The organism is Sphingobacterium endophyticum, from assembly GCF_009733535.1.
GTDB classification, from domain to species: domain Bacteria; phylum Bacteroidota; class Bacteroidia; order Sphingobacteriales; family Sphingobacteriaceae; genus Sphingobacterium; species Sphingobacterium endophyticum.
Window position 1 is genome coordinate 115,343 of the sequence record NZ_SMMI01000010.1, and the last position, 57,671, is coordinate 173,013.

General features: G+C 36.7%; 49 protein-coding genes (2 of these 49 running past the window's edge). 19 read left to right on the forward strand and 30 right to left on the reverse strand.

The annotated features are described in order from the left end of the window. Together hemL and sucC are read right to left on the reverse strand one after the other, a co-directional pair. Window positions 1–1,163, reverse strand: the 5' portion of a protein-coding gene (gene hemL / locus E0Y80_RS13545; RefSeq protein ID WP_156308204.1) for a glutamate-1-semialdehyde 2,1-aminomutase. The gene continues 151 nt to the left of window position 1, outside the view; only the first 1,163 of its 1,314 coding nucleotides appear in the window; its start codon is at window positions 1,161–1,163; its stop codon lies beyond the left edge, outside the window. 194 nt (window positions 1,164–1,357) lie between these two features. Next, window positions 1,358–2,557 (reverse strand): ADP-forming succinate--CoA ligase subunit beta, encoded by a 1,200-nt coding sequence (gene sucC, locus E0Y80_RS13550; protein ID WP_094257844.1) that lies wholly within the window; start codon window positions 2,555–2,557, stop codon window positions 1,358–1,360. A gap of 146 nt (window positions 2,558–2,703) precedes the next feature. Between sucC and E0Y80_RS13555 the strand changes: the two genes are divergently transcribed. From E0Y80_RS13555 to E0Y80_RS13580, 6 genes are all read left to right on the forward strand, one after another. After that, window positions 2,704–3,357 (forward strand): ABC transporter ATP-binding protein, encoded by a 654-nt coding sequence (locus E0Y80_RS13555; RefSeq protein WP_156308205.1) that lies wholly within the window; start codon window positions 2,704–2,706, stop codon window positions 3,355–3,357. Between the two features lies 1 nt (window position 3,358). After that, on the forward strand, window positions 3,359–3,826 hold the full coding sequence (locus E0Y80_RS13560; RefSeq protein ID WP_156308206.1) for an ATP-grasp domain-containing protein: 468 nt from the start codon (window positions 3,359–3,361) through the stop codon (window positions 3,824–3,826). 3 nt (window positions 3,827–3,829) lie between these two features. Beyond that, the gene (locus E0Y80_RS13565) at window positions 3,830–4,387 is read left to right on the forward strand and encodes an HAD family hydrolase (RefSeq protein ID WP_156308207.1); all 558 of its coding nucleotides are present in this window, start codon (window positions 3,830–3,832) and stop codon (window positions 4,385–4,387) included. Beyond that, window positions 4,387–5,883, forward strand: coding sequence for a S41 family peptidase (locus E0Y80_RS13570; RefSeq protein WP_156308208.1), 1,497 nt, complete (start codon window positions 4,387–4,389; stop codon window positions 5,881–5,883). The genes E0Y80_RS13565 and E0Y80_RS13570 overlap by 1 nt, the downstream gene beginning before the upstream one ends. 70 nt (window positions 5,884–5,953) lie before the next feature. Then, a complete protein-coding gene (locus tag E0Y80_RS13575; protein WP_156308209.1) occupies window positions 5,954–7,393 on the forward strand; it encodes a S41 family peptidase in 1,440 nt (479 codons plus the stop codon). A 28-nt stretch (window positions 7,394–7,421) separates the two neighbouring features. Next, window positions 7,422–8,432 carry a LacI family DNA-binding transcriptional regulator gene (locus E0Y80_RS13580; protein ID WP_156308210.1) on the forward strand — a complete coding sequence of 337 codons (1,011 nt, stop codon included), beginning with the start codon at window positions 7,422–7,424 and terminating at the stop codon, window positions 8,430–8,432. Window positions 8,433–8,437: 5 nt separating this feature from the next. On the opposite strand, the gene E0Y80_RS13585 is transcribed toward E0Y80_RS13580, so the two are convergent. The 3 genes from E0Y80_RS13585 to E0Y80_RS13595 form a co-directional block, all read right to left on the reverse strand. After that, window positions 8,438–8,854 carry an OsmC family protein gene (locus E0Y80_RS13585; protein WP_156308211.1) on the reverse strand — a complete coding sequence of 139 codons (417 nt, stop codon included), beginning with the start codon at window positions 8,852–8,854 and terminating at the stop codon, window positions 8,438–8,440. Window positions 8,855–9,047: 193 nt separating this feature from the next. Beyond that, a complete protein-coding gene (locus tag E0Y80_RS13590) occupies window positions 9,048–10,349 on the reverse strand; it encodes an SGNH/GDSL hydrolase family protein (RefSeq protein WP_156308212.1) in 1,302 nt (433 codons plus the stop codon). Between the two features lie 19 nt (window positions 10,350–10,368). After that, window positions 10,369–11,589 carry an OmpP1/FadL family transporter gene (locus E0Y80_RS13595; protein ID WP_156308213.1) on the reverse strand — a complete coding sequence of 407 codons (1,221 nt, stop codon included), beginning with the start codon at window positions 11,587–11,589 and terminating at the stop codon, window positions 10,369–10,371. A 173-nt stretch (window positions 11,590–11,762) separates the two neighbouring features. Between E0Y80_RS13595 and tpx the strand changes: the two genes are divergently transcribed. Then, entirely contained in the window at window positions 11,763–12,260 is a 498-nt protein-coding gene (gene tpx, locus E0Y80_RS13600; protein ID WP_156308214.1) for a thiol peroxidase, read from the forward strand. Window positions 12,261–12,372: 112 nt separating this feature from the next. On the opposite strand, the gene E0Y80_RS13605 is transcribed toward tpx, so the two are convergent. Continuing rightward, window positions 12,373–13,548 carry a trans-sulfuration enzyme family protein gene (locus E0Y80_RS13605; protein WP_156308215.1) on the reverse strand — a complete coding sequence of 392 codons (1,176 nt, stop codon included), beginning with the start codon at window positions 13,546–13,548 and terminating at the stop codon, window positions 12,373–12,375. 295 nt (window positions 13,549–13,843) lie between these two features. Here E0Y80_RS13605 and E0Y80_RS13610 point away from each other — a divergent pair, with 295 nt between their 5' ends. The 4 genes from E0Y80_RS13610 (at window position 13,844) to E0Y80_RS13625 (ending at window position 20,884) form a co-directional block, all read left to right on the forward strand. Further along, the gene (locus E0Y80_RS13610) at window positions 13,844–15,748 is read left to right on the forward strand and encodes an alpha-L-fucosidase (RefSeq protein ID WP_156308216.1); all 1,905 of its coding nucleotides are present in this window, start codon (window positions 13,844–13,846) and stop codon (window positions 15,746–15,748) included. Window positions 15,749–15,751: 3 nt separating this feature from the next. Beyond that, window positions 15,752–18,073, forward strand: coding sequence for a glycoside hydrolase family 95 protein (locus tag E0Y80_RS13615; RefSeq protein WP_156308217.1), 2,322 nt, complete (start codon window positions 15,752–15,754; stop codon window positions 18,071–18,073). Window positions 18,074–18,240: 167 nt separating this feature from the next. Continuing rightward, on the forward strand, window positions 18,241–19,725 hold the full coding sequence (locus E0Y80_RS13620; protein WP_156308218.1) for a hypothetical protein: 1,485 nt from the start codon (window positions 18,241–18,243) through the stop codon (window positions 19,723–19,725). A 73-nt stretch (window positions 19,726–19,798) separates the two neighbouring features. Further along, window positions 19,799–20,884, forward strand: coding sequence for a hypothetical protein (locus E0Y80_RS13625; RefSeq protein WP_156308219.1), 1,086 nt, complete (start codon window positions 19,799–19,801; stop codon window positions 20,882–20,884). Window positions 20,885–20,937: 53 nt separating this feature from the next. Here the strand turns inward: E0Y80_RS13625 and E0Y80_RS13630 are convergent, their stop codons facing one another. Genes E0Y80_RS13630 through E0Y80_RS13645 form a run of 4 tightly spaced genes read right to left on the reverse strand, consistent with a single transcriptional unit; the run spans window position 20,938 to window position 25,247 of the window. Continuing rightward, the gene (locus tag E0Y80_RS13630) at window positions 20,938–22,407 is read right to left on the reverse strand and encodes a glycine--tRNA ligase (RefSeq protein WP_156308220.1); all 1,470 of its coding nucleotides are present in this window, start codon (window positions 22,405–22,407) and stop codon (window positions 20,938–20,940) included. Between the two features lie 29 nt (window positions 22,408–22,436). After that, window positions 22,437–22,901, reverse strand: coding sequence for a thioredoxin-dependent thiol peroxidase (bcp, locus tag E0Y80_RS13635; RefSeq protein ID WP_156308221.1), 465 nt, complete (start codon window positions 22,899–22,901; stop codon window positions 22,437–22,439). 11 nt (window positions 22,902–22,912) lie between these two features. Continuing rightward, window positions 22,913–24,634: a M23 family metallopeptidase gene (locus E0Y80_RS13640; protein ID WP_156308222.1), complete on the reverse strand. Its 1,722-nt coding sequence runs from the start codon at window positions 24,632–24,634 to the stop codon at window positions 22,913–22,915. 1 nt (window position 24,635) lies between these two features. After that, window positions 24,636–25,247, reverse strand: coding sequence for a fumarylacetoacetate hydrolase family protein (locus tag E0Y80_RS13645; RefSeq protein WP_156308223.1), 612 nt, complete (start codon window positions 25,245–25,247; stop codon window positions 24,636–24,638). 394 nt (window positions 25,248–25,641) lie between these two features. On the opposite strand from E0Y80_RS13645, the gene E0Y80_RS13650 reads away from it, so the two are divergent. The 6 genes from E0Y80_RS13650 to E0Y80_RS13675 all read left to right on the forward strand — a co-directional run bounded on the left by E0Y80_RS13650 (window position 25,642) and on the right by E0Y80_RS13675 (window position 34,798). Beyond that, entirely contained in the window at window positions 25,642–26,301 is a 660-nt protein-coding gene (locus E0Y80_RS13650; protein ID WP_156308224.1) for an HAD family hydrolase, read from the forward strand. Between the two features lie 52 nt (window positions 26,302–26,353). Then, entirely contained in the window at window positions 26,354–26,833 is a 480-nt protein-coding gene (locus E0Y80_RS13655; RefSeq protein ID WP_156308225.1) for a gluconate 2-dehydrogenase subunit 3 family protein, read from the forward strand. A gap of 4 nt (window positions 26,834–26,837) precedes the next feature. Continuing rightward, window positions 26,838–28,553: a GMC oxidoreductase gene (locus E0Y80_RS13660; protein ID WP_156308226.1), complete on the forward strand. Its 1,716-nt coding sequence runs from the start codon at window positions 26,838–26,840 to the stop codon at window positions 28,551–28,553. 137 nt (window positions 28,554–28,690) lie between these two features. Then, window positions 28,691–29,869 carry a glycoside hydrolase family 76 protein gene (locus tag E0Y80_RS13665; RefSeq protein WP_156308227.1) on the forward strand — a complete coding sequence of 393 codons (1,179 nt, stop codon included), beginning with the start codon at window positions 28,691–28,693 and terminating at the stop codon, window positions 29,867–29,869. A 259-nt stretch (window positions 29,870–30,128) separates the two neighbouring features. Next, the gene (locus E0Y80_RS13670; RefSeq protein WP_156308228.1) at window positions 30,129–33,152 is read left to right on the forward strand and encodes a SusC/RagA family TonB-linked outer membrane protein; all 3,024 of its coding nucleotides are present in this window, start codon (window positions 30,129–30,131) and stop codon (window positions 33,150–33,152) included. A gap of 11 nt (window positions 33,153–33,163) precedes the next feature. Then, the gene (locus tag E0Y80_RS13675) at window positions 33,164–34,798 is read left to right on the forward strand and encodes a RagB/SusD family nutrient uptake outer membrane protein (RefSeq protein ID WP_156308229.1); all 1,635 of its coding nucleotides are present in this window, start codon (window positions 33,164–33,166) and stop codon (window positions 34,796–34,798) included. Between the two features lie 98 nt (window positions 34,799–34,896). Here the strand turns inward: E0Y80_RS13675 and nrdF are convergent, their stop codons facing one another. The 5 genes from nrdF to E0Y80_RS13700 form a co-directional block, all read right to left on the reverse strand. Continuing rightward, the gene (gene nrdF, locus E0Y80_RS13680) at window positions 34,897–35,883 is read right to left on the reverse strand and encodes a class 1b ribonucleoside-diphosphate reductase subunit beta (RefSeq protein WP_156308230.1); all 987 of its coding nucleotides are present in this window, start codon (window positions 35,881–35,883) and stop codon (window positions 34,897–34,899) included. A 100-nt stretch (window positions 35,884–35,983) separates the two neighbouring features. After that, window positions 35,984–38,089: a class 1b ribonucleoside-diphosphate reductase subunit alpha gene (nrdE, locus tag E0Y80_RS13685; RefSeq protein ID WP_156308231.1), complete on the reverse strand. Its 2,106-nt coding sequence runs from the start codon at window positions 38,087–38,089 to the stop codon at window positions 35,984–35,986. Further along, a complete protein-coding gene (gene nrdI / locus E0Y80_RS13690; protein ID WP_197091600.1) occupies window positions 38,049–38,456 on the reverse strand; it encodes a class Ib ribonucleoside-diphosphate reductase assembly flavoprotein NrdI in 408 nt (135 codons plus the stop codon). Before nrdI ends, nrdE begins: the two co-directional genes overlap by 41 nt. Window positions 38,457–38,477: 21 nt before the next feature. Then, window positions 38,478–38,711, reverse strand: coding sequence for a glutaredoxin family protein (locus E0Y80_RS13695; protein WP_149524904.1), 234 nt, complete (start codon window positions 38,709–38,711; stop codon window positions 38,478–38,480). A 518-nt stretch (window positions 38,712–39,229) separates the two neighbouring features. After that, on the reverse strand, window positions 39,230–39,751 hold the full coding sequence (locus E0Y80_RS13700) for a DUF2911 domain-containing protein (protein ID WP_156308232.1): 522 nt from the start codon (window positions 39,749–39,751) through the stop codon (window positions 39,230–39,232). A gap of 198 nt (window positions 39,752–39,949) precedes the next feature. Between E0Y80_RS13700 and E0Y80_RS13705 the strand changes: the two genes are divergently transcribed. After that, a complete protein-coding gene (locus E0Y80_RS13705; RefSeq protein WP_156308233.1) occupies window positions 39,950–40,672 on the forward strand; it encodes a dioxygenase family protein in 723 nt (240 codons plus the stop codon). 16 nt (window positions 40,673–40,688) lie between these two features. After that, a complete protein-coding gene (locus tag E0Y80_RS13710; RefSeq protein WP_156308234.1) occupies window positions 40,689–41,378 on the forward strand; it encodes a hypothetical protein in 690 nt (229 codons plus the stop codon). 104 nt (window positions 41,379–41,482) lie between these two features. Here E0Y80_RS13710 and ilvA read toward each other — a convergent pair whose 3' ends face one another. The 15 genes from ilvA to atpD all read right to left on the reverse strand — a co-directional run. Further along, window positions 41,483–42,736 carry a threonine ammonia-lyase IlvA gene (gene ilvA / locus E0Y80_RS13715; RefSeq protein ID WP_156308235.1) on the reverse strand — a complete coding sequence of 418 codons (1,254 nt, stop codon included), beginning with the start codon at window positions 42,734–42,736 and terminating at the stop codon, window positions 41,483–41,485. 56 nt (window positions 42,737–42,792) lie between these two features. Next, window positions 42,793–43,953 carry a 2-isopropylmalate synthase gene (locus E0Y80_RS13720; protein ID WP_156308236.1) on the reverse strand — a complete coding sequence of 387 codons (1,161 nt, stop codon included), beginning with the start codon at window positions 43,951–43,953 and terminating at the stop codon, window positions 42,793–42,795. A 35-nt stretch (window positions 43,954–43,988) separates the two neighbouring features. Next, entirely contained in the window at window positions 43,989–45,062 is a 1,074-nt protein-coding gene (gene leuB / locus E0Y80_RS13725) for a 3-isopropylmalate dehydrogenase (protein ID WP_156308237.1), read from the reverse strand. A gap of 3 nt (window positions 45,063–45,065) precedes the next feature. Further along, window positions 45,066–46,529 carry an ATP-binding cassette domain-containing protein gene (locus E0Y80_RS13730; protein ID WP_197091601.1) on the reverse strand — a complete coding sequence of 488 codons (1,464 nt, stop codon included), beginning with the start codon at window positions 46,527–46,529 and terminating at the stop codon, window positions 45,066–45,068. Then, window positions 46,529–47,113: a 3-isopropylmalate dehydratase small subunit gene (gene leuD, locus E0Y80_RS13735; RefSeq protein WP_156308239.1), complete on the reverse strand. Its 585-nt coding sequence runs from the start codon at window positions 47,111–47,113 to the stop codon at window positions 46,529–46,531. Before leuD ends, E0Y80_RS13730 begins: the two co-directional genes overlap by 1 nt. Window positions 47,114–47,125: 12 nt before the next feature. Next, complete coding sequence (gene leuC, locus E0Y80_RS13740) at window positions 47,126–48,523, reverse strand: 3-isopropylmalate dehydratase large subunit (RefSeq protein ID WP_156308240.1); 1,398 nt, start codon at window positions 48,521–48,523, stop codon at window positions 47,126–47,128. Between the two features lie 95 nt (window positions 48,524–48,618). Next, window positions 48,619–50,100 carry a ketol-acid reductoisomerase gene (gene ilvC, locus E0Y80_RS13745; protein ID WP_156308241.1) on the reverse strand — a complete coding sequence of 494 codons (1,482 nt, stop codon included), beginning with the start codon at window positions 50,098–50,100 and terminating at the stop codon, window positions 48,619–48,621. 40 nt (window positions 50,101–50,140) lie between these two features. Next, a complete protein-coding gene (locus E0Y80_RS13750; RefSeq protein WP_156308242.1) occupies window positions 50,141–50,611 on the reverse strand; it encodes a DinB family protein in 471 nt (156 codons plus the stop codon). 2 nt (window positions 50,612–50,613) lie between these two features. Further along, the gene (locus tag E0Y80_RS13755) at window positions 50,614–50,988 is read right to left on the reverse strand and encodes a glyoxalase superfamily protein (protein ID WP_156308243.1); all 375 of its coding nucleotides are present in this window, start codon (window positions 50,986–50,988) and stop codon (window positions 50,614–50,616) included. A 10-nt stretch (window positions 50,989–50,998) separates the two neighbouring features. After that, entirely contained in the window at window positions 50,999–51,589 is a 591-nt protein-coding gene (gene ilvN / locus E0Y80_RS13760; protein WP_156308244.1) for an acetolactate synthase small subunit, read from the reverse strand. Window positions 51,590–51,591: 2 nt separating this feature from the next. Beyond that, window positions 51,592–53,334 (reverse strand): biosynthetic-type acetolactate synthase large subunit, encoded by a 1,743-nt coding sequence (gene ilvB / locus E0Y80_RS13765; RefSeq protein ID WP_156308245.1) that lies wholly within the window; start codon window positions 53,332–53,334, stop codon window positions 51,592–51,594. A gap of 162 nt (window positions 53,335–53,496) precedes the next feature. Then, on the reverse strand, window positions 53,497–55,197 hold the full coding sequence (gene ilvD / locus E0Y80_RS13770; RefSeq protein ID WP_156308246.1) for a dihydroxy-acid dehydratase: 1,701 nt from the start codon (window positions 55,195–55,197) through the stop codon (window positions 53,497–53,499). Further along, window positions 55,181–56,116 (reverse strand): branched-chain amino acid transaminase, encoded by a 936-nt coding sequence (locus E0Y80_RS13775; protein ID WP_231596049.1) that lies wholly within the window; start codon window positions 56,114–56,116, stop codon window positions 55,181–55,183. The genes ilvD and E0Y80_RS13775 overlap by 17 nt, the downstream gene beginning before the upstream one ends. Before the next feature lie 321 nt (window positions 56,117–56,437). Next, window positions 56,438–56,686: an ATP synthase F1 subunit epsilon gene (gene atpC, locus E0Y80_RS13780; RefSeq protein ID WP_156308247.1), complete on the reverse strand. Its 249-nt coding sequence runs from the start codon at window positions 56,684–56,686 to the stop codon at window positions 56,438–56,440. A 64-nt stretch (window positions 56,687–56,750) separates the two neighbouring features. Next, window positions 56,751–57,671: the 3' portion of a F0F1 ATP synthase subunit beta gene (gene atpD, locus E0Y80_RS13785; protein WP_156308248.1), read on the reverse strand. Its footprint extends 582 nt past the window's final position; 921 of the gene's 1,503 nt are visible here — the last part of the coding sequence; its start codon lies beyond the right edge, outside the window; it ends in the stop codon at window positions 56,751–56,753.

A 57,671-nucleotide genomic window follows, 5' to 3' on the forward strand; every position in this document is an offset into this window, starting at 1 on the left:
TACTTTTCCATGGATGCTGGATCAATTTCATCTGCACGTTGGATTTTTTCTTGATCAGTAAAGGCAAACCAAAATATTGAACCTATCGTAGTCAGACTTACTTGGTAGTTGTTTTCCTTAATAAATGAACGTAATTCTTCAACAAATTCTTTGGTAGTTTGCTCTAATCTCTCGTAAAATCCTGGCTGTGCAAGGATTTTCAATGCAGCAATACCTGCGGCCATAGCAACTGGATTGCCAGAAAGTGTACCAGCTTGGTAAACGGCACCATCTGGTGATATATTACTCATTAATTCTTTGGATGCTCCATAGGCACCAACCGGCATACCACCACCAATTATTTTTCCATAGGTGATAATGTCTGGTTGGATATCATAATATTTTGATGCTCCTTCAAATCCTAATCTGAACCCAGTAATTACTTCGTCCATAATCAACAAGGAACCGTTTTCCTTGGTTATCGATCTTAAGAAATCTATATAGTCCTTATCCTGAATTAATAAGCCATTGTTTGCTGGAACACCTTCAATAATCACCGCTGCAATTTGACCTTTAAAGTCTTCGAATACAGCTTTCAATGCCTCTTTATCATTTAATGCAATGACAATTGTTTCATCTGCAAAAGCCTTTGGAACACCTGCTGAGGATGTCTCTCCGAAGGTCACAAGACCTGATCCTGCTTTCACAAGCAAGGAATCGGAATGGCCATGATAACAGCCTTCAAATTTTACTATTTTATCACGTTTGGTAAATCCACGTGCTAATCGAATAGCCGACATTACAGCTTCTGTACCGGAACTTACAAAACGTATTTTTTCAATTTTCTTATTATTATTTAGAATCAATTCTGCAAGATCATTCTCAAGTGAGGTAGGTGCTCCAAAACTTAACCCTTTCCCTAATTGTTCTTCAACCGCCGCTTTGATTTCAGGGGTATTGTGTCCTAAGATTAAAGGACCCCATGAACAGCAATAGTCGATAAATTCATTCCCATCAGCGTCCCATAAATGTGCTCGGTCTCCGCGTTCAATAAATAAAGGGGTTCCATAAACTGATTTAAAGGCTCGTACTGGAGAATTTACCCCTCCTGGGAAGTATTGCTTAGCTTTTTCAAATAACTTCGCCGACTTTTCACGTGAAATATCCGAAGTAGATGTTGTCATAGTCTTCTGTTTGATTGTGTAGAACAAAATTAATATTTAGTAGTTAGTATTTGGTATTTAGTCCCTGATAAGTTTGAAAAATAGGGATTATGACGAAAATGTGGCTTTAGGATAGATATTTTAAAAATGCTAGAGCCATAGCTAAAACAAAGAAAGCTCCACTATGGGAGCTTTCTCTTATTTTTTTGGTATTCTTATTTACCTTCTTCTAGAACTTTAGTAACTAGTTCAGCCGCTTCTTTTAATAAGATAGCTGAATATACTTGTAATCCAGAATTATCAATCAATTCTTTCGCTTCTTTTGCGTTAGTTCCTTGTAAACGAACGATAATTGGAACCGGGATATTTCCGATTTCATTATAAGCGTCAATTACACCTTGAGCAACACGGTCACAACGAACGATACCTCCAAAGATGTTAATTAAGATCGCTTTTACATTAGGATCTTTTAAGATGATATTGAAACCAGCTTTTACAGTTTCAGCATTTGCAGTACCACCAACATCTAAGAAGTTTGCAGGTTCACCACCAGCAATTTTAATGATGTCCATCGTTGCCATAGCTAAACCAGCACCGTTTACCATACATCCTACGTTACCATCAAGTTTAACATAGTTAAGGTTGAATTCTCCAGCTTCTACTTCGGTTGGATCTTCTTCAGTAATATCACGTAATGCTGCAATTTCTGGATGACGGTATAATGCGTTTTCATCCAAATTAACTTTAGCATCTACAGCTAAGATTTTATCATCTGAAGTTTTTAATACAGGGTTAATCTCAAACATAGATGCATCTATTGAATCATATGCTTTGTATAATGCCGCAACAAATTTAACCATGTCCTTATGTGCCGCTCCTGAAAGTCCTAAGTTGAAAGCAATCTTACGTGCTTGAAATCCTTGAAGACCTACTTTTGGATCAATCTCTTCCTTGAAAATTAAATGTGGAGTTTTTTCTGCAACCTCTTCGATATCCATACCTCCTTCAGTCGAATACATAATAATGTTACGACCTGTAGCACGGTCTAAAAGTACAGACATGTAGAATTCTTTGGTTTCGCTATCACCTGGATAGTAAACATCCTGGGCAATTAAAACCTTGTTAACTTTTTTACCTTCTGGACCAGTCTGTGGAGTTACTAGTTGCATACCGATGATGTCTGTTGCTCGTTGCAATACTTCATCTTGGTTTTTTGCTAACTTAACACCACCACCTTTACCACGGCCACCCGCATGGATTTGTGCTTTTACCACAACCCAATCCGAGTTGAATTCTTCCTTCATTCTCTTAGCAGCCTCAACAGCTTGCTCTGGGGTTTCGGCAACAATACCTTCTTGTACTCTTACTCCGAAACTCTTAAGTATTTCTTTTCCTTGATATTCGTGAATGTTCATTGATAAAAAAATTTGCTGTAAAAATAGCGTATTTATTCGGAAGGGACAAGTTATTATTACGATTAAATTGCGCTAATTTCAATCGTACCCTATTTATTATATTTCCATTTCAACCACTTGTTTTTGTTTTTTATTATTTTCGCAATATGATCTTAAAGGCCAATAATATTTTTAAGTCCTATGCTGACCTTGAAATTCTGAAAGGTGTCAGTATCTCTGTCAAAAAAGGAGAGATTGTTTCAATTGTTGGGGCGTCTGGTGCCGGTAAAAGTACCTTGTTGCATATTATTGGAACACTCGATAAACCCGATAAAGGAACTGTCCTTATCGAAGGTGAAGACGTCTTCGCATTAAATGAAAAACAATTGAGTGACTTCAGAAATAAGCATATAGGATTTGTATTTCAATTTCATCATCTGCTGCCTGAATTTACCGCATTAGAAAATGTTTGTATTCCTGGATTTATAGCTGGGCAAGATAAAAAGTCTGTTGAAAATAGAGCAATGGAATTGTTGGGGATTCTAGGTGTTGAACATCGGGCAAATCATAAACCTGCTGCGATGTCCGGTGGTGAACAGCAACGCGTATCTGTTGCCCGGGCATTAATCAACAACCCTACATTAATCTTAGCTGACGAACCATCAGGTAATTTAGATTCTGAAAATGCAACCGCATTACATCAGCTTTTCTTTGAATTGAGGGAAAAAATGCAGCAAACTTTTATTATTGTTACCCATAATGAGGAATTGGCCAGAATCTCAGACCGAACTATTCATATGAGAGATGGATTAATCTATTAATATGCAAAAATTACTGATCACTTTTGGAACGAGGCCATTGGCTCAAAGACTTCATAAAATGCTAAATCCTCATTTTCAAATTATATTTGCTACATCAGAAGAGGTACCTACTTTTTTAGCTGCTAACTACCAAAAAATCCCAACAGGTCTAAATCCGACTTTTGCTCATGAAGCCTTAAAACTATGCTTAGACAAGCAAATCGACTGTATTTTGCCTTTAGGGTTATCTGAAATCCAGTCTTTGAGCTCAGCAAATGTATTATTTGAAGAATATGGAATCCATATTTTGGCACCAAACCAAGAAAATTTGAATGAGTTATTTGTGCTGGAAAACCCGGCTTCTTCGGTTGATTTAATTCTTTGTCAAGATGGTAAAAGTTTGATCTCTGAAAAAGATTTAGGAATTAAAATTAGCGGATTATTTGCCCTTGCTGATGAGGGGGATGATTTAGCCCTATGTACTATTTAAAAAATGATAGATTTTTCTCATATCCCTCAAAATAAAAAATTGTTTCTTTTTGAAATTGACGATGTTCTCTTTCCCAAAAAGGATTATTTGTTACAAATATATTATCTGTTTGCTCAATTCGTGGAGTTTACAGAAGCTAGGCCAATCGCTTCAGAAATGATTGAGTTTATGAAGGAAACCTATTTGGAGCTAGGAGAGGAAGTAGTGTACAGCAAAACAGCTGAAAAATTTAATTTCTCGAATAATTACCATGAAAATTTTGAAAGATTGATGGCAAATGGACATTTACCTTTGAAATTATTCTTATATAATGAGATTAAGCTATTATTTGCCTCCATTATTGAGAGGGGAGCCAATATAGCTATTCTAACGAAGGGTAATCCTGTATTGCAGCTGAATAAACTGAAACACATGGATTGGCAAGGTTTCGATAAGAATGTAAAAATTTATTTTATAGACGAGTTAAACTTTAGAAATATTGAACCATTTAGTTATATTGCTTCTGAAAATCATCTAACAGAAAGTGATTTGATTTTCATTGAAGACAATTTATCTAAATAATGATGAAAAAATTTCTGTTAGCTGCTGTATTAGTTTCCTGTTTGTTTGGAACTAGCTGTAAAAAGGATTCAGTTCAACCAACTGACAAACCTGTAGATGAAGATAAAGAGATTCTCTTAAGAGATTCAACTTACTATTATTCCTTAGTATTTTCCCTTTGGGAGGATAAACTTCCACAACCTAAGGTGGATGCTAAAGGGGATGCAGATTTAAAAGCCTTTACAAATCCCTATAAGACTTCCGAAGAAGTTTTAGACGCTCTGAGAAAATACGCTACTGATGATCGATTTAGTTTTGTAGATCGTGCCGGAACGGTTAGTGAAGAAATCCAACAAGGCGTATATAAGGAAACAGGTGCTACACCCATATATTTGACGACCGTTGATCAAAATAACAATGAGGAAACAAAGCTGTATATAAAATTGGTTCAAAAAAATTCTCCTGCCGAAAAAGCTGGTTTAAAACGGGGAATGAGAATCGTAAGTATAAATGGTGATTCTAAATTGGATTATGCTACGGATGAAAAACAGAATTTCAAAAACTTTTATAAGTTAATTAATGGTGAAGGGACGCTGAATTTAGTGGTTCAAACAGCAGGAGAAACAAAAACCCAGACGATATCGGTGGCTGCTAATGCCTATAATATTGATCCTATATTAATCAAGAAAATTTTTACTGTAGGAAATAAAAAGGTAGGTTATTTATTTTATACTTCTTTTGTTAATGTTTATAGTCAATCGGGTACAAATGCCTATTATACGGCAATGGTTAATGCTTTCAAAGAATTTGAAACAGCAAACGTCAATGAATTGGTTGTCGACTTAAGATATAACGGTGGCGGTTCAACTAGTTCTGCTGAACTATTAGCAAATCTCATCGCTCCGACGGCAACTGCTAAAGGAAAAATGTACGACTATAAAGTAAATAAGAATTTAGTCGAAGCTGGTTGGGTTGATGAGTCAGATCCAAAAGCCCCTTTTAGGTCTGTCAATTTTAATAAAACCAATAGCTTAAATTTATCTAGAGTTTATTTCTTGGGAACAACAGGAACTGCTTCTGCTAGTGAATTAGTTATCAATGTTCTTAAACCTTATATGAATGTCGAAATTATCACGACAAACGGCAAAGGAACTTACGGAAAACCAGTTGGATTCTTTGGGTATCCTGTAGTTGATGAATACGCCGATTTATATATTACCTCCTTCCAAATGCTAAATAAGGATGGCTTTGGTGATTATTTTAATGGTTTAAAAGGTACTAAAACAGATGCACGTGATGGTTTCTTAACGCAATTGGGTGAACAAAATGAGTCCATGCTGGCAACTGCACTAGATCATATCGCTACTGGAAGTTATTCTGCAAAAGCGTCGGCAAGAAGTACAAAAACTGCTGCCGAACGTATTCAAACACCTTCTCAGCCTGATGTAAATCAGTACAGAAAGAATATGTACAAATTTTCAGAGCAAAGATTGCCAATTCTGCCAATACAGAATTAATCTTTCCTTAAAAATTTGAGTCAATTATTGGAATCAAATTTGTATGATTTGATTTCTCTTATTTATACGAATGAAAAACACGTTTCTAGGAAAGCTATTGGTATTATTAACAATAGTTTCATTAATAGGTTGTAAAAAAGATGTAAAGGAAATTGATCCACCACCACGTCCAGATGGGGGGGACCGTAGCATCGACCAACAGGTTCTAGATAGTGTTTACTCCAAGTATAAATATTTGTCATATTGGGAGTCATCCATTGAAGTTGCCAATCCAATTTCAAAATTAACGGATAAATACACGGATTATAATGCCCTTCTCTCTTATTTGATGGGGCAGACTCCGGCAAAAACAGATTATAAATTTCATCCAAATTATGACGGTCCATTGGATCGATTCTCTTGGATCGAAGATATTGAAACGGATTCAAAAGCATCGATTAGAGCTGACCTTGCTGATGGCTATGGGTTATATATGGCATTTGACGGGAATAGAAATGATAGTTTATTCGTTTTCTTCGTTGAAGGTGGTTCTCCAGGTGAAAAAGCCGGAATAAAACGTGGCGATAAAGTCCTTGAAATGCAAGGGGATAAAAAAATGATCTATGCTAATAAAACCAAGATAGACGAGTATATCGACGGTAAGACACTAAGTATTAAAACAGAAAGCATTTCTAAAGTTCAAAAATCATATAATTTAACGTACACCTCTTATGACATTCAACCTTTTCAATTAGGAAAAGTCTTTACCGAAAATGGCATGAAAGCTGGGTATATCGGCCTTTCTTCTTTTGAGGAATTGACTTCTGGAGGTACTGATACCAAAATGAAACGTGGAATAGATTCAACTTTTAATGATTTTGGAACTCAAAATATCAACAACCTTATTGTTGATTTAAGATATAATGGTGGTGGATATGTGAGCACTGCGATCTATCTTTTAAATAAGATTATTAATAGTTCCGGAAATGGAAAAGTAATGTTTAAATATGATTTGAACAAAAACCTTAAAAAAGAACGTGATCAAGGTAGTCAAGAATTTGTTGATGAAATCTTCAAAAAAAATAACAGCACCGAAATTACGAATGTTGTCTTTCTTGTTAGTGACTATACTGCCTCAGCAAGTGAAATTGTCATTTCAGCTCTAAAGCCCTATATGAATGTAAAAATTGTAGGGGATGATGGTGCAACCTATGGGAAACCTGTTGGCTTTTTTAGGGAAGATATTTTAAATAAAGCCGGGTTATGGGCTGCCTCCTTTAAAATTATTAATGCAGCGAACTATACAGATTATTGGGATGGTATTCCTGCTGATTATCCATTTATAGATGATAATTTTTATAAGCAATTAGGAGATCCTACTGAAGACATGACGAGAAAAGCCTTGGATGTGTTACTCAGTATCTCGGGTAAAAAGGCTTCAACAAGGTCATCAAGGATTCAAAGCTCTTCAATGAAGAATGTTCGAGAACTGAATAAAATCCCGCCTCGCAATATGTTAAAGGATAAATAAATCATTATTTAATTATTAACTTTGACCTATGGCAGGAAACAAACCAACTACGATTAAAGAAATCGCTAGGAAACTAAAGATTTCTCCTTCTACAGTGTCTAGAGCATTAAATGATCATCCAAGTATTGGACTCGTTACTACCATGCGCGTGAAGAAAATGGCCGAAGAAATGGCATATGAGCCAAATCAAACCGCTATTTTCTTTAAGCAAAGAAAGACATTTACAATTGGGGTCATCCTTCCTAAACTTTCAGAACCTTTCTTCTCAGAAGCTATTAGTGCCATTGAAACGGTAGCTGAAGAAAAAAAATATACCGTATTATTGGGCCAGTCTCTAGATGATGAGAATAGGGAACTTAATATTATCCAAACATTTAAAAAACATAGGGTAGATGGAATATTGATTTCTATGAGTAAGAATACTGGAAATACAGATTTTCTCACTCTACTTGCTAAAACTGAAATTCCAATTGTATTTTTTGATTGTGTTCCAGACCTTCCAAATGTACATAAGATCTATAGCGACTTAGAATCGGGTATGATCGAAGCTATCGATGCATTTATTGACCGTGGTCATAGCAAAATTGCTTTGATTAATGGCCCTGAATCATTATTGGCATCTAAAGAACGTGCTGATGCATTTAAAAGTGCTCTCAAAAAGAATAAAATCCCTTTTGATTCCAATTTTATTGTCAATACAGATTTAACAGAACATGGAAATGAAGCTGCTATGGAAAAAATCTGTTCGTTGATAGATCGACCATCTGCGGTGATTTCTTTTAATGATTTCGTTACCTTAGATCTTATTCGATATGCGAAACAGCGGGGGATAGTCTTGAACCAAGATATGTTTTTCATTAGCTATGCAAATTATCCTCTATGGAAATATATGGATAACCCGCCTATGGGAAGTATCGAACAATACCCCGAAAAACAAGCTCATAAAGCTGCTGAAATATTGTTCGATTGTATTGATAAGAAAGAATATACTAACGACGCTCAAGTGGTCGTTTTCCCTTCAAAATTAGTACTTAAATAAAAATCTTAGTTGATTTGAATGCTATAGGTAATGTCGATTCCGCCATTAGCCAACATATCATGTACTGAACAATATTTTTTTACCGCTAATTCAGCCGCCTTTTGAGCTTTCGCCTCGTCAATTTGACCTTTTAGCTTAAATGATATGTGAATTTTAGTAAAGATGTTTGGGATTTCTTCCCTACGTTCGCCTTGAACATCTACTTCAATATCTTGTAAATCCTGACGTTGTTTTTGTAAAATTGTCGTCAAGTCAAAAACGCTGCATGATCCTAAAGCCATCAAAACCAGCTCCATCGGTCTTACTCCTTTTCCTTCTCCACCGATTGATTCCGGACCATCAATGTTTACTTTTACGTTTGATAACTCACTAGAGGCTTCAAAATGTACGCCTTCATTCTGTCTTTTTAAATGAACTTTCATGTTTTAAGTTTTGATAATGTAAAGGTAGGTAAATTAGAATGATTCCTCCTTGCATTGAGATTTTGTATGCTGAATATGGAATTCATTTGATAATTCATCCTGCCGAGATCGAGAATAAAAATAAGAAGCCGTATCCTAAATTAATTTGGATACGGCTTCTTGATTATTTTAAAGCTAATGATTTAGCCAATTTTTAGTTAGGATACTTAACACCTCGATATTGACTGATGTCAAGCTTCGATATTTTGGAATCGTACTTCGAGTTGATGGCATCGATGAATAAATTAGCTACGATAGCATTTCCCATAGGTGTAAGGTGAACCCCATCTAAGGAGAAAGCATTGCCAGTAATAAATGCTGCTGAAATATGAACACCATTATAGTTATAACCCGCTTTTACTTTATTCAAAAATGCATGAACATCGGCAATTGCCAGATCTTTAGAGGTAGCTATCGCTTTAATTTTATCATTATATGCTTTTACTCGAGCTGTTACAGCCGCAACTTCAGCCTTATCTAAAACATATTTATCTTCAATAGGATTCATTGGGTGCATACCATAAGGTATTTTTAAATCATTTGGAACACCTAATAAAGCTGTTGGAAAGGTTAAGACAATTAAGTCTTCCGCTGTCGCTGCTCTTGGACCGGTTTTAGTCGCTATAAATACATTTTTAGCTGCACCGCCTGATGCTGCTTCCACTGCCGCATTCAAGCGCGCAGTAGTAACCGTATTCATAAATGGAATCGACGTAACGTCAGGTATTGTTGCTACTACACCTTTCGAACCTTTTGCAGTTAATGCAGTAATGAATGTGTTATATGCAAATTCAAAGGTCGGTACATCGGTGAGCTTTTTCGTCGGATCTTCAGACTCAGCGGCACCATTCATTGCATAACCTAATACATCATTATTCCCTAACCAGAAGCTGAAAAAAGTATGCTCATGTGAAGATGCATATTCAACATATTTTAATGCTGGGGAGGTACCCTCTGGCAATAATCGCTCGAAATATGGATTTCCAGCTACCGTTCCAATGCCCGGAGCCATAGACATATCCAAACGCATCCCTGGTACGCCTAAATTCTGAATTGGTTCTGTATATTTTGTATATAATGGTCCACCGCTTGGACTTTTGCCTCGAATAGCTAATTTATCAGTAACAGGTTCCATTACGGGGTTGCCATCAACCAATGATTTTAACCTAATATAACCAGAACCATTCTCTTGTTCCGTACTAAAGAATGGAGAGGTAAATTCACCTCCACCTACTAATTTGAATTGTTCTGCCATCAAATTCGGAAATGCGACCTTCTGTCCTTCTAAATATAGTCCGTTGTCAGCATAACCGGATGTTAGCGAGTTTCCAACTGCGATGAATTTAGAAAAGTCAGCTGTTCCCTTGCTGGTCTCCAACTCATCAAGGGTTGGAGCACATGATGTTGCCAAGCCTAATAGGGCAAGTCCAATATATAATTTAAAATTCTTTTTCATTGTTTTCATAATTTAAGACCTACCAATAGTAAGAAACAGAAATACCAGGTGCATGAATGTTCGTTTCATATGCTCCCCTTAATTGAGTCTCCGCATTCGTTGTGGTACGCTTCAATATTTTTTGGAATACATAAGCTGCTGACATTTGCCAATTTGGTGAAAACTTATAGGTCACACCCCCCGCTGCCATGACACGATTGTTATCTGGCGTCTCGGGATATACATATCTTGCTTGAACCGGTGTGTAAACGTACCCAGCACCTACGCGTAAATCTAACTTGTCATTCACTTCATAGTTAATCCCTGCTTTTCCTGAAAACGCATTTTCATATTTCTTTTCTGAACGAGTGTCCTGTAATACTGGCGTATTGTTTTCATAGTCAAACACTAACTCCTTATAGATGCTATAATTGATGATAGATCCATCGATTGCCGCATCAACTTTTTCAGATAATGGAAAGGTAAGTCCTACATTGAATGAAGCTGGTAAAGGTAATTCCGCATCGAATTTTCCATTCGGAAAATTAGCTGCTAATGATCCAGGAACATCAAATGTTCCATCGCCACCTTTTAATTTTGTTATTACCTTTGAACGGTAATTCACTGATAATGCAAAAGTTTCATCTAAGGTATAGTGAACACCTAGATTATATCCCATTCCAGTTCCAGTTCCTTTTAATGTAGCTTGCCCTGTTTTTCCATCAGGATAGAATACAGGCAATGCTCTTCCTAAATCAACAAGACCAATATTATAAACAAATCCTCCACCTACACTGAATTGTTCCGTTAATTTAAAGCTTAAGGTAGGTTGAATGTAAATTGCACGCATGGATAAATGTGTTAGCGAGAATCTACCTGGCCATTCCGTCCCCCAATCTACTGATCCTCCAAATGGAGTATATACCCCGATACCTGCTTTCCACCATGCACCTTTCGGTCCAAATGTGGCATAGGCACCAAATGGTGGCGATATTTGGAATTTTGTGTGATGTACATCAGGGCTTCCTGCCTCTTGAAATGCAGATCTGTACATGATGGCGCTACCACCTATCTGTACCCCATTGTTCTCCATTTTCACTAATGCTCCAGGGTTATAAACGATGGATGTTTCATCAACAAAAAGTGCGGACCCTGCGCCCGCCATACCCACAGCTTTTTGACTTTGGGTATTAACTTGTGATCCCTGTGCTAATAATAGGGAAGGGGAAGCTAATAACAAACTGAGTAATAATTGTTTCATAGTAATTATTGATTAGCGTTTTTCAAATTCGATTTGATATGCTAACATAGTAAAATTTTATTAATTATAATAAAAAATTTGTCAAGAATTAATAAAAGACTGCTATTTGTTTTTATTCAAAACATAAATAAGGTATATTGGTTTTCAATATAAACAGATTTAAATAAATATTTATGGCTCAAGTATCATTTAAAGGTAATGCAGTGCATACCCAAGGAGATCTACCTCAAGTAGGCAGTGCAGCTCCTGACTTTACTTTAACCGCCGGTGATTTGTCACAAAAATCATTGAAAGATTTTGCAGGTAAGAAAGTTATTCTAAATATATTCCCAAGTATCGACACGGGTACTTGCGCAATGTCAGTACGCCAATTCAATGAAAAAGCTTCCGGATTAGATAATACTGTAGTTCTTTGTATTTCTAAAGATCTTCCTTTTGCGCAAAGTCGCTTCTGTGCTGCTGAAGGTCTTGATAATGTAATTACACTATCTGATTTCAAAGATGACTCTTTCGCCAATGCGTATGGTGTTAAATTCTCTGATGGTCCACTTCAAGGGCTTTTAAGTCGTTCTGTGGTCGTAGTGGACGAAAATGGAAATGTAAAATATACCGAACAAGTCGCTGAAACCGTCGAAGAACCTAACTACGAAGCAGCTCTAGCTGCGGTGTAAGTTGAGTATAGACATAAGACAGTAGACACAAGACACAAGGCAATAGACATTAGAAACTAGAAAGGCTCTAATGTCTTTTGTCTAATGTCTACTGTCTACTGTCTACAACTGTCTACCCCCGGCTTTTCTCAAGTGCCTGTAGGATATCGTCGATTATATCTTTTTGATCTTCGATACCTATTGAAAGCCTAACCGTTCCTGGCCTGATTCCTAATTTTTCTCTTTCTTCCTCTGTAAGCTTTGAATGTGTTGTCGATGCGGGGTGAGTTGCAATACTTCTTGAATCACCAAGGTTTGATGTGTACAAGATCATATTTAAGGCATCCAAAAATTGGAAAGCACGTTCTTTACCTCCTTTTACTTCAATGGTTACAATTCCACCTCCTGCTTTCATCTGTTTTTTCGCTAATTCATATTGAGGATGCGAAGGAAGGAATGGATATTTTACATCCAAAACCTCGGTGTTTTTTTCTAATTCTTCTGCTAATGCTAATGCATTTGAGCAATGTCTGTCCATTCGAAGGCCTAATGTTTCAATACTTTTAGATAATATCCAAGCATTGAATGCTGACATTGCAGGACCTGTGTGGCGAATTAAAAACATCATTTTATCAATTAGTTCTTGTTTGCCTACAACAACTCCTCCTAAAACCCGTCCCTGTCCATCCATATATTTCGTTGCTGAATGGATTGACAAATCGAAACCATAGGCTAATGGTTTTTGTAAATATGGAGTAGCAAAACAATTATCAATTGCAAAAATAATGTGAGGATACTTCTCCTTTAAACCACCTAACCATTCTAAATCTACGAGTTCTAATCCCGGATTTGATGGAGATTCTAGGAAGATAAATTTAGTATTAGGTTGTATAGCTTTTTCCCATTCTTCTGGGTTAATAGCATCTACATAGGTAGTCGTTACCCCCCATTTAGGGAACAGTTGTGTGAATAATTGATGAGTTGAACCAAAAATTGCCCTGGAAGAAACGATATGATCTCCCTGTTCTATAAATCCAGCAAACGTAGAAAATATAGCTCCCATTCCCGAGGCAAATGCTAATCCTGCTTCAGCCTCTTCTAATAAACATACCTTATTTATGAATTCAGTAGTGTTTGGATTGGCATATCTTGAATATACCATGGCTTCTTCTTCGTCTGCAAAAACAGCTCTTCCTTGTTCCGCACTGTCAAATATAAAGCTTGAAGTAAGATATAATGGAACCGAATGTTCTCGTAATGAAGAACGTTTGGCTTGCTCGCGTATAATTTTAGATTGTTCGTTGTTCATGATTAGCAAATTTATTCACTTTTCAATAAAAAGCACTAAGTCAAGGAGATAATTTTAACCTTAATTTGAAAAAAAATGTATGCAAACCTTTGATTATCTCATTTTTATTGAAATATAATGTTAATTAAAAGAAGTTCAATTCGATTATTGATAAAGCATTAAATCAATCATTTACCTTTGACATCTACTAATAGCTGTTAAATCTTCAAAATTTAGTATTATTCCTGTTGAAATAGGAAATTAATCACTGAATCTTTGCAGATTTCTGTATCTTGAGAATTTATTATAATCGTTTATGAAAAGATCTAAACTACTTTCTTTAGCATTATTATGCCCATTACTTACTTTTTCTCAAACGGAGCCAAAGCCCTACGGAGCCTTGCCAAGTGAAAGACAATTAAAATGGCATGAAATGGAGATGTACACACTGATCCATTTTACACCAACCACTTTTCAGAATAAAGAATGGGGATTCGGGGATGCCGATCCAAAAATATTTAATCCAGTAAAATTTGATGCCAACCAAATTGCCAAGGCTGCAGCAGCAGGGGGATTTAAAGGACTTATTTCAGTTGCTAAACACCATGATGGTTTTTGTTTGTGGCCTACCAAAACAACAAATTATAGCATAGCAAGCTCGCCCTTTAGAGATGGAAAGGGTGATATGGTCAAAGAATTTATGCAAGCATCACACGATAATGCGCTTGAATTTGGTGTGTACCTTTCTGCATGGGACCGTAATGATACAAGGTACGGAACTAAAGCCTATGCAGATGCCTATAGAGAGCAATTAACCGAGTTGATGTCTAACTATGGTCCACTATTCACTTCTTGGCACGATGGCGCCAATGGTGGTGATGGGTATTATGGTGGCAAAAATGAAAAACGTACGATTGATCGGACTACCTATTATGAATGGCATGAAAAAACCTGGCCGATAGTAAGAAAACTTCAACCTATGGCGATGATTTTCTCTGATGTTGGTCCTGACATGAGATGGGTTGGTAACGAACATGGCTTTGCTGACGAAACCAGCTGGGCTACATTAACCCCTAAAAGTAAGGAGCCAGGAAAAACTCCTGTTCCCGGGGAAGTAGATGATTCTAATTTGCCTTCAGGAGATCGTAATGGCGAATTCTGGATCCCTGCTGAATGTGATGTTCCTCAAAGACCAGGATGGTTCTACCATGAAGATCAAAATGAAAAGGTAAAAACTCCAAATCAGCTTTTCGAAATTTATCTGAAATCTGTTGGTCGTGGTGGAAACATGAACCTAGGACTTGCTCCAATGCCTAATGGCTTATTGCACGACAACGATGTGAAATCCTTAGCCGCATTTGGCGAAAAAATTAAAGCTACATTTTCCGATAACCTTGCCACTGGTGCTACTGCAAAAGCCAGCAACGTCCGTGAAAATAATGCCCTTTTTGCTGAAAAGAACTTATTTGACCAAGACCGATATTCTTATTTTGCATCCGATGACCAGGTATTGAATCCATCCATTGAAATTAATTTGGCTCATGATCAGGAGTTTGATATTATTCGTCTGAGAGAAAATATAAAATTGGGACAAAGATTGGATAGTGTTCAAATTGAAGTATGGAAAGATGCTGCATGGCAACCTCTTGCCAAAGCTACCAGTATTGGTGCAAATCGATTGATAAAACTTGATAAACCTGTTCGTGCATCAAAACTGAGATTGAAATTGTTCGCACCTGTTGCTCCGACATTGAGCGATTTTGCCTTGTTTAAGGAAGCAGAATCTGTCTTTAAATTTGATTCAGCTGATCGTAAAAAAATAGCTAAAGATCAGATTACGATAATTAGTGCAGATAAACATGCCAAGAAAGCCATTGATAATAATGACCAAACTGTATGGAATACTATATTGAGCACGCAAAAGTTTATTGAAATCAGAATTCCTAAAACAGAATCGATAATAGGAATGAGCTATATGCCTAGACAAGATCGTAAGATCAATGGCGTGCCTTCTAAATATGAAGTTCAGATAAGTGTGGATGGTAAGGAATGGAAGAAAGTAGCTGAAGGAGAGTTCTCCAATATTAGAGCTAACGCTACTGAACAAAATATAAGCTTCGGAACTGCACAGGAAGCACATTATATTCGTTTTATACCTAAAGAAATGTTAAGTGCTGATAAAGAGTTTTCCGTCGCAGAGTTTGACATCTATTTGAAATAAGTAATGAGAAAATTATTAGGAATAATTTGTGTTCTGTTAGTTGGGAATGTCCAAGGACAGGATTTAAAAATGTGGTATAATAAACCAGCAAGCCAATGGGAAGAAACTTTACCATTAGGTAATGGCTTAATTGGAATGATGCCTGATGGGAAAATAAACGATGAATCGATTGTTCTGAATGAAATTTCCATGTGGTCCGGTTCTCCCCAGGATGCTAATAATTATGAAGCAAAGAATTCTGTAGCCGATATACAAAAATTACTTTTCCAAGGTAAGAATGATGAAGCTGAGGCTTTGGTCAATAAAAATTTTGTTTGTGTAGGTGCAGGTTCTGGACATGGTAATGGAGCAAATGTCCCTTATGGATGTTTCCAAAACTTTGGTTTTATGAATTTTCTCTTTTTTCATCAAGGAGAAACCAAAGATTATAAACGTTGGTTGGATATTTCGGAAGCAAAATCTGGAACGAGCTTTAACAATAATGGTGTCAAGTTTTTAAGAGAGTACTTTACTTCTTTTGATAAAAATGTTGGGGTTGTTCGTCTTTCTGCCGACAAGAAGAAATCAATTCATTTTGCCATGCATTTTTATAGGGATCAGAACGTAGAAGAATATAAAATCAATGGCAACGAAATTAGTATTTCAGGAAATCTACCCGATGGAAAGGGGGGAAGAGGGATTAAGTTTGCTGCTAAATTTAAAGTACTGACAAAAGGAGGTTCATTAAAGAATCATGATAATCAAATTATTGTTAAGGATGCAGATGAAGCCGTGGTTTTATTTTCTGCCAGCACGAGTTATTATGATCATGACCCTGTGCAATATGTTGATGCGGAAATCAAAAAAGTTGAAAAGGATAGCTACTCAAAATTATGGCGAGATCATGAATCCCGCTATAAGCCGCTTTTTAATCGTGTATCTCTTCAAATTGCAGATCAAGCTCCCAAAATCGATGTACCCACCAATGAACGCTTAGCTAACTTTTTCAAAGATCCAAGTCAAGATAATGGATTAGCAACATTGTATTACCAATTTGGCCGTTACTTAACTTTATCAAGCACAGCGCCAAATGTTCCAAAAGCTTTACCTCCTAACTTACAGGGCTTATGGGCACATCAGATTCAAACACCTTGGAATGGGGATTATCATTTGAACATTAATGCCCAAATGAATCATTGGGGTGTGGAGGTCAATAATCTTTCTGAATATCATAAACCCTTTATCGAAATGATAAAGAATATTGCTAATGAAGGAACCAAAACGGCACAGGCATATTATGGTGCACCGGGCTGGGTAGTTTATATGATGAGCAATATTTGGGGCTATTCAGCACCTGGAGAGCAAGCCTCTTGGGGAGCGAGCACTGCCTCTGGCTGGCTATGTAACCATCTTTGGGAGCATTATCAATTTACTAAAGATGAAAGCTATTTAAAAGAAATATATCCAGTATTGAAAAATGCTGCGGTATTTTATAAGGCAACCATGGTCAAGGATCCAAAAACAGGCTGGTTGGTCACTTCACCTTCCGTATCTCCAGAAAATGGGTTTAAACTTCCAAATGGAAAACGTGCCGCAGTGGTGATGGGCCCTACTATCGATAATCAGATTGTGCGCGAACTTTATGAATCCTTTATTACAGCCAACAAAGTTCTGAAACTAAATGATGACTTTGCCACTGATTTGCAGGAAGATATAAAGTCATTGCCACCTGCAGTGGTGATCAGTAAGTCCGGAAGGGTGATGGAATGGTTAGAAGACTATGAAGAAACAGAACCAAAGCATCGCCATGTCAGCCATCTCTATGGTTTATATCCCGCTAATTTTATTTCGCCGATTACGAGTCCAGAATGGGCGGATGCAGCTAAGAAGACATTAGCTGTGAGGGGTGATGATGGTACGGGATGGTCCAGAGCTTGGAAAATCCTCTTTTGGGCAAGATTACATGATGGTGATCATTCCTTGGAAATTCTTAGACAACTGCTACAGCCTGCCTTAGAACAAAATACAACCTATGGCGGTGCAGGAGCAGGAACCTATCCTAATTTATTCTGCGCTCATCCTCCGTTTCAAATCGATGGAAATTTCGGCGGTTCCGCTGGGATTGCTGAAATGCTTTTGCAAAGCCATGATGGATATATACATTTATTACCTGCCTTACCTGCTGCTTGGAAAAACGGTAAAGTCTCAGGACTTAAAGCAAGAGGTAATTATACCGTTGATTTTGAATGGAAAAATGGTGAAGTTACAAAATTTGTTATCAAAGGTAAAAAAGGTCAAATTGTACCTGTCTTAAAGAATGGTGAAAAAATAAACTATAAGATTTAAATTCTCAATTTCTGTTATTAAATCTTAACAATCGAAAGATAAAACTATATCTTATTGAATATAAAGGAGATAATTAACTTTAAAATTATCTCCTTTTGATTTTAAGTTAATCTAGCATCCTTAAATTAAAGTTAAAATATTATTGTTTAATTTTAATTTATTTTATTATGCTTTTAGCCACATTGAAACTTACCCGTTTCCTACTATTCATTCCATTCCTATTATTATTTAATTCTTGTAATAAAACCCATGATCCTGAAATAGATCGGGTTAAACAAAAACTGCAAAATGTAACCTTTTCCTTTGAAAATTTTAAAAAAGAAATCAAACCATTTGACTCCCCAATTTTAAATGCACCACCTGAAAATACCAATGCAACCAATCCCGAGAAATCTGAGTTAATAGGCTACTTTAGTTTTGACAATGAAAATTTAAATCCTGATTATAATAAGGGCAAATTGGTATCGATGACTATATTACCCGAACAAAGTTCTAAATTAAAATATATAACTCATCCAAAATCAGTTGGTGATAAAACCAATAAATTTTTAGAAGTAAATGGAATTAAGCAAATTATCCTATACATAAAGACGAATAATCTTGCTGATCTTGATCGAGTGGAATTTGATTTTGGAGCAGCCCATAAAAGTATTGATGGATTTGTTTTAGAATATATGTATCCTAATAATAATCAATCGATTGTTGAAACTAAATCTTTTAAGTTAAAACCTGAATCTATCATGGATAAAACAATGGGAACTTATCAACTCTCTTTTCTAAATGGGAGAGGATTAGAAAATGGAATGGTATATGTCGTGATAAAGTTTGAAGTAAATGACCAAAATAAAGGAAAATATAATAAACCAGAAGATTGGATTAATTGGTTTGATAATATAAGAATTTATGGAAAGCTTAAGAACACTCCTAAACCAAAAATCGCTCAATTACCTTATTTTATTTTTAACAAAACAAATTCAGAACTGGTACAACAAGGGAATTTCATTCCTACAGAAAAAAATAAGGATTTATTAGTTGAGCTTCCCGTTGGATCATACGATTATGTGATGCTTTACAATGAAGGAGCTGATGAATTATTCTTCCCTAATCAAGTAAAAAAGAAAGAGGATTTTTCGGTTACATCACTGTTTAAAAATCGCTATGCTCGTTCTTTTGCAGTTCAGGATTCATTTGAACTAAAAGAAAGTATAGAAAGAAAAGTGAATTTAAAAAGACTTTATAGCCAAATTACCATCGATTTCAATGATATCAGGAATTTAAGCGACATTAAAAACATTAAAATCAAACCACTTAATGAACCTTATTTCTGGCGACCTTTTAATCCGTTGGCCGTTGCAACATTGTCCAATACGATAAGTAATGAAATTGTATTTGAACAGGATTTCAACCTGCATCGTGAAATTTCTTTTAATCATTTTATAGGATTTTCTACCCAGGAACTCCCTATTAGCTATGAAATTGAAGTAAACGGAAATGAAAAATTAATTAGAAAATTTAGGTTGAATGCCAGGATAAAAAATAATGTTAGGCTCCTGTTCAAAGGGCCTATTTATCCCAGTGGAATTGCTAATAAGTTTTTTGAGATTTTAATTGATGAAAAGTGGAATGAAACAAAAGTTATTGAGTTCCTATAAAATGAAATCAATTCTAAAAAAAAATTAACGGCATCTTTTTAATTTCTTAATAATAGTGTTTTAATATTGTTATATGGCTTATTTGCTGGCACTAACTGTCATTCAGGTACTTGTTATTATTTTATTTTCTCAGACTCGAACGCTAAGAGACGAAAGGGGAGAAATCCTTCGCTTACTTGTAGCTGTTGCTTTAGTGGTTCTGATTATTAAACATTTAATATCCGTATTTGACCCCCATGTCAATATATTGTTTACAACGACAAGTAGTCTTTGCTTAGTTTCTTTAACCTCACTTTATCTGAGAAACATAGTTCTGGAAATCAGAACTTCGGGATATCTTTTTCTTATTGCCGTGTTTCCATTTCTTCTTTTTTATGTGTTTTTCTTTCTATATAACCTGTTTTCTTCTCGGATAACTGAAGGAATGATTTATGATTATCTTGATTTTTTCCAACAGAAAACTAGAACAATTCTGTTCTCTATGACCATAATTTATGATCTTTTCATATTATGGCCATGGAGAAAAAGATTGTACATACTTAGTGAATCTATCGATGGTCAATTAGCAATCATTTTATTCTTTATTAAATTACTTGTTATCACCTTGGTCGTATGTAATGGTCTGCTGATAGATCGTGCCCAATTTCTTGATTTTCCGGAAAGTTTATACACATTCCTTACCTTATTAAGCATCTTGTTTTTCCGATATTCCCGCCCTTCCCTAATTTATTTCAACTATGTTTTTAAGGGGAATAGATTGATGAGGAATCTTATAAAAGAAAATATTTCTTCTAAACAAACCGATTTAATGATTTTGGTCAGCGAAATGGACCAATTAATTGATAAGGAGAAACTTTTTAAGAATCCCAATTTGATTCTAAGGGACCTAAGAAACTCCTTGAATCTATCAAACAAGGAATTAAATCTAATCAATAGACTGTACCTGAATAATAATTTTGAAAGATACTTGAATGTTAAAAGATTAGCTTATTTTTTAGAACGATTAACGGGAGCTAACCATGATCCAGGTCACATACAAAACCTACTCTTAGAAGCTGGTTTTAAGAATAATGGTGAGTTTGAGAAATTTTTCAGGAATGAATTTGGATGTTCGATTTGGAAATATGTAGAGAACAAAAACATTGCTTTAATTTCTTGACATAAAAAAAAACCTGCCAAGGAATTGGCAGGTTTCTTTTATGTTTATAACAATTATACTAATTGTTTTAATAGATTGCTCATGCTAACCAGGTTACCTATGATGTTTTCTAGATCAGCAATGTTTACGCGTTCTTGCTCCATGCTATCACGGTGACGAATCGTAACCATGTTATCTTCTAAGGTTTGGTGGTCAACTGTGATACAAAATGGTGTACCTATTGCATCTTGGCGACGGTATCTTTTTCCAATTGAATCTTTTTCATCATATTGAATATTGTAATCCAATTTCAATTTTGCCATGATCTCTCTTGCCTTTTCTGGTAATCCATCTTTCTTTGTTAAAGGAAGGATGGCTGCCTTGACCGGAGCAATTGCAGGATGGAATTTTAATACCACACGAGCGTCTTGTTTATCTTCTGTGGAAAGATCTTCCTGAACTAAACTATTCGCCAATACAGTTAAGAATAGACGATCTAATCCGATAGAGGTTTCAATAACATAAGGGATATAGCTTTGATTGATTTCTGGATCAAAATATTGCATTTTCTTACCAGAATACTCTTGGTGTTGTTTTAAATCAAAATCAGTGCGAGAATGGATTCCTTCCACTTCTTTAAATCCAAATGGAAATTGATATTCAATATCTACCGCTGCATTTGCATAGTGCGCTAATTTCACGTGATCATGATATCTATAATTGCTAGGGTCAGCGCCTAAGGCAAGGTGCCATTTCAAACGGTTTTCTTTCCATTTTTGGTACCATTCTAAATCTGAACCCGGACGAACGAAAAATTGCATTTCCATCTGTTCGAATTCACGCATGCGCATAATAAATTGTCTAGCAATAACTTCGTTTCGGAATGCTTTACCAATTTGTGCAATTCCAAAAGGAATTTTCATCCTTCCTGTTTTTTGAACATTCAGAAAGTTTACAAAAATACCTTGAGCAGTTTCTGGACGTAGGTAAACTTGTTCTGCACCATCCGCCATTGCACCCATTTGCGTCGCAAACATCAGGTTGAATTGACGTACATCCGTCCAATTCTTTGTTCCTGATATAGGACAGACAATATTGTGCTCCTCGATAATAGCTTTTAATCGAACTAAATCATCTGCATTTAATGCATCATCTAAATCTTTCTGTAACTGTGCAGCTTTATCAGTCTTTCCGTCTTTTTCATAACGGTCAATTTTATCCTCTATCAGTTGGTCAGCACGATAGCGTTTTTTGGAATCCTTATTGTCAATCATTGGATCGTTAAATCCATCAACGTGTCCCGATGCTTTCCATGTTGTTGGGTGCATGAAAATTGCAGCGTCGATTCCGACAATATTCTCATTCAGTTGCACCATAGACTTCCACCAATAGGTTTTAAGGTTCATCTTTAACTCTGAACCTAATTGACCATAATCATAAACGGCACTTAGACCGTCATAAATTTCACTCGAAGGAAAAACAAATCCATATTCCTTCGCATGCGAAATAATATTCTTGAAAAAATCGTCTGTTTGCTTGCTCATAAGTGGCAAATATAATGTATTCGTATGACTTATTTTGCCAATAAATCTCTTATTTGTTGGCTAGCGTTTTTATTGTCTACCTTTTTAATAATATGTTGAATGATACCCTTCTCATCAATTATAAAAGTCGTTCTAGCTGTGCCCATATATTTCTTGCCATACATGTTTTTTTCGACCCAAACTTTATAGGCCTCAACAATTTTTTTATCCTCGTCGGTTAGTAGGGTAAATGGTAGATCAAATTTCGAAATGAATTTCTGATGTGACTGTTCACTATCAATGCTTACACCGATTACTTCAAAGCCATCTTTAACTAAGCTTTGGTAGTTATCTCTAAAATTACAGGCCTCCGTCGTACAGCCCGGCGTGTTGTCCTTTGGGTAAAAATATAAGATTACCTTCTTTCCCTTAAAATCTGAAAGTTTTACTTCGTTCCCGTGTTGGTCCTTGCTTTTAAATTGTGGAGCCTTATCTCCAACTGCTAATTCTGCCATAAATATCTTTCTTATCTTGTAAATGTCGCTTCGTATATTTTCTCATTGTCCTTCCAATCCTTCACAACAAATTTAAATTTATGCTGACCCTTACTCAATGCAGGATCAAAGCGATGCCATACATGCCTATTTTTGGAATCATATTCCATTAATACCCATTTATCATCTATATACGCATTAAACGATTGTATGCCAGAGAAATTGTCGGATATTGTAAAGTCTATTTTAGATTGTGCACTTACATTTTTTCCATTGCTAAAATTTCTCGGAGTAATCGTAGGTGCAATCGTATCTACTGTTACGTAAAATGATCCTAATATTTTGGTGTTCACCGTAACCCAGCCATTTTCAAACTTACCGCCAACTGATCCAGCATCTACCGAAGCAATCAATGCCTTTCCCTCAAGTTCTTTAGGTAATGTAGTTGGTTTTAAACTTAATTTATATGTCGAAAAGAGTGGAGTCAGATTATTCTGAACATGATGTACTGAAGAATAACTATTGGGTCTAGCTGCACTTTTTGAGTAAATAAAATCTAAATCAGTATAAAGAGATCCTTTAGGGATTTCAACTTTTACTTCGTCAGCTGAGAATGAATTGTCCTTGTTATAAGGAAATACTTCTCCTTTAACAGGATTCTTCTTTACAGCATATGAAGGATTATTTTTGATCTTAAAATCTAACTCGCTACAATTACCGTTGACGTCCTTCACAACGTACTTTACATCATGGACTGCTTCATCCTGAAGTTCGATAATGCCACTTTGATTTAAGTTCTTAAAAATTTGAATTGGATTTCCTGGATCTTTGAAGCTCTTCTGTACCTTGGCTTTCGTTCTTTTAAAATGAGGAAAGTCAATATAAGAATGTATTGCACTAGAGGTATTGAAGTCTAATTCTTCAAACAACACTGTAGAAATCGATTTGCCATCCAAGAAAAGTTCGATGGAATAAACTCCATTTTGGAATCCACCTGCCCGATGTCTGTCAATCGTATTGATGCCGAGGCCAAATTTACCATTGACAGAAATTGGGGCTCCAGATGCTAATCCGTATCGTCCGGAACCCAAAGATTTCAATTGATGATAACGTCTTCCCGTATTTTCATTAAATAATGGTTCTTCCAAATCATAGACCATTATTCCATTTATTGTAGGAGCAAAATTGTCCGTGAACTTCAAACCAAATAATTGCGGGTTTAATGGATGCTGTGATTTTGTATCCCTAATCTCAAAATGTAGGTGTGGACCAGCTGACCCGCCAGTATTACCGGCATTGCCAATAAATTGTCCTTTACTTAATTTCACCTGCCCTTCCTTAAGTTCCATATCGACATCAAAACGTTGCTGTTTATATTGTTCCGCTCGCATGATACTGGTCAAGGCATCGTTGAAGCTATCCATATGCAAATAAACAGTTGTGAAACCATTTGGATGGGTAATATAAACTGAGTTTCCACCCCCACCAATTTGAACTCTCACGCGAGAGACATAACCTTCAGCAGCAGCATGCAGTGGAAGACCTATTTTTTGCTGAGTTCGATAATCATCGCCTGCATGAAAATGCGTTGATCTCAACTCCCCAAAAGTTCCTGATGCATCTGGTGAAATATTCAGAGGATTTCGAAAATAACCCTGTGGATAATTCCTTGATTTGATAATATTTTTGTTCTGGGCAGATAGGTTACCAATAAGTGTTGCAGCTAAAAAAAGTGAAAGTGAAATTTTCTTCATATTATTTAATTTGGCATGTAAATATGCTTTTTCCCTCCAAAAACCCTTCCAATTTGTCGCCAATTTCTATGGGGCCTACACCAGCTGGAGTTCCGGTAAATATTAAATCTCCTTTTCTCAATGTGATATATTGTGAAACAAAAGTGATCAAACTATCAAAATCAAAAATCATATCCTTGCTATTTCCCAGCTGAACCTCTACATCATTTTTCTGTAAAGAGAACGTAAGGCTATGTAGATCCTTGAAATTTTCCTTCAAAATCATATTGCCCACTACAGCGGAATGGTCGAAGGCTTTTGCAAGCTCCCATGGTAAACCTTTGCTCTTTAATTCTGACTGTAAGTCTCTAGCCGTAAAATCTATTCCTAACCCAATTGCATCATAATAACGGTGTGCAAATTTCTTAGCAACGTGCTTTCCTTCATTACACACACGTAGAACTATTTCCACTTCGAAATGAATGTCTTTACTAAATTCAGGATAGTAAAAATCCTTATTGTCCTTTAAAACTGCGGTATCGGGTTTTAAAAAGATAACTGGCTTTTCAGGAACGGGGTTATTAAGTTCTTTGGCGTGATCAATATAATTTCTGCCGACTGCAATTATTTTCATAAATATTAAAATTATTCAGTTCCCTAGCTTTTGTTTTTCAGGGGTAAACAAACTTAATAAAAGCCTAAAATTATAGCAAATAGGTTATTCAATAACAACAATCAAATTACAAGAATCCCTCCTTTCTTCGAGTTTCAGTCGTGTTTTGGTCGAGACTGGTCCACACCTTGGTTGGACATTATCCACAGCTCGTCCGCTCACAAGCGGACGAGCTCCGGATGAGTTTTGGACGAGCTGTGGATGAGACACGAGCAAAACACGAGCAAAACCCAAATAAAACCAGAGCTTAATCTTATTTATGCATTGATTTGCGTTGAGTAATAAATGCCTAGTGGCAATGTTAAGAGTGATTAATTTAACATATGCTTAATATTAATATGGTTAATTTTGTGACATGGATAATATAAACGCAGTTCTATTTGACCTAGATGGTACTTTAATTGATTCTGAATATTTTTATTTCAGTAACTGGGCGCCTATTTTAGAGAATGATTATGGATTGAAAATAGATTTTGACGAATGGATTTCGAATTTTGCAGGGCATACGTTAAGCCATAATGTAGAAATGTTAAATACGGCCTATAAATTGTCGGTTGATGAAGAGGATATGTGGTTTGCCACTCGCTCTCGCTATGCCAAAGCGAATATGAAGAATATCCGTTTAATGCCATATGCAAAGGAGATACTTGAATCGGTCAGGGATTCCGGTAAAACCATTGGATTGGTCACTTCCAGTTATCAAACAACTGTTGACACGGTGCTCGGAGAGCATAAATTGTTGAAATACTTTGAGTTTTTTGTAACCCGCGAACAGGTTGAGAATCCTAAGCCAAATCCAGAGCCCTACCTATTGGCGGTTAATAAATTATTGATCCCAAAGGAAGAGATTGTAGTGGTCGAGGATACAAGTACAGGTTGTACAGCTGCTAAAGAAGCAGGGTTATATTGTATTGCGGTTACGAAACAAGACGTAGAAAAAAGCCGTTTGGCACATGCAGATGAGCTTTTAAACGATTTAGCAGAAGTAAAAAAATCGTTGCTTTCCTTAAATTAAGGCTATTCCTAACTGTTAAATTTGTAATTTAGGAAACTAGATTATAAATCTTATGAACAGACGGACAGCATTAAAGCAAATGTTTATCATGGCAGGTGGTATCATGATTGCTACCTCCTGCGATTTTAGTTCAAAATCTCCATCCATTCAGCTTAACCAAATCAAGCTCAATCATGATGACGAGCTTTTTTTGGCAGAATTGGTAGAGGCTATCATTCCTCAAACAGATAGTCCAGGAGCAAAAGAATTAAACCTTCACCTTTTTGTTATGAAAATGCTGGATGATTGTACAAGTCCAGAGGATCAAAAGAAATTCTTAGATGGTTTAAAGGCCGCGCATCAGGTTAAGGGTAAGCCTTTAGCCGAACAGCAGGCCTATTTAACATCCTTAGATAAAGATGACATCTTCTTTAATATCTTGAAAAGAAGGACTATTCAGGGTTATAAGAACTCGGAATATGTCATGAAAAATAAGTTAGTTTATGAATTGGTTCCAGGAAGATACAATGGAGCCTATAAAATTGAGGCATAATAAGATGGCAAACTTAAATATTGAATCGGCGAAAGATCGTAGCTATGATGCCATCGTAATTGGCTCAGGGATTTCTGGGGGTTGGTCTGCGAAGGAATTGTGTGAAAAGGGTTTGAAAACATTGGTTCTTGAGAGAGGACGAGATGTTCAGCATGTCAAGGATTATCCAACGACAAACCTTTATCCTTGGGAATTTGAACATAGAAATGAATTGCCCTATGCGATAAAGCAAGAGAATCCCATCGTCAATAGATGTTATGCATTTCATGAAGATGCGGCACATTTTTTTGTAAAAGATAAGGAGCATCCGTATGTGCAGGAAAAGCCATTTGACTGGATCCGTGGTTATCAGGTAGGTGGAAAATCGCTGTTGTGGGCAAGGCAGACCCAGCGTTGGTCAGATTTCGATTTTGAAGGACCTGCTCGAGATGGGTTTGCGGTGGATTGGCCTATTCGCTATCAAGATATTAAACCATGGTATGACCATGTAGAACGATTTGCTGGGATTTCAGGAAATAAAGATGGGCTTCCAGAATTACCGGATGGAGAATTTTTGCCTGGTTATCCTTTAAATGTGGTTGAGAAATACTTCAAGGAACAGGTTGAGCGTAAATTTCCGGGTAGAAAGGTGATTTCTGCAAGATGTGCCCACCTATCAAAGCCTAACCAAATCCATTTGGATCAGGGTCGAGTTCAATGTCAGAATCGTACCCTATGTCAAAGAGGCTGTCCATTTGGCGGATATTTCAGTTCGAATGCATCGACTTTACCTTGGGCAGCGAAAACAGGAAATTTAACCATGAGACCTAATTCTGTGGTTCATTCTATTCTGTATGATGAGAATAAAGGTAAGGCGGTTGGAGTTAAGGTCATTGATCGGGAAACTAAAGAAGAGATTGATTTTTATGCGAAGGTCATATTTGTCAATGCTGCAGCACTGAATTCAACCTTAATTTTGCTTAATTCAAAATCCAAAAGATTTGAAAATGGACTAGGCAATGATTCAGGCACTTTAGGGAAGTATGTTGCCTTTCATAATTATAGTGCAAGAATAAGTGCCGATTATGAAGGATTATTAGAGTATAAAACTGACGGTAGAAATCCTGCGGGTGGAGGCTACATTCCAAGATTTCGTAACCTTCATAAACAGGAAACAGATTTCTTGCGTGGCTATGCGGCTGGATTCGGTGCGTATAGATCCTCATGGTCAGATGAATCGGGATTAGGAGCAGATTTAAAGGATTCCATTCTTTCTCCAAAATATGGCAATTGGGGAGTAGGTTCGCATATGATGGGGGAAACCATTCCTAAGGAGTCTAATTATGTGGCATTGGATGGTCAGCAGAAAGACGAATGGGGAATTCCATTGTTAAAGATTTCGGTTGATTATGATGATAACGATGCGAAAATGAAAAAGGATTATCTGGATACGATGGAAGAAATGTTTACATCGGCTGGCTTTACGAATATTCGTCGGAACGAGAGTTCCCAAGCCCCGGGATTGGACATTCATGAAATGGGAGGTGCACGTATGGGAAAAGATCCAAAAACCTCGGTATTGAATAGTTGGCATCAGGTACATGCATGTCCAAATGTGTATGTGACAGACGGAGCTAGCATGACCTCAACATCTACCCAAAATCCATCCCTAACTTATATGGCCTTTTCTGCACGTGCAGTTGACCATGCGGTAAATGAATTGAAAAAAGGTAACATCTAAAACATAAAATTCAATGAAGGTATTTTTTGATGCCTTCATTGAATTATTCTAAAAATGAACTAAAAAATAATAGTTCAATCAACCTAAGGGAAATTCTTTTTCCGCAATAATATTCTTGAATAATATCTAAACCTGACATGAAAAAAAAATTCATTATCACCCTTCTTTATTTCTTCTCTGTAATAGCGCTTGTTGGGCAGGAGCGAGGAATTGGTTCTGATTATAATGAAAAAGCGAAGAGCACTTTGGATTCGATCTATAAGCATTATGGAATTAAAGGATCGTTTTTGCTTCGGGAGAATTTTCCTTTTGACGACGGCTATAAGGCAAGTTATTTAGCTGGACCTGATGAAGGGAAGAAAGGAAATTCTTATTCTTACCTATGGCCGTTTTCGGGATCTTTATCCGCACAGGTTGTACGCTATGAGGGTAAAAAGGATAGAAACATACTGAAGGATATCAAGACTAAGGTCTTGCCTGGTTTAGAACAGTATTATGATAAAAGATTACCGGTAGGCTACGCTTCTTATGTTAATACGGCAGCCCAATCAGATCGATTTTACGATGATAATGTTTGGTTAGGAATTGATTTTGCGGATTTATATTTAACATCTAAAGACAGGAAATTTCTTGAGAAATCGGAAGAGATTTGGAAGTTTGTTGAAAGTGGAATGGATGATAAGTTAGGTGGAGGCATTTATTGGTGCGAACAGAAAAAGGAATCAAAGAATACCTGTTCGAATGCACCTGCAGTAGTCTATCTTTTAAAATTATATCAAGGAACTACAAAAAAGGAATATCTAGATCAAGCTATCAAACTATATAATTGGACGAAAGAAAACTTAGAGGATAAAGAAGATCATCTGTATTATGACAACATTAGTTTAAGCGGTAAGGTTAACAAAACAAAATTTCCATATAATTCTGGTCAAATGTTACAATCGGCGGCACTGCTTTATGAAATAACAAAAGACCAAAAGTACCTAAAGGATGCCCAGTTAATTGCGGCTTCGTCACATGATTATTTTTTCCATTCCGAGGGGTCTCATTCCGGCAGAAATTTCAGGTTATTGAAGAATTCAGATTCTTGGTTTATAGCTGTTATGTTACGCGGTTTTGTGGAGCTCTATGAAATAGATAAAAACCCTGAGTATCTGAATAGTTTTAAAGAAAACATGAACTATGCATGGAAGGAATTGCGGGATGAACATGGTCTGTTCAACAAGGATTGGTCGGGGCAAAAACCATCATCAAAAAAATGGCTTTTAGACCAACTTGCCATGGTTGAAATGTATGCTCGATTAGCCTCACATTAAATTCAAATATTTCTCACAAGAATGATCTTATGTTACCATAAGGTTACAAAACTTATGTCCCGAATTTTTAAGTTTTTAACATATTTTTTCTAAATTTCCAGAATTCTAATATAAACTGGATAATATTTATTTAATTGATTCGTTTTAAATAAAGGTATCTAAAGATGTTATCATTTGCTACCAATCTACTAAAACGTTTTAGTGTAAAGTATTGGTTTATAAACCTTTAAAAATTATTTATTAATTAACGTTAATTAACATGCCAAACATTTACAGTTCAAAAATGTATCGGAAAGGCTTTGTCAGGAGCAGCATTTTATGCTTTTCTCTGATGGCTAGCAGCTATGGTTATGCTGCGGAGGTACCGTATTCTGAAGCGACGAGAATGGAGAGGGTTGAATTTCAACAAACCGTAACAGGTACGGTTAAAAACTCGTCAACAGGGGAGGCCTTAGCAGGGGTAACCGTTCGGGTAAAAGGAAAAGATGCAGCAGCACAAACCGATGATTCGGGGAATTTCAGCATTGCAGCAGAGAATGGGGAGATCCTTCAGATCAGCTCAATTGGATTTAAATCTCAGGATTTTCCAGTTAATGGGCCAACTGCCAATATTAATTTAACTCCGGACGAAGAATCATTAGATGAGGTAGTCGTTGTCGGGTACGGAACTCAGAAACGTAAGGAAATTACTTCGGCAGTAGCTTCTGTTAAGGAAAAGGATTTTAACAAAGGGGGAATGAGAAACCCTATGGAATTGGTTCAGGGGAAAGTTGCGGGATTAAATGTGACCAGAACCCAAGGAAGCAACCCAAATTCGGGTACGAACATCCAATTACGTGGTATGGCCTCTTTAAAAGGGTCAAATAGTCCACTAGTTGTAATTGACGGGATCCCAGGCGGTAGCCTTGACCTGATTAAGCAAGGCGATATCGAATCCATCGATGTATTGAAGGATGGATCAGCTGCTGCAATTTATGGTACACGAGGTAACGGAGGAGTAATTTTGGTGACCACCAAAAAAGGCAAGGCCGGCACACCACAATTTGAATACCTAACCTACGGACAGACAGAAATTGTAAATCGTAGACCTACGATGTTGGATGCGGCACAATTTAGGGATAAAGTAGTGATTGGTTTGGACCGACCAAAATCTGATTTAGGAGCTTCAACAGACCTATATGATGAATTAATCAATAAAGATAATTTTTCACATTTTCATAACTTCATTGCAAGTGGTGGGGGTGAGAATTCAACATACCGAGCATCCTTCAATTATGAACAAGCAAAAGGAGTTGCTAAGGAAAATGGGAAAGAGCAATTCGGTGGCCGTTTCAATTTTAATCAGACAGGTTTAAATGATCGTTTAACTTTATCGGCTAATATTGCAGCGAATTTTAACAAGGCAAATTTATTGGGCGGACAAACTGGGGATTTTGAACAAGCGATTCAACGTAATCCCACTGCACCAATCATTAATTCAGATGGCACATTCTTTCAGACGCAGGAATACAATAACTATAATCCAATGAGTAGATTGGCCTATAGGATCAATCAGCGAAATCAACAGACTTTTTCAGGAGATGCACGTTTGAAATTTAAGATTTTAGATGAATTAAGCGTTTCTGCATTTGGTTCTTATGTGAGAGACAATTGGAATGGTCGTGAATTCCGTTCAAAATTAGACTGGGATCAAAGAGAAGATTCAAACTATCAAGGAATGGGTTATGCCTATAAGCGAAATGAACTGAACTGGACGAAAACGTTTGAAAGTACAATCGACTATAATAAGACATTCAACGAGAAACATACAGTAACAGGATTATTAGGATATAGTTACCAATATTCGACCTTGGAATGGTTTGATATGAACAATAATGGATTTACAACGGATGGATTTTTAGATTGGGATTTTAATTCAGGAACAGCCATTACGAATGATAAACTACCAAGACCAGGGTTAAATTCATTTAAGGAAGATAATAAGCTAATTGCATTCTTTGGTCGTGTAAATTATAATTATGCGGACAAGTACTTTGTTACTGCCATCCTTCGTCGAGAAGGCTCATCACGTTTTGGCGCGAACAACAAATGGGGTAATTTTCCGGCAGTTTCCGCAGGTTGGAATATATCCAATGAAGAATTCTTTACGAACAAAGAAGTTGTTAATGACTTGAAACTACGTGCAGGATATGGTGTAACGGGAAATCAAGGAATTCCAAATTATCTATCGTTAGTGACATTAGGAACGGGAGGTGTATATCCACAGAACGGTATCTACTATCAAACATATGGAATTTCTACAAACCCAAATCCGGATTTAAAATGGGAACAGAAGGCAGAGACAAACATTGGGGTTGATTTTGGAATGTTTAACAACCGTTTAACGGGAGCTATCGACGTTTATCATAGGAAGACCACAGATTTATTGTATGAATACAATGCGCAATTGCCGGCTTATGTTCAGCCAAGTATTTGGTACAATGTCGGGGAAGTTGTAAACAAAGGTATCGAGATCCAATTGACAGGTACACCAATTGCCAATGATAATTTTACTTGGCAGGTTGATTTCGCAGGTAATTACCAGAAAAATAAATTGACAAAATTATCCAGTGATATCTTCAAAAGCAATTGGTTAGAATTTGGTGGATTACCTTCGCCAGGAAACTTGGGTAACGCCATCCGATTGGAAGAAGGTGGAGAGGTAGGGTCGTTCTACGGAAAGAAATTTGCTGGATTTGACGATGAAGGAAAGTGGTTGTTCTATAAGGCAGATGGTTCTACGGCACATGCTGGGGAGATTAATAATGATGACTTATCTTATATCGGTAACGGTATTCCAAAGTTTCAGGCTTCATTGGGAAATAGGTTCAGTTACAAAGGATTTGATCTAACTGTTTTTCTGAGAGGGAAGTTCAAATATGATATATTGAATACGGCAGACATGTATTTTGGAAATCAAAAGTGGCTACCTAATAATGTTTTGGAATCAGCATTTGGAAAACACGCAGAATTGAAGGATGATCCACAATACTCGGATTACTATTTGGAGAATGGATCCTTTGTTAAGATTGACAATATTACCCTTGGATATACCTTCAACCTTAAGAATGATTATTTGAGGAATTTATATGTTTATATGACTGCGAGGAACCTAGCAACGATTACATCATATTCTGGAATAGATCCTGAATTGCAGGACACAGGATTTGACGGCGGTATTGATTCAAGAGGATTTTATCCTAGAACACAATCATGGTCATTGGGATTAAATATTGGTTTTTAAAAATGTAAATTATGAGATTGTTAAATAAACGTACAATACGATTTGCAGCTGTTGCGGTTATTGCGAGTGCTGGATTATCAGCTTGTACAAATTTAGATGAAAATCTATATAGTAAATTAGAGCAGGAGAGTTTCTATAAGAATAAATTGGAGGTTGAGCAGGCAGTTTTACGACCATTTACGCATATGCAGGCATGGTTAGCTCCCACAGGAGGATCTGGATTTTATTATCATTCAGAACTAGCCTCGGATCAAGTTGCATGGCCACAGAAGGGGCGACATGGTTATGATGGAGGGGATCACTTTCGTATGCATTACCATACATGGACAGCGAATGAAAACAGGATGAAGAGTGCCTGGGATTTGATGTGGACTGGGGTTGGATTTATCAACAATGCCATTGGAGATATAGAGAAGTTGGATTTTGCAAGCATTGGTATGACACAGGAGGAAATCAATGTTGCAGTTGCACAAATGAAAGTATTGCGGGCATATCACTACATGCGTATCATTGATATGTGGGGGAATGTTCCAATTGCGGTTGAGGTGGCAGACAAGCCATTGAATCCTGAGACCAAGACTAGAAAAGAGGTCTTTGAATTTATTAAGACCGAACTTGAAGCGGAAGTTCCGAAATTACCAGAATTGAATGCAGAATCAGTTGGAAAAGTAAATAGAGCTGCAGGGTATGCTATGTTATCAGAGCTTTATCTAAATGCGCAAAAATGGTCAGGAACAGCGATGTGGGATCAGGCGATCGCAGCATCTGATAAGGTAATTACCGGAGCTGGTGGAGGAATCGGCGGTACACCAAAACTTTCAGCAGATATTAATTCGGCTTTTAGCAATACCAACTCAGCCAATCCGGAAGCGCTGTTCCAATTTCAGTTTAGCCGAAAAGGTGGCTGGGCATTTGATTGGGGCGGATTCTATTTTGGGTATGACTATATGAAAGAAGCATTGAACGTAGGTTATGGTGGTTGGAATGCGTTTGTAGTTATTCCTACTGCATTTGATGCCTACAATGCAAAGGACTTGAGAAAGAAAGATTGGTTTTTGTTTGGCCCACAGTATAAATATGGTACAAAAACACCTGTTGAAGGAACAGAAGAATATTCTGGGCAACCTTTAGTTTTTGTTAATTCAATACGCCGAGAGAGTGAAGGTGATAAAACCTCTCAAGGATCAATGGCAGAAGGAGAAGAAAACTCAGGCGCAAGATTCAATAAGTATAAGTCTGGCCGTCTATCCGATGATAACTACCAAGAGAATGATTATTTGATATATCGTTTAACAGAAGTGTACTTCAACAAAGCAGAAGCCATCATGCGTAAGAATGGAGGAACAGCAACCACAGAAGCTGTTAATTTGATTAATGAATCGAAGAAACGTTCTTTTGCAGCAGCAGATTGGAATGCTAATCAGTACAGTACATCGACTTTAACGTTAGATGAGTTATTGGCAGAGCGAGGACGTGAGTTTATCTTTGAAGGTAAAAGAAGAACAGATTTAATTCGATTTGGAAAATTTAGTACAGGAGCATGGTGGGATCATAAAGCCACGAATGATGTTAATAAGGAGCTGTTCCCAATACCACAGCAACATTTAGCAATCAACCCAGGATTAAAACAAAATCCGGGATACTAAGAGTATTTAGTATTAAGTAGTTAGTATTTAGGTAATTGAAAAGCCTTTCATGAATTTCATGAAAGGCTTTTTTATAACAAAGAATATTTTTTATTTTATTAAATTTCTACGGATGCATCCAATAGGAAATCTTCATTTTTTAGGTGGACGATTTCTGTTGCTTTTTCGTAGTTTGTTGATTTTTTGGAGAAGAAGTCGTGTTGAGTGGTTTCGGTATTAAGACCATTCAAAACGATTGGGTTGACTTGTTTTACTTCGAAGATTGGATCAAAACCTAGGTTCATTAAGGCTTTATTTCCGTTGTAACGAACATATTCTTTTACTTCAGCAGTTAAACCTACGACAGTATACAGTTCTTCTGTGTATTTGATTTCATTCTCATACAGCTCATTTAATAGGTCTAGGAAGCGTTGTTTCACTTCAGCCTTATTCTGTAGTCTAGCGAAAACTTCCTGTCCTATAAGTCCTACAAATACGCCGTGTATGGATTCGTCTGCGATGATTTTTTTAATGATATCGGCAGAGGCAACCATTTGACCCTGTCCACATAACCACAACGGTAAGAAGAATCCGGAATAGAAAAGGAAAGATTCTAATAAAACAGATGCCGCCAAAGCCATAAATAATTCTTCATCCGATACATTTTCTTTATCGATAGCACGGTAGTATTTATCGATAGTCGAAGCTTTATATTGTAAGAATTTATTTTGAGATACCCATCCGAATACATCATTGATTTCATTGGTTGTAGAAACCGTTGTAAAGATGGTAGAGTATGATTTTGCATGGATCGCTTCCATCATACACATGTATGAAAGCACGGCTTTATTTTGCAATGAGTCGATATGATCAATAATTTTTGGCATACCGGTATGGCTCTGTAAAGTATCCAAAAGAGTAAGTCCGCCTAATGCTTTCTTGTAACACTCTTTCATATCCCAACTTAAACCTTTCCAGCTATCAATATCTTTGGAAGGGATATATTCTGTATCAATCCAGAATTGTCTGATATTCTGTTCCCAAAACATCAAGGCATAATCGTTGTCTGGGGTATTCCAGTTTACGGCTGTATATTGTTTACTCATTGCTATTCTAATATCATTTAGTTAAAGAAGCTGAACTGGATATTTCTCAATTTCCAGTTCAGCTTTGGTGTGATTCTAAGTTTTTTATTCTTTGAAGAAATTATGCAGAGCATGAAATACATTCTTCAATTGTTGATTTACGAGTACGAGTGTAGTATAGGGATTTCAATCCTAACTTATGCGCATAGATGTAATACTTAGCCAAATCACGAGTTGAATCTTTTGAATTTGTATGAAGGATAGTCGATACCCCTTGGTCGATATGACGTTGGATAACCGAAACCAACTTCAACACTTTCATTTGGTCCATGTCATACGCTGATTTGAAGTAGAAGTAATTATCATTGGTCAAGTACGGCATTGGGTAGTATGTTGTACTATCACCGTACTCTCTAACCTCGATAATATCTACTATAGGCATTACGGATGCGGTAGCATTCATGATATATGAAGTAGATTGGTTAGGAGCGATTGCTAATCGGTAAGCATGGTAGACCCCGTGTTCAGCAACTAATGCTTTTAGATTTGCCCAATCTTCAACTGTAGGAATATGTATCCCATTGAATAATTCCTTAACTTTTTCAGTTTTAGGGGAATATTCTTGATTTATATATTTCTCGAAGTAAGTACCATCAGCATATCCAGATTTTTCAAATCCTACGAATGTTTCTTGACGTTCTTTAGCGATTTCCATCGATGCTTCGATTGAATAATAATTCATAGTCATGAAAAACACATTAGCAAAATCTAATGCTTCTGTAGATTCATACATGATGAAGCTTTTCGCAAGATAACCGTGTAAGTTCATTGCACCTAAACCTACAGAATGTAATTCACGGTTTGCTTTTGCAATAGAAGGTACCATTTCAATATTGGTTACATCCGATACGACTGTCAATGCACGCATAGCTGTTTTGACAGTTTCTTTGATACGTTTGTTATCCATTACGGTTGCTACATTTAATGAACCTAGATTACAAGAAATACCGTATCTGATTGTGTCTTCTTTACCATAAATATTGATATCTGAAACTTCAGATACCTGCATGATTTCGGTACAAAGGTTTGAGAATTTTACACTACCGATTCCATTCAAAGCATGTGCACGGTTTGTGTTTTCCTTAAAGAAGATGTAAGGGTAACCAGATTCTTTTTGAGTCTGTGCGATTTTCACCAATAAGTGACGTGCATTAATTTTTTTCTTTTTAACGTTAGGATTAGTAATTAACTCATCATACATGAGATCCATATCCAATTCGTCAAGATATTTTCCATACTCCTGCATTACGGTATGCGGGTATATCAAGTAGCAAGGTTCGTCTTTTTCAGCTAGTTCCATGAATTTATCAGGGACGATAATTCCGATGGACAGGGATTTGATACGAACTTTTTCGTCCACGTTGATTTTCTTACAGTCTAAGAATTCTTCGATATCAGAGTGGAAAATATTCAAGTACACGGCACCAGCACCGGGACGTTGCCCCAATTGGTTAGCATACGAGAAAGTATCTTCCATAATTTTCATAATCGGCAATACTCCACCAGCACGTCCTTCGACGCCTTTGATAGCTTCACCACGAGCACGAATTTTGGAGATATTGAATGATACCCCACCACCGATAGAAGATAATTTCATTGCTGAATCGACAGCATAACCGATACCATTCAGGTTATCGCCGATTTCATCTAAGAAACAAGACACGAGTTCACCGGAGCGTTTTTTTCCAGCGTTCAAGAATGTCGGGGTAGCGGGCTGATATTCTTGATTGATCATAATCTCGGCATATTCAATAGCCTTTTGTACACCTTCTTCTCTAGCAAGGAATAGGGCAACAGCAACGACGCGGTCTTCATAGCGTTCCAAGAATTTTTCACCAGAGTCATCACGTAGGGCGTAACTTTGGAAAAATTTAAAGGCAGCCATAAAAGATTGGAAACGGAATTTTTTGGCGAATACAAAATTGTACACCTCTTCCATTTGCTCAAAAGTGAACCATTGGTAGAAATCGATATAATAATCGTTTTCGATCAAATAATCTATTTTTTCTTTCAATGTGTAGAAGAACACGGTGTTCTTGTTAACATATTCAAGAAAATAGGCGCGTACAGCCTCCTTGTCTTTATGCAAGCTGAACTCGTCATCATGTTTGATCATGATTTCGTTGTTAAGCAATATCCAATTTTTCGCTACCTCGTTTGCTATCATAGTACTGGTTTTTTATGATGTCAATAAATTGATTAATATCTTCTAATGTTCCTGAAAGTTCGAATTTCATTGCAGTTGGAATATCGAATATTTCAGATAATTTATCTGCTGCTACGGCGAAGTTTCTTCCCCAATTACGGTTTCCACTAGAGGTTACCGAAAGGATTTGATGATTTTGTTCGCGCATGAAAGCATCAGTTTTGTCAGAGACCTTACCAAAATTTGTGGTATAGGTCACTAAATGTCCAGCTTCTTTCACATCCAAGCCATCTTGGATACGGATAGCTGTCCATCCGGTAATTTGAACGACTTTATTAATAAATCGTTCCACATTACCTGTTCGAGAATCATAGTATAAATAAATCATATCTTCTCTACTTTATGATTTCTACAATGCGATTTGATCTAATTCAGCAGGGTTGAATCCGATGATGCGGTTTTTGATTTCATCGTTCTCAAGTACAATGACAGTAGGTACTGTACGAACTTTAAACTTAACGGCTAGTTCAGGTTCGTCGAAAGGATTAATGGTTTCATATGCGATGCCCTTGTTGTCCAGGTACGCCGATACTTGTGCGCATGGTGCACAGTCATTTTTTTCGAATTTAATGATTCTTGCCATGATATATAAGTTTAAAAGAATTATTAGCTAATTTGAGCTCTGCTTCTTTGATGAATTAAAAAAACGTTAAGAACTGAGATGGTTATTTTCTCAAGTAGAACAAATATCCCTTATTTTTCTTCGGTTCGTTAACGATACTTTTCCACATCTATTCACAAAATCAGGTTAAAACGCTCTTGGTAACACTCGATATTTATTAAAGTGTTGTTTTACAGGTTTGTAACTATGTTGATAACTTTGATACTTGCCTATATCAGTTATTTTTTACTTGTAATTCATTCCTCTTTTTATTGTCAAATTACCCGTAATTTCTTGTTATTTTTAACCAAAAACGTTATATCGATTTTAAGGATTTTCTAAAATAATTTATTCAGAGAATTTGATGATGAAACTGTGTCAATTTTATTAACATTTGTTAAGAACCTAAGTATTTATTCTGAAAGTTCCATCTAAAAAAAAGACTGAAGCTTAAAAATTAAACTTCAGTCTCCATGTGATTAATGATTATATTTTTTATTCTATTTATCGGCTTTGACGTTCATAGATAAACCATAGTTACCCCAAACTAAGTGGATTTTTCCACCTTTATCAGCGGTGATTTTCAAGCGTTCCACATTGTCCCCATTTTCTTCATTGTCAACCACAACACGTAGCGCATCAGCTTTCTCATCATATTGGGTACCCCATTGCTTCCAGGTTTTATTTAAAATCATAGTCGTTTGGGTTTCTCCCGGAATAGAATACAAGCTATATTTTCCAGCAGGAAGTTTTTGACCATTTATTAATACATTTTTATCGAACTCCACAGTTGTCGCTTCGTTAGCACCGGTTCGCCAAACTTTTCCAATTTCGGCAAGATCGACACCAAGTTTTCTTCCTTTTAAAGAAGGACTGCTATAGTTGATTGCAATTTTTACACCATCATCAGTAGTTACTTTAGAACTATCGGGTGGACTTGCTTTTGGTTTTGTTTCTTGAGCCTGAGCAAATGAGAATCCAAATACCATTGTCAAGATTAAAATGATTGTTGATGTTTTCATATCTTCTAAAAATTTGGTTTATAACTATTTAATAAACTGAAAATAATAAAAAATGTTGTGTTTTAATTGTTGATTTAAATAATTTTTTTCAATCTACAAAAGGGGATGTCAATTAAAATTTAATATAACATTAGCGTTTATTTACACTTCTTAACAGATTAGTAATCTAGCTTTGTTAGTTATATAATCAATCTCATTATGGAACGGAAAAAATTTATAAAATCCTTATCAGTTTTGGCATTTTCAGGAGCAGGTTTTTTAAGTTCTTGCAATAAATCCTCGGCAAATCCTTCAAATGTATCTGATGAGGATGTTCAAGTTGATCAGAGTTGTACAGAAACACCAAGGGAGACAGAAGGTCCCTTTCCTACAAAATTACCTGCGCAGTACTCTCGTTCGAACATCAAAAAGGGAGACAATATTGGTGTGGATATGCTTGCTGTTATTACCATTGTTGATGTCAATGCAAACTGTTCTCCATTGAAAAATGCGATAGTTGATATATGGCATTGTGATGTGGATGGAAACTACTCGCAATATGGAGGTACCCAAATGCAACAAGGAAATTATATATCAGAAAATTGGTATAGAGGTCGTCAGAAAACAGATGAGGTTGGATTAGTGAAATTTGAAACCATATTCCCGGGTTGGTACATGGGCAGATCTACACATATCCATGCACATATTTATGATGAGTCGGGGAAATCTCTTCTAGTTACGCAAATTGCTTTCCAAGATAGCTTATCTATTCATGTCAATGAGGAAGGTTCAGACTACGGTTACACAAAAGGAATAAAAGGATACACCTATAATAAGAACGATAATGTATTTTCTGATGGAGTGGAAAAGGAGATGTCGGTTGTTACAGGAAGTTTGGATAAAGGTTTCAATCTGAGCATAACCTTAAAAGTAAAAGGTTAATAAGCGAAGTATATTTATGAATCCACTTGCACAAATCTTGATTAATGATCAAAAAGTTGAGACCCATTTCCCATGGGGCAGTTTAAAGGAAAAAAAGGTTTCAGCTTTGGCGATAATGCATCAGCAAGAATCTGGTCTCAACTTGTGTTCAATCCGGGAATATCGATTGGAAGAAGGGGAGGAATTGACAATTTCCTATGATGAAGAATATACAGTAATTATAATACCCCTAGTCAATGATATGCAATTGGAATTAAGGCGTTTTGAAAAATTGATATCAGTTGCTGGCGTGGGTATTTTCGATGTGAATCAAGCGGACATCATGAAAATAACCACTCATTCAGGTCAGGCCGGGGGATTATATTTCCAACTATTTCTTTTCAAAGGGGTGAATAAATATGAATCTAAACTTGATTTAGCTAAGTTACCGATAGGTGAAATGTTTCCAATGAATAAATTGCTGTCTATACAGCACAGTCAGTTATGGCCATTGAAGCTATATTTTGGAACTTTTCAATCGAAGTATGAAGATATCCTTTTAAAAATAAAGGCTATAGATAAAATATTTGCTTATTGTTTAGAGGGATGTTTTGAAGTTGAAAAACGCTTGCTTTTTCAAGGAGATAGATTATTGATTCAACACCTTAAAGAGCTTGAAGTAGAATGTCTTTCAGAGGAAGGTTTAATTATTTTAGTTGTTTTGTAACAAAAAGGTCAAAAAAATAGATAATATCCGTAAAATAAAAAAGCAACGACCATAAGATATAATGATCGTTGCATCTACTTTATTGTGGTGGGTTAGTTGCGTTTTTATACCAGATATTCAAATAAAGTCTGGTCTTTGTTCACTTCTATGAAATCAAATTTATATGATTTCAACCTTTCTAAGAATGTAATATAATCATTTGGATCATTTAATTCAATACCAATTAATGCAGGACCTCTTTCTCTTTCGGTTTTTTTGATATATTCAAACCGAGTGATATCATCTTTAGGTCCTAGGACTTCAGTAACTAATAACTTCAAGGCACCAGGTCTTTGAGGGAAACGAACAATAAAATAATGTTTAAATCCCTCATATAATAAGGAGAGTTCTTTGATTTCACTCATCCTGTCAATATCATTGTTTCCACCTGAAACGATACAGACTATTTTTTTTCCTTTAATTTCCTGTTTATGGAAGTCTAAAGCTGCAATAGATAATGCACCTGCAGGTTCAGCAACGATTGCGTCTTTATTGTATAATTCGAGGATGGTTGTACATATCTTTCCTTCCGGAATTGATTTAACACTATCCAATAACTGGGAGCTAATTTCATAGGTAAGCGCACCTATTTTTTTCACTGCAGCCCCATCAACAAATTTATTGATATTTTCTAATTCGATAGGAGCACCGTTTTGAATAGCAGCTTGCATGGAAGGAGCGCCTTCAGGTTCTACGCCATAGCATTTGACATTAGGTGCGTATTTCTTCATATGGTAGCTTAAACCAGAAGAAAGTCCGCCACCACCTATAGGAATAAAAACAGCATCTACATAAGGAAGATCTTCAAGGATTTCAACGGCGACAGTACCTTGGCCTTCGATGACTTTAAGATCATCAAAAGGAGGAATAAAAGTCATGTTGTGTGCTTTTGCATATTCTAAAGCTCCGATTTGACAATCATCGAAAGTATCACCTGTAAGAATAATTTCTATATTTCCATTACCCCACATTTCTGTTTGGGTTATTTTTTGTCTAGGAGTGGGGCCCGGCATAAAAATAACACCTTTAATATTCAGTTTTTTGCAAGTTAATGCTACACCTTGGGCATGATTTCCAGCACTAGCACAGACCACACCTCTAGATCTTTCTTCTTCAGAAAGACTTAGGATTTTATTGAATGCACCTCTAAGCTTATAGGATCTTACCACTTGGAGGTCTTCACGCTTTAAATAGACTTCCGCTCCATATTTTTCAGATAGATGCTGGTTATATTGTAAAGGTGTACGAGTGACCACATCTTTGATGCGCAATTTAGCAGCATTTGAGTCTATGGTTAAGGTTGATAGGTCCAAACTCATTCTTTTCCGATCGATTATTAAATTGATAATTAAGGCTGGATCAACCAGCCTTTAACTTAGTTTTCTTTTACCAATATCAACAAATCATTGTCATCGATTTCTTTTTTGGCGTCAGCCAGGATTAAGAATCTTTGATAGCAATCTGCCAATTTATCTTTGTCAAGGCTATATCCAAGACGTTCTAGGTGATGCTTCAATGCATGTCGACCAGAACGAGCTGTCAGGATAATATCAGCTTCTAAAAGTCCGACGTCCTCAGGACGGATGATTTCATAATTTTCACGGTGTTTTAAGAAACCGTCTTGATGAATTCCCGAACTATGAGCAAATGCATTGCGACCGACAATAGCCTTGTTAGGTTGAACTGGCATATTCATCATTTCACTTACTTTTCTTGAAAGATAAGTAAACATTTTGCTGTCAATGTTTGAGGATAAACCTCCGAAAGCTTGATTATGAACTTTAAGGATCATTGCAACCTCTTCTAAGGAGGTATTTCCGGCGCGTTCTCCAATTCCATTAATGGTACACTCAACTTGTCGGGCACCATTCTGTACTGCGGCAATAGAGTTAGCTGTTGCTAATCCCAAATCATTATGGCAATGGGCTGAAATAATAGCCTGATCAATATTTTTAACATGTTCAGTTAAATATTTGATTTTGGAACCATATTGATCTGGCAAACAATAACCATTCGTATCCGGAATATTTACGACAGTAGCCCCAGCAGCGATCACTGCTTCCACCATTTGTGCTAAGAACACAAGGTCAGCACGTCCGGCATCCTCTGCGTAGAATTCAACATCTTCAACGTAAGATTTCGCATGTTTTACAGCAGCAACGGCACGTTCTAAGATTTCTTCGCGGGTACTGTTGAATTTATATTTGATGTGCATGTCAGAAGAACCGATTCCAGTATGGATACGTGGTCTTTTTGCATATTTTAATGCATCAGCAGCCACGTCGATATCATTCATGTTTGCACGAGTCAGGGCACAGATGATCACATCATCAACAGCCTTTGATAATTCGACTACTGACTGGAAATCTCCAGGGCTAGAGACAGGAAATCCTGCTTCGATAATATCTACCCCTAGGCGTTCCAAATCTTTAGCAATTTCGATTTTTTCAGGAGTTGTCAATTGACAACCCGGCACTTGTTCACCGTCACGTAATGTAGTATCGAAAATGTATAAGTGATTAGGATCGTGTAACATATTATTTAAATTTTATGTTTAAACCTTGATTAATTCTACTTTAAAAACTCTAATACTTTAGCACCCATTTCTTTAGTTCCCAAAATTTTATCGGCAGGAGTTTCGGTGTTTGCGATATCACCAGTTCTCCATCCGGCTTTTAAGGTTTCAGCAACTGCATTGGTTACAACTTTAGCTTCCTCTTGAAGTCCAAATGCGATATCCAGCATTAGTGCAGCAGATAGGATAGAAGCTAATGGATTTGCTTTATTTTGGCCTGCGATATCATGTGCAGACCCGTGGATAGGTTCAAAGAATCCTGTACCGTCACCAATAGAAGCGGAAGCTAACATTCCCATAGAACCTGCAATTTGAGAAGCTTCATCTGTTAAGATATCACCAAATAAATTCGCAGTTAATACGACATCGAATTTTTTAGGGTTCTTAACTAATTGCATTGCAGCGTTGTCAATAAACATATGTTCAGTTTCAACGTCAGGATACTCTTTAGCGATTTCCTGTACTACTTCTCTCCAAAGTCTAGAAGTTTCCAATACATTCGCTTTATCAACGGAGCATAATTTTTTATTTCTTGTTCTGGCAGCATCAAACGCTTTACGAGCAATACGATCCACTTCATAACGGTTGTAATTCATTAGGTCAGAAGCAAATGTATTGTCTTCATTTCGTTTTTTCTCACCGAAGTAAACATCACCCGTTAATTCACGGAAGAACAGGATGTCCGTTCCACGGAGAACTTCAGGTTTTAAGCTAGAAGCATCCAAAAGTTCATCAAACAATAGGATAGGACGGAGGTTAGCGTATAGCCCCAATTCTTTTCGTATTTTTAATAAGCCTTGTTCAGGGCGCACTTTCGCTGAAGGATCATTGTCATACTTAGCATGACCAATTGCACCAAACAAAATTGCATCCGAAGCTTTCGCTTTTTCAAGGGTTTCGTCTGGAAGAGGGTTGCCAGTTGCTTCAATTGCAGTATGGCCCATGATTGCTTCGTCGAAAATAAATTCATGATTATATTTCTCAGCAATTTTATTTAGAACTTCTTTTCCCCAGGTGGTAACTTCTTGTCCAATTCCATCTCCAGGAATAATAAGAATGTTTTTCTTCATGTGTTATAAAACGTTTTCAACTTTATTTTCCAAGGCGACAACTTCGCCTTTTTCTAATACAATTCTTTTTTCAATACAGCTTGGGAGCTGACTTTCATAATGTCCGACGTAAATGAGTGTCTTTCCGTGTTGGCAAAGCTCATCGACTACATCATTAAAATATCTAGCCTGTTGCGCATCAAGTCCCTGGCATGGTTCATCCAATACCAATAGTGGCGGGTTTTTAATGATACTTCTGGCAAGCATAGCCAAGCGTTGTTTTCCTAATGGCAATGTATGGAGTAATTGGTCTTTATGTTCAGTTAAGTCAAAAAAATCCATTAACTCCTCGATCTGTTTCTTTTCTTGAAATTTTACATCGATAAACCATCCGATACTATCATAAAACCCAGAGGCCAAAGTATGCCATACAGTTGCATTCTGATCAAAATACCAATGCATTTCAGGAGATATCATTCCAATTTTCTGTTTGATATCCCAAATACTTTCTCCAGATCCTCTCTTCTTACCAAAGAGTTCGATATCTAAACCGTAAGATTGAGGATGATCTCCATTAATTAAACTCAATAAGGTTGATTTACCAGAACCATTAGGTCCCTGTAAAAGCCATTTTTCACCTACATCCACTTTCCAGGACACTTTATTTAAAACCACTTTGTCACCATATCTAATGATAATATCTTTTAGATCAGCGATGGAATTAAAATTGGTTTCTGGTAGTTTTTGCAAGAAAGACGGCAATTCTTTTTGTTTCCTATTTTCATCTTGATGGATTTCATCAAATGAATCCACTTTTTCAAGTTTGCCGTCCACTACATGGGCAAACCTATTGATGGCTGTTGGTAACTGGGAATCATTTGAAATGATAATCAATTGCACACCTTCATTCACTAATTCATCAAGCCAAATATTCAGTTCAATTCTTGACTGCTTATCTAAGCCAGTATAGGGCTCATCAATAATTAAAAGTTGAGGCTTTAACCATAAAGACTTTAGCAATTGTAATTTCTTGTGTTCGCCACTAGAAAGTTCAATAAGCTGTGAATCCATGGTGTGGCCAAATCCCATTGCAACAATTTTTTGTTGAATGTCTTTTAAGTCTAGTTTTTCCTTATTGGCGAAATGAAGCAATTCTGCTTTTACAGTAAGTGTATCATTCCCTTGATGACGATTATATCGTTGTTGGTAATAGAAGTTTCTATCCCCTTCTAAATTTGTGAACTGATACCAATTGGAAACATAAATTACTTCAGGTAGGGGTTTGCTTTCTGCGTTAAATTCAACATTTACCTCCCCATTGCCGGTTATTAATCCTGCAATAGCTTTAGCCAAAGTTGTTTTTCCGGAACCACTTTTCCCCGCCAAGACATAATTTTCATTTGGTTCTATTGTCCAAGATAAATCACTCAATATGGAATTTGATCCATAAGAGATAGCTAGATTATTTATTTGGACTTTAGCTGCCATTATCTATTTTGTTCAAAAGATTCGATGTCTGCAGTTTGGCTAAGGATATAGTCAATGTCATCGTAGCCATTGATTAAGCAAGACTTTTTGTAGGGATTGATTTCGAAATTATATTTCTCACCTGTTTCAGCAATAGTAATTGTTTGATCTTCAAGGTTTACTATTAATTCTGTTTCTGGATTGTTAAATACATTTTCGAAGATCTTTTCCAGATATTCTTCAGGCACAGTAATAGGCAAAACACCGTTATTAAGGGCATTTCCCTTAAAGATATCTGCGAAGAAAGAACTTACTACGACATCAAATCCATAATCTTGAATAGCCCAAGCGGCGTGTTCACGCGAAGAACCACAGCCGAAGTTTTTACCAGCCACAAGGATTTTACCTTTATAGGTAGGGTTATTCATGACGAAGTCAGCCTTAGGCTGTTCATTACTATCAAATCTCCAATCACGGAAAAGGTTGTTTCCAAATCCTTCTCGGGTCGTAGCCTTTAAGAAACGAGCAGGGATGATTTGATCAGTATCAATATTTTCAATCGGTAGAGGAACTACACGAGAGGATAATTTTTCAAATTTTTTCATGATTCAAATACTTTATACCAATTCTCTAACGTCCACAATTTTACCAGTTACAGCAGCAGCGGCTGCGGTAAGAGGGCTTACCAGCATGGTACGAGCATTTGGACCTTGTCTACCTTCAAAGTTTCTATTAGAGGTAGAAACGCAGTATTTTCCAGCAGGGATTTTGTCTTCATTCATTCCTAAGCAAGCGGAACAACCGGGTTCGCGTAGCATGAAGCCTGCTTCTTCGAATATTTTGTCGATTCCTTCAAGTTTGGCCTGTGCTTCGACTTGTTTAGATCCTGGCACAATCCATACTTCAACATTCTCTGCTTTGTGTTTTCCTTGAACAAATGCAGCGACTTGGCGCAAATCTTCAATTCGAGAATTCGTACAGCTACCAATAAATACGTAATCTACAGGCTTTCCTATTACTTGTTCGCCATCATCAAAGCCCATATAATTTAAGGCTTTTTGATATGATGGACGTTCATTTTCAGGTTGGGAAACAGTCGTTGGTATAGCTTCAGTGATTCCAATTCCCATTCCTGGGTTTGTACCATAGGTAATCATGGGTTGAATGTCTGCTGCATCAAAAGTTAATACTTCGTCAAATTGAGCATCATCATCAGAAAATAATGTTTTCCAATATGCTAATGATTTATCCCAATCCTCACCTTGAGGAGCAAATTCTCTTCCTTTGATATAATCGAATGTAGTTTGGTCAGGAGCGATTAGACCTCCACGAGCACCCATTTCAATACTCATGTTACAGATAGTCATACGACCTTCCATACTTAATGAACGGATCGCTGATCCAGCATATTCCACAAAATATCCGGTTCCGCCGGCAGCAGATATTTTAGAGATAATGTAAAGGATAATGTCCTTAGCACCCACTCCTTTTCCGAGCTCACCGTTAACTTCGATTTTCATGGTTTTAGGTTTTTGCTGCAATAAACATTGCGTTGCAAATACCTGTTCAACTTGTGAAGTACCAATACCAAAAGCAATAGCGCCAAATGCACCATGTGTTGAAGTATGGCTGTCACCACAGACCATTGTTTTTCCGGGTAATGTGATACCCAATTCAGGTCCGATTACATGGACAATTCCTTGATAAGGATGTCCTAATCCGTACAGCTCAATACCAAATTCTTTACAGTTTTTAGTGAGCATGTCGACTTGGTAACGAGAAAGTTCTTCTTTGATTGGCAAGTGCTGATTTAATGTTGGGACATTATGATCAGCCGTAGCTACAGTTTGATTTGGACGGAATACAGGCAGTCCTCTTTTACGCAGTCCATCGAATGCCTGTGGGGAGGTTACTTCGTGGATTAAGTGGGTGTCGATATATAAAATATCAGGGAACCCTTCTTGACTCTTGACGACGTGTGCATCCCAAATTTTTTCTACTAATGTTTTTCCCATTATACTATTTATCTCTTATTGGTTTGAAATTTTAATAGGGTAAAATTAAAATTTGATAATTTTACCCCTTAAAAACCTATCTAATTTACGAAAAATTAAACAGTTTGGATAGCCTTCATAGCAGTCATCGCCTTACGTAATTTCTTACCAACGATTTCTACTTCATGATTTCTTAAAATTTCATTTACCTGTACTAATTTGATGTTATCAACTGATCCATCTTTACCATCATTGAAGTTTTTACCAACCACATCAGTATCGATTTTTTTCATAAAATCTTTCAATAAAGGTTTACAAGCTTGGTCAAATAAATAACAGCCATATTCTGCTGTATCCGAAATTACACGGTTCATCTCGAATAATTTTTTACGAGCGATTGTATTTGCAATTAAAGGAGTTTCATGCAAAGATTCATAATAAGCGGATTCAGGTTTGATACCAGCCTCTACCATTGTTTCAAATGCTAATTCTACACCAGCTCTCACAAATGCTACCATTAATAAATAGTTGTCAAAATATTCTTGTTCAGAGATTTTAACATCAGCAGCAGGGGTTTTTTCGAATGCAGTTTCACCAGTTTCGGCTCTCCATTTCAATAAATTAGCATCTCCATTTGCCCAATCTGCCATCATTGTCTTGCTGAATTCTCCCGACATGATGTCATCTTGGTGTTTTTGGAATAAAGGACGCATAATATCCTTTAACTCTTCAGATAATTCAAATGCTTTGATTTTTGCGGGGTTACTTAATCTGTCCATCATACCGCTTACTCCACCATGCTTTAAAGCTTCAGTGATAACTTCTACACCATATTGAACTAGTTTAGAAGCATAACCAGCATCGATTCCTTTTTCGACCATTTTATCAAAAGAAAGAATAGATCCAGTTTGCAATAATCCACAAAGGATTGTTTGCTCTCCCATTAAGTCAGATTTAACTTCAGCAACGAAAGAAGATTTCAACACACCGGCACGGTCACCACCAGTTCCAGCACAGTAAGCTTTGGCTTCCGCCCATCCTTTACCTTGAGGGTCATTTTCAGGGTGAACAGCAATTAGAGTAGGTACTCCGAATCCTCTCAAGTATTCAGCACGAACTTCAGAGCCTGGACATTTAGGCGCCACCATGATGACAGTGATGTCTGGACGGATTTGCATGCCTTCTTCCACGATGTTGAATCCGTGTGAATAAGAAAGGGAAGCACCTTGTTTCATCAAAGGCATTACTGCATTGATAACAGATGTATGTTGTTTATCTGGAGTCAAGTTGATTACTAAGTCAGCTGAAGGAATTAATTCTTCATAAGTACCAACTTTAAAGTTATTATCAGTTGCATTTTTCCAAGAGTCTCTTTTTTGTTCAATAGCTTCTTTACGCAATGCATATGATACATCAAGTCCGCTATCTCTCAAGTTTAAACCTTGGTTCAAGCCTTGTGCTCCACAACCTACGATTACGATTTTTTTACCTTTTAAAGCTTCTACGCCTTCATTGAATTCCGATGAATCCATGAATTCTGCAACTCCTAATTGATCTAATTGCTCTCTAAGAGGTAATGTGTTGAAATAATTTGCCATTGTAATACTGATTAAATATTTTTTCGATTAAGGTTTTTTACTATTTATTGTTGATTATTCTTTTTTGTGCGATTGCATAGCCATAATGTAAGTTGTCATGACCTATTGAAGTGATCAAAACCTCTTCAATATTATTAAGAGCAGCGCCATAGGTAGCAGTTTCATAGGGAGTGGTATTTTTAAATACTCCTGCATTGAAATCAGCTTCAATTTCATAGATTGATTTTAGGGCGATCTCTTTAAGTTCGATCACTTCGTCTTGACTCACAAAGTATGTTGGTTTCGTTCCTTTTGCATAAGCCTCCACATGCTTAACCCAGTTTACACCTTCCCGAATACCAGTCCGAGTATAACTTAAGGTTTGTGTGCTCACCACAATGTGTCCGAAATTCCAAATGATATTATTATTGAATCCTGCAGGTATTTCATTTAATTGTTCTAATGAAAGCTCATCGATCAATTTAATGAATGCCTTACGCCCATCGATAATAAATTTAAAGACTTTGTCCATTTTTATTTTGCTTCTTGTAAAGGTTCGTTGAATGAAATTCTATTTCCAAAAGGGTCGATAACCTGAACACAGTGGGTATTATAGAAAGTTTCTTCGTAACCTGGTTTATTATGCTTGTAATTCTTTTGAATTAATTGATGATGATAATCTTTCAATCCGGAGCAATAAACAAATGTTTGTGCGCCCGGAGTTGCATCACCATGATGTTCACTTAGGTGTAAAGTGCATCCATTACGTGAAATTTGCATGTAGATTGGCGTATTTTCCTCAAAAGTATGCTCCCAATCAATTTGAAAGCCAAGCCAGTCGATATAAAACTCGACTGCCTTGGAATAATCAAATATCCTGAATATGGGGATTACCTGTTCTACTTTCACTAATCAAAAATTACATCGTGAATACATCATCTCTCTGATCCAAATATTCGTTTTCAACGATATCTGGTGCAGGTTCATTGATTTCAAATTGTTTCAGTTTCGTATGGAATCCGGCGCTATCTTTAATGATTGCAATTCTGGCTCCACGAACGAACTCAATAAGACTGTATTTTCCTAATTCCTCTGTAAGGCGGTCAATTTCTTCACGATGGCCTGCTGTTTCAAATACGATGTAATCATTACGAATCACAACGACATTAGCTCCATATTGACGTAATAAACGTTCAACCAATACTTTTTCAGCGATCGCTTCTGCAGGGACTTTATACAAAGCTTGTTCCTGCCAAATCAATTCATCATTGGTGTTGAAATATGCTTTCAGCACTTCAACTTGTTTTTCGATTTGACGGCATAATTTGCGAACTACTTCTTCCGATTCTGTAATCAATATCGTAAAACGGTGGATACCATCCACTTCAGATGGAGAAGTATTTAAGCTTTCGATGTTGATCTTACGTCTTGAAAAAATTCCAGATATACGACCTATCATGCCGATAGAGTTTTCTGTATAGATGGTTATTGTATATTCTTGTTTTTCCATGATTACTTCAATCTTATTTCTGACACACTCGTTCCTTGGGCTACCATTGGGAATACATTATTTTCTTTACCCACCATTACTTCAAGTAGATAAGATCCATCATGATCCAGCATAGTTTTTAACGCGTCTTTTAAATCTTTACGTTCTGAGATTTTGTTTCCGTCTATATAATATCCTTTTGCCACAGCAACAAAGTCAGGACTAGTGATATTGACGAAAGAATATCTCCTGTCATGGAATAGCTGTTGCCATTGACGAACCATTCCTAAGAATTCATTGTTTAAGATTAAGATTTTAACCTTAGCACCAAATTGCATAATGGTTCCTAGCTCTTGAATGGTCATTTGAATACCACCATCACCGATAATAGCTACGACATCACGTTCTGGAGCGCCGTACCATGCACCGATTGCTGCAGGTAACCCGAAACCCATTGTACCTAATCCACCTGATGTAACGCTTGATTTAGAAGTATTATATTTTGCATAGCGACAAGCTACCATCTGGTGTTGGCCAACGTCAGTTACAATAACTGCGTCACCACCTGTTAATTCATTCAGAACTTTTATAACCTCACCCATAGTCATTACATCAGAAGTTGGGTTCAACTCGTTATGGATGACTTCCTTAATTTCTTCTTTTTCTAATTCTCTGAATTTATTCAACCAGTCAACATGGTCACCTTTGTTGATTAATTCAGTCAATAATGGTAAAGTTTCTTTACAATCTCCCCATACTGGAACGTGAGCTTTTACGTTTTTGTCAATTTCCGCAGGGTCAATATCTAAATGAATAACCTTAGCTTGCTTCGCATATTTGTCTAGTCTTCCTGTTACGCGGTCGTCAAAACGCATTCCAATAGCGATCAGTACATCACATTCATTGGTCATTACGTTTGGAGCATAATTACCGTGCATACCTAACATTCCAACATGTAATGGATGGTCTGTTTCCAAGGCACTTAATCCCATTACCGTAGCAGCAGAAGGAATTCCCGCTTTTTCAATAAATGTTTTAAATTCTTGCTCTGCTTTACCTAGAATGATTCCCTGTCCAAATAATATAAAAGGTTTTTTTGCTTCATTGATAACTTTAGCGGCCTCTTCAACATATTCTTTACGAACAATAGGGGCAGGACGATAACTACGTACGTGGTTACATTCTTCATATCCTAAATAATCGAATAATTGAAGTTGGGCATTTTTAGTAATATCAATCAATACGGGACCTGGTCTTCCAGTTTTTGCAATATAAAAAGCTTTAGCTAGTACACTTGGAATTTCATTGGCATCAGTAACCTGATAGTTCCATTTTGTGACAGGAGTTGTAATATTGATTACATCAGTCTCTTGGAAGGCATCAGTACCGAGTAAGGAAGCAAATACTTGTCCAGTAATACAGACGATAGGGTTACTATCAATCATGGCGTCGGCCAAACCTGTGACCAGATTTGTTGCACCTGGACCGCTAGTTGCGAAAGCTACACCCACACGTCCTGATGTACGTGCGTAACCTTGTGCTGCATGAATTCCTCCTTGTTCGTGACGGACTAAAATATGCTTCAATTGATCTGTATAATCATACAATGCATCATAAATTGGCATAATAGCACCCCCTGGATACCCGAATACGGTATCCACTCCTTCGTGGATCAAGGCCTCCATAACCGCTTGAGATCCGCTTATCTGCGTACCTGCCGCTTGTTTAGTGGCTACCTTAGTTTCCGTTTTTTCAAGTGTACTCATCTTAAAGTATTTAGTATGAAGTATTAAGTATTTAGACCTCAGAGGTCTGAATTGTATTCTTTATTTTATTTCAATTTTTTGTCTAATAGTAGTAACTCGTGATTTCCCTAGTATCAATAATTTAATATCTAACTACTAAATACTAATTACTAACTACTATTCTTACAAATCAGTTACACAACCTTGTGATGCGTTTGCCACTGATTTGGCGTATTTGTAAAGGACTCCTTTGCTGACCTTTAAGGCAGGTTGTGTCCAAGCTGATTTCCGGTTGTTGATTTCCTCTTCGGAAACTTTTAAGTTGATAGTATTGTTTACTGCATCTATTTCGATGATATCATCATCTTGTACGAGGCCGATCAGACCACCTTCATAAGCTTCCGGAGTAATGTGACCTACAACGAATCCATGTGTACCTCCAGAAAAACGTCCGTCAGTGATTAATGCTACGGAAGTACCTAAGCCGGCACCAATAATTAAGGAAGTTGGTTTCAACATTTCTGGCATACCAGGAGCACCCTTAGGGCCTTCATTTTTGATAACTATAACATCACCTTTTTTAATCCTTCCGGTTTCAAGACCTTTAACTAAATCATGTTCTCCGTCAAAAACTCGAGCAGGACCAGTAAATTTCTCGCCTTCTTTGCCGGAAATTTTCGCTACTGAACCTTGTTCAGCTAAGTTTCCATAAAGGATCTGTAAGTGACCAGTAGCTTTGATAGGGTCATTTAATTTATGGATGATAGGTTGGTTGTAATCTATGATAGATTTAACATCCTTTAAATTTTCTGCGACGGTTTTACCTGTAACGGTTAAACAGTCTCCATGTAATAATCCTTCATCCAATAGATATTTCATAACAGCAGGAATACCGCCATACTGATGAAGATCTTGCATTAAGAATTTTCCAGAAGGTTTAAAATCTGCCAAAACTGGAGTTTCATCCGACATACGTTGGAAATCATCCGGTGTAACATCCACATCAACGGATTTACCCATTGCGATAAAATGTAGGACTGCATTAGTTGATCCTCCCAAGATTACGATAATACGCATTGCATTTTCAAATGCTTTACGAGTCATAATATCAGAAGGTTTGATGTCATTTTCAAGAAGTATACGCATATATTTACCTACTTCTAGACATTCTTCTTGTTTTTCTTTAGAAATTGCAGGATTAGATGATGAATAAGGTAAGCTCATTCCCATAGCCTCGATGGCAGATGCCATTGTATTGGCAGTATACATTCCTCCACAAGCACCAGCACCTGGACAAGTATGACGGATTACGCCATCATAATCCTCGTCAGAGATTGTGCCTGCGATTTTTTTTCCTAGAGCTTCGAAAGCGGAAACAATATTTAATTCTTCACCTTTATAATGACCAGGAGCAATAGTTCCACCATAGACCATAATTGCGGGCCTATTTAATCTTCCCATAGCCATAATTGCTCCAGGCATGTTTTTATCACATCCAGGGATTGCAACTACACCATCATAATATTGACCACCACAGATTGTTTCGATACTATCAGCAATTACATCACGAGATACTAATGAATATCTCATACCATCTGTACCATTACTCATTCCGTCAGAGACGCCAATAGTTCCAAAAGTCAAGCCGACAAGGTCATTGTTCCAAATACCTTTTTTGACTACTTGTGCTAAGTCGTTTAGGTGCATGTTACATGTATTACCATCGTAGCCCATGCTAGCGATTCCTACTTGTGCCTTTTCCATATCTGCATCAGTAAGGCCAATACCATAAAGCATGGCTTTCGCAGCAGGTTGAGTTTCATCTTGTGTAAAGATGCGGCTGTACTTGTTGATTCCCTTTTGGTTATCAGATGATGACTTCATAATTCTCTTGCTCTAATACTAAGTTTTTATATTTTCTTTGGATAGATGCGCCGATACTATCTTCCCATTCTTCAGAGAAAATGATATCGTCAACTTGTTTTATTCCTATAATTCCGGCAGCAGTTCCACTTAAAAAGGCGCTATCGGCATTGTATATATCTTTGATTGTGATTCTTTTTTCGATTATATCGAAGTTCAAACTTTTGCAGATATCAATAACTGTTTCTCTGGTGATACCAGGGAAAATGTTTCCCAGAGGTGAGGTGTAGATCTTAAAATCTTTTTCAATGAATAAGTTTTCGCTAGAAGCTTGAGCAACGAATCCATCTTGATCCAATAATAAAGCCTCATCGAATCCTTTTTGAATTGCATCGCTAGTTGCCAATATCGAATTAATATATTGTCCAGAAACTTTAGCATCAATAGGGAAGGACTTTGGATTAGGACGTTCTATTCTAGATATATTTACCTTCAACAAATTTTGGCCTAAATAAGGTCCCCATTCCCAGGCTGCAATCATGATATTAGCGGTATCAGAAGCCGTCAAATGCATATTTGAACCCGAATAAATCAAAGGACGGATATAAGCTGAACGAAGATTGTTAATTTCAAGCAATTCATACGCTTTTTCAATTAATACCCTGTTGTCCCATTGATAAGGCAAACCTATAGCTTTACAAGAGTGTTTTAAACGTTCGAAGTGTTCCTCGGCTTTAAAGATCCTAGTTCCATTATGCGTACTATAAGCACGTAATCCTTCAAATGCACCATAACCATAATGCAATGATTGCCCGAACATATCTACTCCTGCGTTGCTGGCCTTCACAAACTCTCCATTTAAATAGATTAGTGTGTCTTGATTATAATACTTCATGCTGCCCTTAGAAATTGATGTAATACTCCCTCGAAAAAATTCCATATAGGAATTCCTTTTTTCTGTTTTGTTAAGTTACTTCGAATTAAAATTCTTTACAATAGTCTAACAATTTTTTTTGATAAAGTTTTTTATTTCAAAAAAACTAATTTTAAAAAATTATATTTTACAAAATTATTATTTGCTGATGTAAAATACTGTAGTCTGTAGACTAAAATTAAAATTGGTATATTTTTACTTTTTTCAATTTTTTCACAAAGACGCTAAAATTCTTCCTAAAAAGGAGTTGAGTTGTAAAATAGTTGAAAAAAATAGCCCTTAAAACTTGAAGTTCTAAGGGCTACATTATCGTAATATTTTATCTATCTATTCTTCCGCAATTCCTTCTGCTAAAACGATGATATTGTTGTCCTTTACTTCTACGACACCACCTTTAATAATAATGACTTGTTCGTCATTATTATTTTTGATAATGACTTTACCATCTTCTAGCGTAGACACAATAGCTGCGTGATCTTTCAAAATTTGGAAAGAACCTGCTGAACCAGGTACAGTAACGGCAGTTACATTACCTTCGAAAGCTAATTTGTCTGGAGTTATGATTGTTAATTTCATTTTTTTATAGATGTTAGACCTGTGACAATAGAATACAAGAGTCTTTTAATCACTTAGTCTATACTTATACTGCTTCTGCTAATAGTTTTTTACCTTTCTCGATAGCGTCTTCGATAGAACCTACCAAGTTGAAAGATGCTTCAGGATACTCATCAACTTCACCATCAATAATCATGTTGAAACCTTTGATTGTATCTTTGATATCTACTAAACATCCTTTTAAACCAGTAAATTGTTCAGCTACGTGGAATGGTTGAGATAAGAAACGTTGCACACGACGAGCGCGGTGAACAGTTAATTTATCTTCTTCAGATAATTCGTCCATACCAAGAATGGCAATAATATCTTGCAATTCTTTATAACGTTGAAGAATTTCTTTTACTCTTTGAGCTGTATTATAGTGTTCATCACCCAAAACTGTTGGAGAAAGGATACGGGAAGTAGAATCCAAAGGATCTACCGCCGGGTAAATACCAAGCTCAGAGATTTTACGTGATAATACTGTTGTAGCATCTAAGTGGGCGAAAGTTGTTGCCGGTGCAGGGTCAGTTAAGTCATCGGCAGGTACGTATACCGCTTGAACAGAAGTAATAGATCCGTTTTTAGTTGAAGTAATACGTTCTTGCATTAAACCCATTTCCGTTGCAAGAGTAGGTTGGTAACCAACCGCAGAAGGCATACGGCCTAAAAGAGCTGATACTTCAGAACCTGCTTGCGTAAAACGGAAGATATTATCGATAAAGAATAAGATATCGCGACCTTGACCTTCACCATCACCATCACGGAAATATTCTGCGATAGTTAAACCTGATAAAGCAACGCGCGCACGCGCACCTGGAGGCTCATTCATCTGACCAAACACGAATGTACATTTAGATTCTTTCATTAATTCTAAATCTACAGTTTCTAAAGGCCATTGACCTTTTTCCATTTCTTCCATGAAAGTGTCACCATATTTAATAATGCCAGATTCTAACATCTCACG

What these genes read in the sequence shown, in the direction of transcription:
- leuB (WP_156308237.1), bottom strand. Translation starts at nt 45,062, where the DNA reads ATGAAGAAAAACATTCTTATTATTCCTGGAGATGGAATTGGACAAGAA.
- E0Y80_RS13675 (WP_156308229.1), top strand. Translation starts at nt 33,164, where the DNA reads ATGAGATTGTTAAATAAACGTACAATACGATTTGCAGCTGTTGCGGTT.
- E0Y80_RS13660 (WP_156308226.1), top strand. Translation starts at nt 26,838, where the DNA reads ATGGCAAACTTAAATATTGAATCGGCGAAAGATCGTAGCTATGATGCC.
- E0Y80_RS13610 (WP_156308216.1), top strand. Translation starts at nt 13,844, where the DNA reads ATGAAAAGATCTAAACTACTTTCTTTAGCATTATTATGCCCATTACTT.
- E0Y80_RS13590 (WP_156308212.1), bottom strand. Translation starts at nt 10,349, where the DNA reads ATGAAAAAGAATTTTAAATTATATATTGGACTTGCCCTATTAGGCTTG.
- E0Y80_RS13560 (WP_156308206.1), top strand. Translation starts at nt 3,359, where the DNA reads ATGCAAAAATTACTGATCACTTTTGGAACGAGGCCATTGGCTCAAAGA.
- E0Y80_RS13625 (WP_156308219.1), top strand. Translation starts at nt 19,799, where the DNA reads ATGGCTTATTTGCTGGCACTAACTGTCATTCAGGTACTTGTTATTATT.
- E0Y80_RS13630 (WP_156308220.1), bottom strand. Translation starts at nt 22,407, where the DNA reads ATGAGCAAGCAAACAGACGATTTTTTCAAGAATATTATTTCGCATGCG.
- E0Y80_RS13720 (WP_156308236.1), bottom strand. Translation starts at nt 43,953, where the DNA reads ATGTTACACGATCCTAATCACTTATACATTTTCGATACTACATTACGT.
- E0Y80_RS13595 (WP_156308213.1), bottom strand. Translation starts at nt 11,589, where the DNA reads ATGAAACAATTATTACTCAGTTTGTTATTAGCTTCCCCTTCCCTATTA.
- E0Y80_RS13695 (WP_149524904.1), bottom strand. Translation starts at nt 38,711, where the DNA reads ATGGCAAGAATCATTAAATTCGAAAAAAATGACTGTGCACCATGCGCA.
- E0Y80_RS13750 (WP_156308242.1), bottom strand. Translation starts at nt 50,611, where the DNA reads ATGGACAAAGTCTTTAAATTTATTATCGATGGGCGTAAGGCATTCATT.
- nrdI (WP_197091600.1), bottom strand. Translation starts at nt 38,456, where the DNA reads ATGATTTATTTATACTATGATTCTCGAACAGGTAATGTGGAACGATTT.
- leuD (WP_156308239.1), bottom strand. Translation starts at nt 47,113, where the DNA reads ATGAAAAAATTTGAAAAATTATCCTCTCGTGTAGTTCCTCTACCGATT.
- ilvC (WP_156308241.1), bottom strand. Translation starts at nt 50,100, where the DNA reads ATGGCAAATTATTTCAACACATTACCTCTTAGAGAGCAATTAGATCAA.
- ilvB (WP_156308245.1), bottom strand. Translation starts at nt 53,334, where the DNA reads ATGAGTACACTTGAAAAAACGGAAACTAAGGTAGCCACTAAACAAGCG.
- E0Y80_RS13570 (WP_156308208.1), top strand. Translation starts at nt 4,387, where the DNA reads ATGATGAAAAAATTTCTGTTAGCTGCTGTATTAGTTTCCTGTTTGTTT.
- sucC (WP_094257844.1), bottom strand. Translation starts at nt 2,557, where the DNA reads ATGAACATTCACGAATATCAAGGAAAAGAAATACTTAAGAGTTTCGGA.
- E0Y80_RS13580 (WP_156308210.1), top strand. Translation starts at nt 7,422, where the DNA reads ATGGCAGGAAACAAACCAACTACGATTAAAGAAATCGCTAGGAAACTA.
- E0Y80_RS13775 (WP_231596049.1), bottom strand. Translation starts at nt 56,116, where the DNA reads ATGGAATTTTTTCGAGGGAGTATTACATCAATTTCTAAGGGCAGCATG.
- nrdF (WP_156308230.1), bottom strand. Translation starts at nt 35,883, where the DNA reads ATGAGTAAACAATATACAGCCGTAAACTGGAATACCCCAGACAACGAT.
- E0Y80_RS13700 (WP_156308232.1), bottom strand. Translation starts at nt 39,751, where the DNA reads ATGAAAACATCAACAATCATTTTAATCTTGACAATGGTATTTGGATTC.
- E0Y80_RS13585 (WP_156308211.1), bottom strand. Translation starts at nt 8,854, where the DNA reads ATGAAAGTTCATTTAAAAAGACAGAATGAAGGCGTACATTTTGAAGCC.
- E0Y80_RS13655 (WP_156308225.1), top strand. Translation starts at nt 26,354, where the DNA reads ATGAACAGACGGACAGCATTAAAGCAAATGTTTATCATGGCAGGTGGT.
- E0Y80_RS13555 (WP_156308205.1), top strand. Translation starts at nt 2,704, where the DNA reads ATGATCTTAAAGGCCAATAATATTTTTAAGTCCTATGCTGACCTTGAA.
- ilvA (WP_156308235.1), bottom strand. Translation starts at nt 42,736, where the DNA reads ATGAGTTTGGACCTATCAACCTTAACCATAGACTCAAATGCTGCTAAA.
- E0Y80_RS13575 (WP_156308209.1), top strand. Translation starts at nt 5,954, where the DNA reads ATGAAAAACACGTTTCTAGGAAAGCTATTGGTATTATTAACAATAGTT.
- E0Y80_RS13650 (WP_156308224.1), top strand. Translation starts at nt 25,642, where the DNA reads ATGGATAATATAAACGCAGTTCTATTTGACCTAGATGGTACTTTAATT.
- bcp (WP_156308221.1), bottom strand. Translation starts at nt 22,901, where the DNA reads ATGGCAGAATTAGCAGTTGGAGATAAGGCTCCACAATTTAAAAGCAAG.
- E0Y80_RS13705 (WP_156308233.1), top strand. Translation starts at nt 39,950, where the DNA reads ATGGAACGGAAAAAATTTATAAAATCCTTATCAGTTTTGGCATTTTCA.
- E0Y80_RS13615 (WP_156308217.1), top strand. Translation starts at nt 15,752, where the DNA reads ATGAGAAAATTATTAGGAATAATTTGTGTTCTGTTAGTTGGGAATGTC.
- ilvD (WP_156308246.1), bottom strand. Translation starts at nt 55,197, where the DNA reads ATGAAGTCATCATCTGATAACCAAAAGGGAATCAACAAGTACAGCCGC.
- E0Y80_RS13605 (WP_156308215.1), bottom strand. Translation starts at nt 13,548, where the DNA reads ATGAACAACGAACAATCTAAAATTATACGCGAGCAAGCCAAACGTTCT.
- E0Y80_RS13665 (WP_156308227.1), top strand. Translation starts at nt 28,691, where the DNA reads ATGAAAAAAAAATTCATTATCACCCTTCTTTATTTCTTCTCTGTAATA.
- E0Y80_RS13645 (WP_156308223.1), bottom strand. Translation starts at nt 25,247, where the DNA reads ATGAAAATAATTGCAGTCGGCAGAAATTATATTGATCACGCCAAAGAA.
- E0Y80_RS13620 (WP_156308218.1), top strand. Translation starts at nt 18,241, where the DNA reads ATGCTTTTAGCCACATTGAAACTTACCCGTTTCCTACTATTCATTCCA.
- E0Y80_RS13710 (WP_156308234.1), top strand. Translation starts at nt 40,689, where the DNA reads ATGAATCCACTTGCACAAATCTTGATTAATGATCAAAAAGTTGAGACC.
- tpx (WP_156308214.1), top strand. Translation starts at nt 11,763, where the DNA reads ATGGCTCAAGTATCATTTAAAGGTAATGCAGTGCATACCCAAGGAGAT.
- nrdE (WP_156308231.1), bottom strand. Translation starts at nt 38,089, where the DNA reads ATGATAGCAAACGAGGTAGCGAAAAATTGGATATTGCTTAACAACGAA.
- E0Y80_RS13640 (WP_156308222.1), bottom strand. Translation starts at nt 24,634, where the DNA reads ATGAAGAAAATTTCACTTTCACTTTTTTTAGCTGCAACACTTATTGGT.
- E0Y80_RS13565 (WP_156308207.1), top strand. Translation starts at nt 3,830, where the DNA reads ATGATAGATTTTTCTCATATCCCTCAAAATAAAAAATTGTTTCTTTTT.
- atpC (WP_156308247.1), bottom strand. Translation starts at nt 56,686, where the DNA reads ATGAAATTAACAATCATAACTCCAGACAAATTAGCTTTCGAAGGTAAT.
- E0Y80_RS13730 (WP_197091601.1), bottom strand. Translation starts at nt 46,529, where the DNA reads ATGGCAGCTAAAGTCCAAATAAATAATCTAGCTATCTCTTATGGATCA.
- leuC (WP_156308240.1), bottom strand. Translation starts at nt 48,523, where the DNA reads ATGGGAAAAACATTAGTAGAAAAAATTTGGGATGCACACGTCGTCAAG.
- ilvN (WP_156308244.1), bottom strand. Translation starts at nt 51,589, where the DNA reads ATGGAAAAACAAGAATATACAATAACCATCTATACAGAAAACTCTATC.
- E0Y80_RS13670 (WP_156308228.1), top strand. Translation starts at nt 30,129, where the DNA reads ATGCCAAACATTTACAGTTCAAAAATGTATCGGAAAGGCTTTGTCAGG.